A 55,712-nucleotide genomic window follows, 5' to 3' on the forward strand; every position below is an offset into this window, starting at 1 on the left:
GCCTGGGGAGGAGCCGGGGGCGGCGGGACGGGCGCCGGATCTCGTGGCGCCGGATCTCGTGGCGCAGGGACGGTGGGGGCCGGCCGCGGCGCGGCTGAGGCCGGCGGGGCGGGCGGTCTAGGCGTTGTGCCGGACGGTCGGTCCGGGGTGGCCGGCGCCGGCTGCGCTGCCCGGGCAGGCTGTCCGGTGGGCGACGCTTCCCGTGTCAATGCCGCGAGCCGTGCCTGCTGGCGCTGCCGGTCCAGTGCATCCACCCGCGCTGATTCGAGTGCCACGGTGGTGTTGCGAAGGGTGGCGAGTTGGCCGACCAGGACCGTCCGCTGCTCCGCGGCCTCTGACACTGCTTTCTGCCTGTCCGCGTCGGCGCGTTCCGGCGTCGGCCTTGCGGGATTCCGCGGTGCGGGCAGCATCATCGGCGGCGCGGTCGGCCTCGGCGGCGGCATCCTTCGACGACTGGGCGGCGGCAGCGGCGGTCTCTGCTGATTGGAATGCGCGGGTGCGGCTGGCGGCCACCGCCTCCAGCGTGGCGGCCTGTTGCAGCGCCTCGCCGTTCCCGCCGACAAGGCTGCCGAGCGCCGGCGTCATGCCGCCATTGCGGTAAAGATCACCGGCGAGTTGGCCAATCAGCGTGCGCGCCTTTTTCTGCTCAGACTCGGCGGCCGCGGCCTTGGCTTCCGCCAGTTCGGCGGCATCCCGCCGGATCTGGAGTTCCACCAGGGCATCGGCGTAGGCGTTGTTGGCGGCGAGCGAGGTGGCCAGGCCGGCCTCCTTGGCCGCGGAAGCGTCCGCCAGGATCCGGTCGATCCGGTTGACCTGATCCGCCGTCGCGCCTTCGCTGGCCTTCGCCGCGGCGATCTCACCGGGCGTCGGGAGTTCCGGCGTGGCCGGCATCCTCAGGCCGGGGACGGACTTCGTGGCGGCCGGCGCGGCCTGGGCGGGGATCGCTAGCGTTCCGAGCAGCACGACGGCGGTGCACAGGGCGGCGGCCCTGCCGCCGGGTCCGGTCCAACTCATGGAAAAACCTCGCTGCAGTCAGGCTGGCGCGAGCGAGGTCTGAAATTGGCGCATGAAAAAGCCCCTCTGCGGATCGCCCAGCAGGGACGAGGCTACGTGCCAAATACCACTTTGGCAACAGGAGTAACATCAATAACATAAACAACAACAATGTCATTTGGTCACATTCGCCTCGGCGTGTCGAGCTCCCCGGCGGGTGGCCGGGGCGCGGCAGATGGACCCTTACAGCGCTGCGCCGGCCGGTCAGGCGTGCTGGTGCGCCTCGTGCTCCGCGTGGGTGGCCGGTTCGAGCTGGAAGGTGCAATGTTCGGTGTCGAAGTGCGAGCCCAGGCAGGCGACCAGCTTGTCCAGCACCCTGTCGGCGCCGCGGGCGCCCAGCGCCGCGTCCTCCACGACCACGTGTGCGGAGAACACCGGCACCCCCGAGGTGATGGTCCAGATGTGGATGTCGTGGACGGACACCACGCCGTCGACGGCCAGGATATGTTCGCGGATCATCTGGACGTCCACGCCCTTGGGAGTGGCTTCAAGGAGCACGTCCACGACGTCCCGGAGGAGGTGCCAGGCCCGGGGCAGGATCATCAGCGCGATCAGGATCGAGGCGATGGTGTCCGCGGCCTGGTAGCCGGTGACCATGATGACGATAGCGGCGACTATGACGGCGAAGGAGCCCAACAGGTCGCCCAGGACTTCCAGGTACGCGCCGCGGACGTTGAGGCTTTCCTTCTGGGCGCCGCGGAGGATCAACAGCGAGACCAGGTTGGCGACCGCGCCCAGGACGGCGGCGAAAAGCATGACGTCGGTGTGGACCTCGGGAGCCGAGCCAAGGCGCCGGATGGCCTCGGTGAAGATGACCACGGAAATGACGATCAGGACCAGCGCGTTGGCCAGCGCGGCCAGGACCTCCGCCCGCTGGTAGCCGTAGGTCCTCGCATCGCTCGCCGGCCGCGCGGCAATCCAGGCCGCCAGCAGCGCGATGAAGACGCCGGCGGCGTCGGAGAGCATGTGCCCGGCATCGGCCAGCAGGGCCAGCGAGCCGGAGACCAGGGCGCCCACGACCTGGATCAGGACCACGGACAGGGTGATGCCCAGCACGGCGATCAGGCGCTTGCGGTGCCTCCCGGTCGCCGTAATCCCGTGTGAATGGCTGTGGTCGTGTCCCATGCCTCCAAGGCTAGTCCCACCGGAGGCGGCTAGCCCCAGCCGAGATCGTGCAGCCGCTCGTCGCTAATGCCGAAATGGTGTGCGATCTCATGGACCACGGTGACCGTCACTTCCTCGACCACGTCCTCGCGGGAGGCGCAGAGGTCCAGGATCGGCTGGCGGTAGATGGTGATCCGGTCCGGCAGCGAGCCTGCGTCCCACCAAGAATCCCGCTCGGTCAGCGGCACGCCCTCATAGAGGCCCAGCAGCACCGTGTCCGGGTCCTCGCCCGGTTGCGGGGTGTAGTCGTCCTCGATGAAGACCGCCACGTTGTCCATGGTCTTCGCCAGTTCCGGCGGGATCCGGTCCAGGGCGTCGCCCACCGCGGCTTCGAATTCGTCCTCGGACATCGGGAACGGTCCGTGGTGGCCGTCGAGGTTGTTTTGGCCGTCGTCGTCGTTCCCGCTGGGCACGATCGGCAGGCCGGGTGGGAGGGATGCGGGCATACCGGGAACTCTATGCCCTGGCCGGTGCGCCCTGCAGCGGCCGGGAACGGCGCCGGGTCAGTGCGACACCGGCGAGGCAGATCACGCCGCCCACCAGGCCCCAGATGGTGGGGATCTCACCCAGCACCAGCCAGGAGATCAGGATGGTGGTCCCGGGCACCAGGTAGGTGGTGGCGGCAAGCCGTCCGGCGTCGATCAAGGAGAGCGCGTAGGCCCAGGTGGTGAACGCGATCGCAGTGGGAAAGACGCCGAGGTACACCAGCCCCAGCGTTGCGGGCAGCGGCGCCGCGTGCAGTTCAGCGACGAGTTGGCCGCTAAAGGGCAGGCAGCACACGGCGCCCACCATGATGCCGAACCAGGTGGCCTGGGCCGCGGGGAACTTCCGGAGCACCGGCTTCTGCACGATCACGCTCACCGCCGCGAGGCCGGCCGCGAGCAGGCAGAGCAGCACGCCGGCGACGTCCGCCGTCGAGCGCTGGCCGGAACCGAGGGCGATCACCGCCACGCCGCCGAACGCGACCAGGCTGCCGATGATCAGCCAGCGCGGGAAGCCTTCCTTCAGGATGATCCCGGCCATCACGGCGACGAGGATGGGATTGACGTTGATCAGCAGGGCCGCGGTGCCGGCGTCGAGCATGTGTTCGGCGGCGTTCAGGGCAACGTTGTACCCGCCGAACCACATCACGCCGTAGGCCAGGATGGGCCACCACTCGCGGCCCTTGGGGAACACTGCGGCCTTGCGGAACTTTGGCAGCACCACGAGGCCAAGGACGACGGCGGCCACGGCGAGGCGTCCCAGGGTCAGCGGCCCGGGGGAGAAGCTGGGCCCGACGGCACGGATGCCCACGAAGGCCGACGCCCAGAGCACCACGGTGACCACGACGGCGGCGATTCCGAGCCCGCTGATCTGCCCTGGCCGAAGGGCTGGCCGCGTTGCGGGGGGCGGGGCGGCATGCGAGGCCGCATCGTCGGTGCTGTCAGGATGCGTGCTGTCCGGGGAGGGGGAGCCTGTCTCGGCTGTTGTTGCCATGCTGCCAATCTAGCCCGTGCGGCGGCCAGGCAGCTGGCGGAAATCGGTCAGGTCTAGTCGGTTTACTGCCAAAATGCAGCCAGCCCCAGCGCCGCGCCCGGCCCTGATTCACCGGCCCTGCTCACCGGCCCTGATTCACCGGAGCGGGCGGGCGGCGGCCTGGATGGCGGCCGCGACCTCCTCAAGTGCGGCCGATCCGTGCCGCCATTGCTGCCAGTGCAGCGGAACATCCACGTGCGCCGCGGGATCCAGGGCGGCCATCGTGCCGCGCTGCAGTTCCTCCGATACTTCGATTTCGGGGAGCAGCCCCCAGCCCATCCCCCAGCGGATGGCTTCGCCGAACTCGTGGGCGGCCGGAATGTAATGCCGGGGCGGCTTCAGTGCCGTACGGCTCACCGACCGGAGGTATCGGTCCTGCAAATCATCCTCGCGGTCGAAAACGATGACCGGGGCGGCGGCGAGGGCATCCGCCGTGGCGCCGCCGGGAAACCACCGGGCGGCGAAGCCGGGGGTGCAGACCGGCAGGTAGCGCATGACACCCAGCCGCCGTGAGGTGCAGCCGGGCGCCGCCTCGGCCGTGGTGGTGATGGCAGCGGCTGCAGCGCCGCTGCGCTGGAGCTCCAGCGAATAGTCCTGGTCCTCGCGGAGAATCTCGAGCTGGACCCTTCCCGCCACCGCGGCCAGTCCGGCCAGCGCCCAGGTGTGCAGGGAGTCGCTGTTGATCACCAGGGTCAGGCGCGTCCGCCCGTGCGGTTCCTCCGGCTGCAGCTCCTCGGCGAGGTCTGCGGAGAGGAGCTCCAGCTGCCGGGCAAACCGCACCACCGCCTGGCCGGACTCCGTGAGTCCTGCCGGCCGGGCCCGGGTGAGCACGGGGCGGCCGACGGCGGCCTCAAGGGCACGGATCCGCTGGCTGATGGCCGAGGGGGTCACGGATAAGTGGACGGCTGCGGCGTCGAAGCTTCCGTGCGTGACGATGGCAGCCAGCGTGCGGGCCTGCTCGGGGGAGATGTCCATCATTAGCCAATCTTATGTGGCATCAGAAAGATTAGCTGGCTTCATATTTGGCTGGCGCTTACCGTCGAAGGGTGATCCTTCCCCTGTTTTCCGGCCTCTCCGCCGGCCTGTCGCTCATTGTCGCCATCGGCGCGCAGAATGCCTTCGTCCTCCGCCAGGGCATCCAGCGCTCCCATGTGGCCATGGTGGTGGCTGTCTGTGCCGTATCGGACCTGGTGCTGATCGTGCTGGGCGTCGCCGGCATCGGCGTCCTCTTGGACCGGGCGCCCGCCGCCCTCGTGGTGATCAAGTGGGCGGGGGCCGCGTTTTTGCTCGTCTACGGAGCCCTCGCGGCCCGGCGCGCGGTCCGCGGGGAACAGCTGGACCTGCCCGGGGACAAGCCCCCGGGCAGCAGGGCGGCCGTGCTGGCCACCTGCCTGGCCTTCACCTGGCTGAACCCGCACGTCTACCTGGACACCGTCTTGCTGCTTGGGTCGCTCGCGGCCGCCCACGGCGAGTCCGGACGCTGGTGGTTCGCGGCCGGCGCTGGCCTAGGAAGCATCGCCTGGTTCACCGCCCTCGGCGCGGGGGCGCGATTCCTGACCTCCCTGTTCCGGCGCCGGGCGGCTTGGCGGGTGCTCGACGCCGCAATCGCCGTCGTGATGATCACCCTTGCCGTGTTGTTGCTAGCCTGAGCGCCGCGCCCGCCTGGGCCGTCCCTACTGTTCGCGTCCCGACCACTCAAGGAGCCGATCCACCGGCCAGGTGGTGATGATCCGCTCCGCGGGGACGCCGTTCCGGACGGCCCGCTCCGCGCCGTACTGCAGGAAGTCCAGCTGGCCCGGAGCGTGCGCGTCGCTGTCGATGCTGAAGAGGCAGCCGGCGTCGAGCGCGAGCTGGATCAGTTCATCCGGGGGATCCTGCCGCTCCGGCCGCGCGTTGATTTCGACGGCGACGTCGTTCGCCGCGCATGCCGCGAACACACGCTTCGCGTCAAAGTCCGAGGGCGGCCTCGTACCGCGGGAGCCGTTCAGGAGCCGGCCCGTGCAGTGGCCCAGCACCCTGGTGTGCGGATCCTCGATCCCGGCCAGCATCCGCCGGGTCATGGTCCGGCTGTCCGAGCGGAGCTTTGAGTGCACGCTCGCCACCACGATGTCCAGACGGTCCAGCAGTTCCGGCGCCTGGTCCAGCGTCCCGTCCTCCAGAATGTCGACCTCAATGCCGGAGAGCAGCCGGACCTGTGGGTGGTCTGTGCTAGCCCGCGCGGCGCCGATCCCCGCGATCACATCCAGCTGCTCGGTGAGGCGTTCGGCGCTGAGGCCGTTCGCGATCCTGAGCGTGGGCGAGTGGTCGGTCAGGGCCAGATACTCGCGGCCCAGCATCCGGGCCGCGTCCAGCATGGACTCGATCGGCGAGCCGCCGTCGGACCAGTCGCTGTGCGTGTGCAGGTCGCCGCGGAGGTCCGCCAGCAGTTCATGGCCGCCGGCGGCGAGGGGCTCGGCGCCGCGTTCCCGCAGGTCCGCAAGGTAGCCGGGAACGCCGCCGTCGACCGCCTGCGCAATCACCTCAAACGTCCGGTCGCCGATCCCCTTCATCCGTTTCAGCCGGCCGTCCGCCGTCCGTGCCGCCAGTTCCGCGGGGGAGAAGCCGCCGATGAGCTCTGCCGCCTTGCGGAACGCCTGCACCTTGAAGGTGGTGGCGCGTTCGCGTTCGAGCCAGAAAGCGATCTCATTGAGGGCAGCGGTGGCGTCCATCTGACCATCATCCGCACAGCCGCACGGGCCCTGTCCAGAGCTTATTCCCGGGTTGTGGGGTGGATTTTGGAGATTCCGGAAGTTGGCCCTATAGTTTTATAGGTCCAGTTCGGAGGAACCCGAAGGGAACAAAAACGGAAGGCTTCGGCCCTTAATTTTTGCCCTTGTTTCAGTGGGTTTTACCGGATGGCGTCCTGGCCCCCATCGTCTAGCGGCCTAGGACACCGCCCTTTCACGGCGGCGGCACGGGTTCGAATCCCGTTGGGGGTACGCAAGGAAGTGGTCAGGCCGGATGAAAAAGTCTGGTAGGCTAAAGGCCTTGAAAAATTGCGGTAGCGATACGGCAAGCAGCAAGAAACAGCAGTAAAGCAGTACAAGCAAGGCCCTGTAGCGCAGTTGGTTAGCGCGCCGCCCTGTCACGGCGGAGGTCGCGGGTTCAAGTCCCGTCAGGGTCGCTCTGATTGCCAGAAGAAATTCCGGCCGTCATGGTGACATGTCACCTAGGCTCTGTAGCTCAGTTGGTAGAGCGTTCGACTGAAAATCGAAAGGTCACCGGATCGACGCCGGTCGGAGCCACCACTGGGAAGCATCAGTTCATAAACGAACTGGTGCTTTTCGTCTTTAACCCATCGACTGCTCCGCAGGTGCCCTTTTGGGGCGTGAAAAAGGCCCTTATGGAGCAATCGATGGGTGCTCGATGGCGGCATACGCGGTTGGGGACACACCGACACTCAGGGCTAGACTCGCACGCTGGGGAAGAACGCCATCGTTGCGGACCGTCCCTGGACGGGTCCGCGGCGCAAGTCCGACCAGAAGAGTGATTTTGAAGAATACCGCACGCCCGCTGACCGTGACCGCCCTCCTCGCCGCCCTGGCGCTGACCGCCTGCTCGGCGCCGGAAGCCGCGGCCCCGCCGTCGTCATCGGCCCCCGCACCGTCCGCCTCCGCAACACCCAGCCCCACCAACTCCTCCGGCCCCTATGGCGACTTCCCGACGGCGGCCGAGGCCTGCAAGACGATTTCGGAGCAGGCCACGGGCGCCTCGCTGTTCCCGCTCTCGGCGGCGCAGGGCAAAACCGCCGAACTTGAGCAGCTCAAGGCCGAACTCAGCCGCACGGCTGACCGCGTCCCGGACAGCCTCAAAGCCGACTTCGCCAAACTCAACCAGGTCGCCGTCGCGGGCCTGAGCGACCAGACCGTCTACTCCAGCGGCAAATTCCAGGACGCCATGGCTCCCGTGACCGGCTGGATTGCCGCGAACTGCAAGTAGCTCCTGGAGCACATGGCTCCAAGGCTCGGAGCGGCTCGGAAATCCGGGGGATGTGGCCCCACCCTCGGCCCTAAGGGCTAGGGTGGTGTCAAAGAGAAGGGGGAGTGCCAGATGGAGTACCAGAATCCTCAGTCCGCGGGTCCCGAGGTGGGTCTGCCGGCGGCGGCCCGTGCCGCGACCGGCCGCACCGTGATTTCCGAAGCCGCCGTCGCCAAGGTTGCCGGCATCGCCGCCCGCGCCGTCCCCGGCGTGTATTCCCTGGGCACCGGGCCTTCCCGCGCCCTGGGCGCCATCCGCGACGCGGTCGGCAGTTCGGACCACGCTGCCGGGGTGCGCGCCGAGGTCGGCGAGACCCAGGTGGCCGTGGACATTGACCTCGTGGTGCTCTACGGCACCCCGCTGCATCCCTTGGCGGACCAGATCCGGGCGGCTGTCTATGCCGCCGTGGAGGAGCTCGTCGGCCTCCAGGTCATTGAAGTCAACATCGAGATCCATGACGTCTTCGTCCCCGGTCCGCCCAAGCCCGCGGCCTCCGGCGAGGCGCGACCCATGAGGGAGGCCCTGCAGTGAACCTGACCGTAGTCGGCATTGCGGCCGGCGCCTTCCTGGCGTTCATGTCCTTCGCGTTCGGAGTCTGGGGCTTCCTCGGCTCCCTGCTGTTCATGGCCGTCGGAGCCCTGCTGGGCCGCGCAGCGGAAGGGAAACTGGACCTGCGCAGCGTCTTCGACGCCCTCACGGGCCGGCGTTCCTCCTCATGAGCGCCCCAGCCGGACGGCTGCTGGCCGGACACAACCGGATCAGCACCCAGGCCCTCACGAGCGTGGCACGCGCCGCCGCTGCGGAGGCGCTCGGTGTGCCGCCGCAGGACGTCCGGGCCGACTGGGCCGACGACGACGGCCTGCTGGCGCTGTCGCTCGTCACGCCTATCGCCGTCCCGTCGCTCACCGCGGTGCTCCGGGACCCGGCCCGGGTGGCCGCCTTCGGCGGCCCCATCTGGGACCGCGCGGTGACCGCGAAAGCAGAGATTCTGCGCCGCGTGACGGAGCTCAGCGGTGCGCAGCTGAGCCGGGTGGACATCCGCATCAGCGGGGCCAGCGTCAGTGACGGAGGGCGGGTCCGGTGAGCCAGGCCGCCGAACGCCACTACGGCGACGCCGGGTCCCCGGAGGCCGCTGCCACGGGCACCCAGGCCGCCGGATCCGGTCCCGCCGCCGGCCCCGGGTCAGGCTCAGGGGGCGCCGTAATGGACCGGGTGCTGGCCCGCGAGACCACCTCGTCCCGGGCGCCCGCCGCCGTCATCGCGGCAGTCCTGGTGATCGGGCTGTGCGTCTACGCCTTGCTGGAAACGGCGGTGCGGGCCGTCGGGCAGCCGCCGTGGCTGATCGATCCGCAGACCGCCGCGGAGAAGGTGATCGCCCTCCCGGCCGGAGTCCCGCCGCTCCTGCTCGGCGTCACCGGCGCGGTGCTGTTCGCGGCCGGACTCTTCTTCTTCCTCAATGCGGTGCTGCCCGGACGGCGGGCCCGGCACGTGCTCGCCGACCCGCGCGCCGCCGTCGTGGTCGATGACGAGGTGATCGCCTCTGCGCTGGCGCGGCGCGCCCGGCTCGCCGCCAACGTGACGCAGGAGCAGGTGATGGTGGTGGTGTCCCGGCGGCAGGTGCTGGTCAACGTCCGGCCTACCTCCGGTGTGCCGCTCCGCGCAACGGACGTCCAGGCCGCCGTGCAGTCGGAGCTCCGGGACATGGCACTCTCGCCCCTGCCGGAGGTCCGGGTCAACCTGGCCTCCTCGGGGGTGATCGGCGCGTGAACGGCACCCCGCGGATCCTCAACCGGATCCTCATCGGCATCCTCGGCGCCAAGCTCCTCGTGATCGGGACCCTGCTGATCCTGCTGGCCACCGTCCCGGCCGTCGGCCGCTGGTGGCAGGCCTGGTCGGCGGGTATGTGGGGCGGTGCCCGCGGACTCTTCGACCGCACCCGCTTCCCCGGAGGGACGGAGAGCTGGCTGTGGATCGTCATGGTGGTCCTGCTGCTGCTCGTTATCGGGGTCATGGTGGCTTGGCTGGCGCAACAGGGCAAAGGCCGCGCGAACCTGCTCGTCGCCGAGGACGACGCCGGCGAAGTGCCCGGCAATGTCCGGATCGGCGGCGGCGTGGCGGAACAGGCCCTCCGGGCGGCGCTGGCCGACCGGCCGGACCTGGCAGGCGCCACCGTGGCCACCTACGAGTTTGCCGGCGAGCCGGCCCTGCGGATCCGGGTACAGCCGCGCCAAGGCGTCGCCCCGCACATCCTGGCGGCCGAGGTCTCGGCCCTGGTGGAGGCCCTGGACGCCGTGATCGGGAAGCGCACACCGGTGCTGATCCACATCGGTTCGGGCGCGCGGTCCAGGTTCGGCCGCGCCGAACGCGTCCGCTGAGCCCACGCCGCGATTCGGGCGGCCAGCGGTGAGTTCTTGGACACATTTGCCCCACCCGAAACGCCGGCCCCAGCCGGATGCCAACCCCGCAAGGCCGCGGCAACTCGCGGAAAGACCGCCGACGCAGGCGGTCTCCATTACGTAAAGGTTTAATGTAAACGCTTGCATTCCTCACCGCCGGGTCGCTAGTGTGATGGTCACCACACCAACTGCACCACCGGTCCAGCCGGTACTCAGCGAGGAGCACCTGTATGAAAACCCGTAATTACCTTCTTCCCGTAGCCGCGGCCGGTGTCTTGGCCCTCTCCCTCTCGGCCTGTGCAGGCGGGGGAGGCGGCGGCGGTGGCACCACGGGTGGGGGCGGCGGCGACGCGGCAGCCAACCTGGACGGGCGCGGCCCCATCACCTACGTACAGGGCAAGGACAACAGCAACGTGGTCCGGCCGCTGATCGAGAAGTGGAACGCCGCGCACCCGAACGAGAAGGTGACGTTCAAGGAGCAGACCGACCAGGCCGACCAGCAGCACGACGACCTCGTCCAGAACTTCCAGGCCAAGAACGCCAACTACGACGTGGTCAGCGTTGACGTCGTCTGGACCGCCGAGTTCGCGGCGAAGGGCTGGCTGCAGCCGCTCAAGGACAAGATGGCGCTCGACACGGCCGGAATGCTGAAGCCGACCCTCGACGCCGCGTCCTACAAGGGCACCCTGTACGCCGCGCCGGAATCTTCCGACGGCGGCATCCTGTACTACCGCAAGGACCTGGTTCCCACGCCGCCCAAGACCTGGGACGAAATGATGGGCATGTGCTCGATCGCCAAGGCCAAGAACATGGGATGCTACGCCGGCCAGTTCTCGAAGTATGAGGGCCTCACGGTCAACGCCTCCGAGGCGATCAACTCCTTCGGCGGTTCCGTGCTGGACAAGGACGGCAAGCCGAGCCTGAACACGGAAGAAGCCAAGACAGGCCTCGCCAACCTCGCCAAGGCCTACGCGGACGGCAACATCCCGAAGGAAGCCATCACGTACAAGGAAGAGGAATCCCGCCAGGCGTTCCAGGACGGCAAGCTCCTGTTCCTGCGCAACTGGCCGTACGTCTACAACCTGGCCACCACCGAAGGATCTTCCAAGGTCAAGAACGTGCTGGGCATGACCGCACTCCCGGGCAAGGACGGCCCCGGCGCCTCCTCGCTTGGCGGCCACAGCGCCGGCATGAGCGTCTACTCCAAGAACAAGGCCACCGCGCTGGACTTCCTGAAGTTCCTCACCACGGAAGAAACGCAGAAGTTCTTCGCCACCCAGGGTTCACTCGCTCCGGTGCTGACCAAGCTCTATGACGACAAGGAACTGGTCGCCAAGCTGCCGTACCTGCCGGTGCTGAAGACCTCGATTGAGAACGCCGTCCCGCGTCCGGTGACCCCGTTCTACCCGGCCGTTACCAAGGCCATCCAGGACAACGCATACCCGGCCATCAAGGGCGAGAAGGCAGTGGACGCAGCGCTGTCGGACATGCAGAAGTCCATCGAAACCCAGTCAAAGTAGTCAAAAATGGCAACTGAATTGGGCCCGACGCCGGTTAAGAAGCCGGCGTCGGGCGGGACCGAGCTCCACCACGCACCCAAGGGGGTGGGGGAGGACAACGTCATCGCCAGCCAGGGCAGGTGGGCGTCCTGGCTGCTTGCCCCCACCATCATCGCGCTGGCTGTCGTTATCGTTTACCCGATTATCAGCGCCATCGTGATGTCCTTCCAGGCCGACGCCGGCCTGGATCCGGCCACCGGCCTCTTCACCGAGGGCGGCCCGGCCGGCTTCTCGAACTACGTCAACTGGCTCGCCCAGCAGTGCACGTCGCCCGACGGCGGCACAGTGGCCTGCCCGCCGGGGACCCTGGGTTCCCAGTTCTGGTCCGCGACCGCCACGACCTTCTTCTTCACCGTCGTGACCGTGGCCCTGGAGACCGTGCTCGGGTTCTGGATGGCCATGATCATGGCCCGCACCTTCAAGGGACGCAGCCTGGTCCGCGCCGCCGTGCTGGTGCCGTGGGCCATCCCCACCGCCGTCACTGCAAAGCTGTGGCTGTTCATCTTCGCGTTTGAGGGCATCGCCAACAAGCTCTTCAACACGACCATCCTGTGGACCGGCAGCGAGTGGCCGGCCAAGTGGGCGGTCATCATCGCCGACGTCTGGAAAACGACGCCGTTCATGGCGCTGCTGATCCTGGCCGGCCTGCAGATGATTCCTGCCGAGGTGTACGAGGCAGCCAAGGTTGACGGCGCTTCGGCCTGGCAGCGGTTCCGGATGATCACCCTGCCGCTGGTGAAGCCGGCGCTGATGGTGGCCATCCTCTTCCGCACCCTCGACGCGCTGCGCATGTTCGACCTGCCGTACATCCTGACCGGCGGGGCGAACAACACCACCACGCTGTCCATCCTGGTGATCAGTCAGATCAGGCAGGGCTTCAACGTGGCGGCGGCACTGTCCACCATCACGTTCATCATCATTTTCCTTGTCGCCTTCATCTTCGTGCGCTTCCTTGGCGCGAATGTGGTGGAGCAGCAGACCGGCGCTAGTAAGGGGAAGAAATGACCACCGCCGCGACCGAGCTGCGCGCGCAGCAGGACCGGGGGCGCAAGGTCGCCCAGAACCGGGAAAAGTGGGCCCAGGGCCGGACCTACATCAGTGCCCTGGTGATCCTCGTCTGGTGCCTCGCCCCGGCCTACTGGATGGTGGTGACCGCGTTCCGCGACGTGGGGTTCACCTACGACACCTCGATCCTGCCGACGCATGTCACGCTGGACAACTTCAATACGGCGTTCGACGAGTCATTCGGGAACCACTTCCGCCAGGCGCTGATCAACAGCGTGTTCATCGGCGTCGTGGTGACCGTGGTCTCGCTGCTGATCGGCGTCTTCGCCGCGTATGCCCTAGCCCGGCTGAACTTCCGCTTCAAGTTCCTCGTGCTGGGCTTCATCCTGGGGGCCTCGATGTTCCCGGGCGTTGCCCTCATCACCCCGCTGTTCCAGCTGTTCACCAACATCGGCTGGATGGGTACCTACCAGGCCCTGATCATCCCGAACATCTCGTTCGTGCTGCCGCTGACCGTCTACACAATGACGTCGTTCTTCCGCGAAATGCCGTGGGAACTCGAGGAATCGGCGCGGGTGGACGGCTGCACGCAGGGCCAGGCGTTCCGGAAGGTGATCATGCCGCTCGCGGCGCCGGCCATCTTCACGACGGCCATTCTGGCGTTCATCTCCTCATGGAATGAATTCCTGATCGCCAGCCAGCTCTCGTCCGACGCGACCCAGCCGGTCACCGTCGCGATTGCCAGCTTCGCCGGCGCGCAGCCCAACCAGATCCCCTACACGGCGATCATGGCGGCTGGCACCATCGTGACCATCCCGCTCGTGATCCTGGTGCTGGTGTTCCAGCGCAAGATTGTGGCCGGCCTGACGGCCGGTGCCGTCAAGTGATGGTCTTGTGATGGCTGGCGGACAGAACCAGGGCGAGATCCACCCCACGCACCGCAGGGTGCGCTCGGGCGAGGACTTCGACATCATCATCGGATTCCTTGGCTTCTGGGCTGTTGTGCTGCTGGCGGTCACCGTCTGGATGGAGGTGACCGCCCAGCCTGCAGTCGGCTGGGCCCTGGGCCTGCTCGCCACGCTGCTGGCCCTGTATGGAATGATCCGGCTCCGACGGCGTCTGCCGGGCCGGACGGCAACCCGGCGGCGCTGAGGGCTGCCCTGATACCCGGGCCTGGAATAGGGACACCGGGTATCAGGGGCTTGGAAACTAGGAACGGAAGGACCGGCGCCGTGGGGGCGGCACACTAGCCGCGCTTCTCGCGGATAGCCGACAAGGGGATACGGTGGCACGGACAACTGACAGGGCGCAACGCGGCGGCCACTCCGGCGTCAGTATCGAGGACGTGGCGGCCGCCGCGGGAGTCTCCACCGCCACCGTCTCCCGGGCCGTCCGGGGGCTGCCCAGGGTCTCTCCCGCGACCCGGGAAAAGATCCTGGTCATCGCGGAAGCGCTGGGCTACGTGGCCTCCTCCTCGGCGTCGGGCCTGGCCACCGGCCGCACCAGGACCGTCGGGGTGCTGGCCCCCTTCGTGAGCCGCTGGTTCTTCTCCAAGGCCATTGAAGGGGCGGACCGGGAACTGCACGGCCGCCAATACAACCTCTCGCTGTTCAACCTGGGCGGACACGGCAGCCACCGCGAGCGGCTGTTCAGCAAGACCATGGTCTACAAGCAAATCGATGCGCTCCTGGTCCTCTGCATGGCCTTGAGCCGCGAGGAACTCGAACACCTGCAGAAGATCGACATCCCGCTGGTCGTCGTGGGCGGCCACGTGGAGGGCTGCGCCTACATCGGGATCGACGACTACGAGGCCGCCGCCACCGCAGTGCGCCACCTCGTTGGCCTGGGCCACAAGGACATAGCCCTGCTGCACGGCGACGACGAAACAGACCTGAACTTCGACGTTCCCAGGGTGCGCATCAAGGCGTTCCAGGATGTGATGGCCCAGTCCGGGCTGGACGTCCGGCCAGAATGGGACCAGTGGGGCGACTTCACCGTCCGCAGCGGCCAGGACGCGTTCAAGCGGCTGTGGGACAGCCCCGGACCGAAGCCCACCGCGATCTTCTGCGCCTCGGACGAGATGGCCATGGGGGTCATTTTTGAAGCCCGTCGGGCGGGCGTCCGGATTCCGGAGGACCTGTCCGTGGTGGGGATCGACGACCACGAATTCTCCGCCGCCGTCGGACTCACCACCGTCGGCCAGCGCCCCGACGAGCAAGCCGAGCTCGGCACCAAGATGCTGCTCGATGAGCTCGACGGGATCGCCGGGGCCGTGCGTTCCACGGTGGCCCCGCACCGGCTGATCGTGCGGGACACGACGGCGGCCCCGCTGCTTGCGGTGCCGCTCGCCCCGACTTCCGGCCAGGGATCCCGGCGGCCGTAAGCGGTCGGGGTTCGGCGCCGGCGGCGCGGGCTCAGGAAGCGCGGGCCAGCTGCCGGATCGGAATCCAGCGGGAGGCAAGCCGACGGTAGGCGGCCGCCGCTCCGGTCATGTCACCCTCGGCGAGGCACTCGATCCCCAGCCGCACGTCCATCGGGGAATCGTCCGGGTAGACCTTGTCCGCCACCGCGCCGTAATCAAGCTCCACGACCGACTCGGAGTGGAAGAGTTCCAGCCACTCGGTGAGCTGGGTGAGGTCCTCCAGCATGTCCAGGTCCGGGGCCGCGAGGGCCAGATGGGCGACGGCGTGCCGGACCCGCCCCAGGGCGGCGCCGATGGTCGCCCGGATGCGCACGGTGACAATCCGGCCGCCGGACTCCACCACGTCCGTGGGATCCGATTCCTGGAACAGGCAGAACCAGCTGAACGGGATGCCCCAGGTCGACGCGCGGGTGTGGACCCGGCCGATCCCCTCGCGCGCCTTCACCTGGTCGATGCGTTCCTGGTGCCGGTCCCGCTGCTCCTCGGGGATCAGCAGCTGCGCCAGCGGGCCGTGGATCCCCTCCATCAGGGCGTTGGCGGCGAGCCCGGCGCGGAGCACCAGCTGGCTCGGGCAGTACAGCAGCGTGGCCGGCAGGACCTCGCCGTCGCCGATTTCCTCAGCCTTGCGGGCAGCGACGTTGCTGGCGCCGGCGGACCCGCTGACGGCCAGCACGCGCACCAGGTCGGTCTGTCCGGTGGGGAAGGGATCCCCGCCGGGGCGGGTGATGCGGCCCAGGGAGGCCAGCAGTTCGGCGTTCTCCACCGCGGCGCGGGACTCCGCGCGGGCACCGGCGGTCCGCAGGGCCTCCTGCTGCTCGGCCGGGAAGGCCTCCAGCGGCTCGTAGACCCGGAGCGTGGAGGAGAACGGCAATCCGGCCTGGCCGCGGTAGAGGTTGCCCGTCATCGCGGGCCTGTACTTCCCTGGCGGGCGTCCATCAGTCGGCCAGCTCCACGATGACCGGGGCATGGTCCGAGGCGCCCTTGCCCTTGCGCTCCTCGCGGTCGATCGAGGCTCCCGAGACGCGGGCAGCCAGCGCGGGGGAGGCGAGGACGAAGTCGATCCGCATCCCCTCCTTCTTCGGGAAACGCAGCTGGGTGTAGTCCCAGTAGGTGTACACGCCCGGCCCGGGCGCGTGCGGGCGGACGACGTCGGTGAACCCGGCGTCTTCGAAGGCGTGGAAGGCCGCGCGTTCCGGTTCGCTCACGTGCGTCAGGCCCTCGGCGCGGAAGTAGTCGATGTCCCACACGTCCTCGTCCCGCGGGGCGATGTTCCAGTCACCCATCAGCGCGATCTGCGCCTCCGGGTCGGCCTGGACCCAGCCCTCGGCGTGGGCGCGGAGCGTGTCCAGCCAGCTGAGCTTGTACGGCATGTGCTCATCATCGAGCGCCCGGCCGTTGGGGACATAGAGGCTCCAGACCCGGATCCCGCCGCAGGTCGCGCCGATCGCCCGGGCCTCCTGCACCTCGTCCTTGCCGCCTTTGCCGAAGACGGGCTGGTTCATGAAGGTGCGCTCGACGTCGTCGAGCCCCACCCGCGAGGCGATGGCCACCCCGTTCCACTGGCTCAGACCGAAGTGTGCGACCTCGTAGCCCATCCGCTCGAACAGTTCCCAGGGGAAGTTGTCGTCCTTGCACTTGGTTTCCTGGATGGCCAGGACGTCACAGTCGGTGCGCTGAAGCCATGCCTCAACGCGGTCGGCACGGGCACGGAGCGAGTTCACATTCCAGGTAGCAATCTTCACAGTTCCTAATTTACCTTTCCTTGGCCCGGCGGCGGCGCGGCCGGAACGCGCCGGGCAGGGCAGGCCGCTGCGGCCTGCCACTCTGGAGATTAGTAGGAAGTCCGAGTATATTCGGGTGCAGAGATGATCTAGGTCACATGCAAAGGAGCATTCCATCATGGTTCGTGAGCTTTCCCATTACGTCGGCGGACAGCGCGTGGAGGGCACCTCGGGGCGCTTCAGCGATGTCTACGATCCCTGCACCGGCGAGGTGCAGGCCCGGCTTCCGCTGGCCAGCGCCGAGGAAGTCCGCAACGTTATCGCCAATGCGGAGAAAGGCCAGCTGGAATGGGCTGCCATGAACCCGCAGCGCCGCGGCCGGGTCCTGCTGAAGTTCGTGGACCTGGTGAACCAGAACATGGACGAGCTCGCCACCCTGCTGTCCTCCGAGCACGGCAAGACCTTCCTGGACGCCAAGGGCGACATCCAGCGCGGCATCGAAGTGGTCGAGTTTGCCGCCGGCGCCCCGCACCTGCTCAAGGGCGAGTTCTCCGACAGCGCCGGAACCGGCGTCGACGTCCACTCGATGCGTCAGCCGCTCGGCGTCGTCGCCGGCATCACGCCGTTCAACTTCCCGGCCATGATCCCGCTCTGGAAGTCCGGTCCGGCCCTGGCTGCCGGCAACTCCTTCATCCTCAAGCCCTCCGAGCGGGATCCCTCCGTGCCGCTGCGCTTGGCCGAGCTGTTCACCGAGGCCGGGCTGCCGGACGGGGTGTTCAACGTGGTCAACGGCGACAAGGAGGCCGTGGACGCGCTGCTGGAGGATCCCCGCGTCCAGGCCATCGGCTTCGTCGGCTCCACCCCGATCGCGCAGTACATCTACGCCACGGCCGCCGCGCACGGTAAGCGCGCCCAGTGCTTCGGCGGCGCCAAGAACCACATGGTGATCATGCCGGACGCGGACCTGGACATGGCTGCGGACGCCTTGATCGGCGCCGGGTTCGGCTCCGCCGGCGAACGCTGCATGGCGATCTCGGTCGCCGTCCCCGTTGGCAAGGCCACCGGCGACGCGCTCGTGGCGAAGCTGCAGGAGCGGATCGCCGGGCTCAAGGTGGGCCACAGCCTCGCCAAGGATTCGGACTTCGGCCCCGTCGTGGCCGCCTCGGCCAAGGAGCGGATCGAGGGCTACATCGCCGCCGGCGTCGAGGAAGGCGCCAGCCTGCTTACGGACGGCCGCGGCCTCAAGGTGGAGGGCTACGACGGCGGGTTCTGGGTGGGCCCGACCCTCTTTGACAACGTCACCAAGGACATGAAGATCTACCAGGAGGAGATCTTCGGCCCGGTGCTCAGCGTGCTCCGCGCCGAGGACTACGACGAGGCCCTCCGGCTCTGCAGCGAGCACGAATTCGGCAACGGCGTGGCCATCTTCACCCGCGACGGCGACGCCGCCCGCGACTTCGCCAGCCGCGTCCAGGTGGGCATGGTGGGCATCAACGTCCCGATTCCGGTGCCGATCGCCTACTACACCTTCGGCGGCTGGAAGGCGTCGGGCTTCGGCGACCTCAACCAGCACGGCGCCGACGCCTTCCGCTTCTACACCAAGACCAAGACGGTCACCACCCGCTGGCCCTCCGGCATCCGCCAGGGCGCCAGCTTCGTGATGCCGGAAGGCAGCTGATGGCGGTCCGGCCCTCCGAAGAGGCCGCCGAAGAATCCGCCGAGGTCCTCTTTGAGCGCCGCGGCCGGCTCGGCGTCATCACGCTGAACCGGCCCAAGGCCGTCAACGCGCTGACCGCCGGCATGGCGGCGGCCATGCTGGAGACGCTCACCCTCTGGGCCGACGACGACGCCGTCGCCGCCGTGCTGGTCCGCGGCGCCGGCGAGCGTGGGCTGTGCGCCGGCGGGGACATCGTCGCCATCTACCGGGACATGCAGGGCGGCGGCGACGCGACGGCGGATTTCTGGGCTGTCGAGTACCGGCTGAACCTGCTGATCTCGGACTACCCCAAGCCGTACGTGGCGTTCATGGACGGGCTGGTCCTGGGCGGCGGGGTGGGGATCTCCGCGCACGGCTCGGTCCGGATCGTCACCGAACGCACCCGGATGGGCATGCCGGAAACCACCATCGGCTTTGTGCCCGACGTCGGCGGGACGCTCCTGCTCTCCCGCTCGCCCGGCGAGACCGGTACCCACGCGGCCCTCACCGGGGCGCATCTGAGCGGCGCCGACGCGCTGTTCCTGGGCCTCGCGGACACCTTCGTGCCCTCCGGAGAGCTCGCCGAGCTGGCGGCGGCGCTGGAAGCCGAACCGGTGGACGCCGCCGTCGCACGCTTCGCCGAACCGGCCCCGCAGTCCGTTGTGGCCGCCCAGCAGGAATGGATTGACGCCTGCTACTCGTCCGACGACGCCGAGGAGATCCTTGACCGCTTGCGGACCGTGGGCGGCGAGGCCACCGACGTCGCCGAAACCATCGCGGCCAAATCCCCCACCGCGGTCAAGGTGGCGCTCGCCTCGCTGCGCCGCGCCCGCGGCCTCAGCCTGGCCGAAGCCCTGGAACAGGAATACCGGGTGGGCCTGCGGTTCCTGGCCGGCCCGGATTTCCGCGAGGGCATCCGCGCCCAGGTGGTGGACAAAGACCGCACCCCGCACTGGCAGCCAGCCAGCCTGGCCGAGGTCAGCCGCGACGACGTCGAGGCCTACTTCGCGCCGCTGGGCGAGCGTGAACTACAGCTGTCACCGCGGGCGAAGAGTTCAGAGACGAACATGGAGAAGAACAATGTCTGAGACCGCCGCGTCGGAAACCGCTGCACCCGCCCTTGGCACCATCGCCTTCCTCGGCCTGGGCCACATGGGCGGCCCGATGGCCGTGAACCTGGTCGAGGCCGGCTACACGGTGACCGGCTACGACGTGGTGCCGGCGGCGCTGGAAGCCGCCCGCGCGCACGGGATTGCCACCGCGGACACGGCCGCCGAGGCCGTCGCGGGCGCCGCCGTCGTGCTGACCATGCTGCCCGGCGGCAAACACCTGCTGGACGCCTACCGCGGCATGGATGGTGGGCCGGGCCTGCTGGCCGCCGCGGCGCCGGGGACCATGTTCCTGGACTGCTCGACCATCAACGTTGACGAGGCCCGCGAGGCCTCGGCCCTGGCGGTCGCGGCCGGCCATCGGGCCGTCGACGCCCCGGTTTCCGGCGGCGTCGTCGGGGCCGAAGCTGGAACGCTGACGTTCATGGTCGGCGCGCTGGAGGAGGACTTCGAGGCCGTCAAGCCGATGCTTGAGGTGATGGGTAAACGCGTGGTCCACTGCGGCGGGCACGGCGCCGGGCAGGCGGCCAAGATCTGCAACAACATGATCCTGGGCGTCTCGATGATCGCCGTCAGCGAGGCCTTCGTGCTCGGCGAGAAGCTCGGGCTGACACACCAGGCGCTCTTCGACGTCGCCTCCGCCGCGTCGGGGCAGTGCTGGGCGCTCACCACCAACTGCCCCGTACCCGGGCCGGTTCCGACAAGTCCCGCCAACCGCGACTACCAGCCGGGGTTCGCCGGGGCGCTGATGGCCAAGGACCTGAAGCTCGCGCTCAACGCGCTCGAAAGCACCGGCGTCGCCGCCCGGCTGGGCCCGCTGGCCTCCGAAATTTACGATACCTTTGCCGCGGAAGGCGGTGCCGGCCGGGACTTCTCCGGCATCATCACCGACATCCGGGACAAATCCGAACATCAGCCGAGGGGACAGGCATGACCGAGTACGCAAACATTCTGGTGGAGCGCCGCGGCCGCGTGGGGCTCGTGACGCTCAACCGGCCCGAGGCGCTGAACGCCCTGAACAAGGCCACCATGGACGAGCTCGTGGCCGCCGTGTCCGCGATGGACGCCGACCCCGAGGTCGGCGCCGTCGTGGTGACCGGCTCGGCCAAGGCCTTCGCGGCTGGCGCGGACATCAAGGAGATGCAGTCCAAGGGCTACATGGAGATGTACGCGGCCGACTGGTTCCGCGGCTGGGAGGACTTCACCCGGCTCCGCATTCCGGTGGTGGCGGCGGTTTCCGGCTTCGCCCTCGGCGGCGGTTGCGAACTGGCGATGATGTGCGACTTCATCATTGCGGGGGACAACGCCAAGTTCGGCCAGCCCGAAATCAACCTCGGCGTGCTCCCCGGCATGGGCGGCTCGCAGCGACTCACCCGCGCGGTGGGCAAGGCCAAGGCGATGGACATGATCCTCACCGGCCGTTTCATGGACGCCGCGGAAGCCGAGCGCGCCGGGCTCGTGTCGCGTGTGGTTCCGGCCGCCGACGTCGTGGAGGAAGCTGTCAAGGCCGCCGAAGTGATTGCCTCCAAGTCCAAGCCGGTGGCCATGGTGGCCAAGGAAGCGGTCAACGCGGCCTTCGAAACCGGGCTGGCCCAGGGCGTGCTGTTCGAACGCCGGGTGTTCCACTCGCTCTTCGCCACCGAGGACCAGAAGGAAGGCATGGCGGCCTTCAGCGAAAAGCGGCAGCCCGACTTCACCCACCGTTAGGCGGCGCCTGCTGGCCGCAGCGTTCTGATTTTCGACAGTGAGGCGGTCATGCACGCAGGCTGGGCGGAGGGAAAGACTGGGCGCCCGGGGGTGATGCGGCCGCGCTAGGCCTTGCGCTTGGCGCGGAGCACTGAATCCCGGACCGTCACCGGTGCGCCGTCGGAATCTTCCGTGGCCCGCGGCCGCGCCGTGCAGGTCACGATCTCCCAGTCATCGGGGTCCAGGTCCGCGGCGAGCTGCTCGGCGGTGAAGAGCAGTCCCGGGGCGGAGGGCCGGCGCACGCTGGTCTCCAGGTCCGAGGGGTGGTGGCCGACGATCAGCAGCGTCCCGCCCGGTGCCACCGAGGCCGCCAGCCTGCTGTACACGCCGTCGCGCTGCGGGGCTGGCAGGTGCAGAAACTGCGCCGAGACAAGGTCGAAGGTCCCGGCCGGCGGAGGCGAGGAGGTGAGGTCCTGGTGCTGCCAGGTGATGCGGGCGGCGGTTTCCGGCTCGTCTTCGAGGGCCGCGGCCGCCCGGGCCAGCGCCACAGACGAGATGTCCACCGCGGTCACCCGCCAGCCGCGCCGGGCAAGCCAGGCAGCGTCGGCGCCTTCCCCTGCCCCGACGTCGAGCGCGGAACCCGGGGCGAGATCGGCGGCCTCAGCCACCAGCTGGGGGTTCGGTTGACCGCTCCACACCGAGCCGTGCTGGCCGTGCTGGCGGTACCGCTCATCCCAGAACGATTCGTCGAATTCCATGCAGATCTCCTCCGGGCACCGTCGTACGCGGTCGGGCGCCTGCCGCTCCGGCCGCCCATCCAGTCTAGGCGCGGTGCGCGTCGGAGGAGCGGCTACGCGGCGCTGATCCCGAACAAACCGATGATCAGGGCCATCACCATCAGGGTTACGAGTTCATGGGCGCAGTTCAGCACGGTCAGGCCAACGGGGCGCCCCTCGAACGCGTCGTGCGTGATGAAGCGGGCGGCAGTGAACCCGGCCCACAGGATCAGGGCGGTGACCAGAGTGTTGGCGAGGAAGTTTCCGCCGTAGAAGTGCTGCGAGAGGGCGGCGGAGCCGGCCAGCACCCAGGCGCTGACAAAGCTGACCAACAAGGTGATCAGGATGGGCCTGACGGCGTCCCTGGCGTCCCCGCTGGGGCTGACCTTGGCGATGCGCATCCAGTAGTTGCCGAACACTTTGGGCGTGTACCAGACGGACCCGACCACCATGCTGGACAGCGTGGCCAGCAGTACCGCCCAGATGTTGATCTCCGGAATCATGGGGCTCTCCTCAGCTCCGGGCCGTCCGGTCGACGGCCCGCAAACGAAGTGTACGGCTTAGCCGCTGAAGTCCCCGGCATTGCGCCGGAAGTTGCCGAGGATCCGGATCAGCTGCTCCACATCCTGCTCCTCGAAGCCGGACTGGCCGAAGACCTCCGAGTTCAGCACCGCCGTCGCCCGCTTGGCCAGCGTGCGCCCCTCCGAGGTGAGCTCGATCAGCGTCGTCCGTCCGTCGGTGGGGTGTGGGGAGCGGAGCACCAGCCCGGCCTCCTGCAGCCGGTCGACGGCGTTGGTCACGGAGGTGGGGTGCACCTGGAGCAGGGCGCTCGCCTTGTTCATGGGCAGCGCCCCGCTGCGGGCAAAGCTGAGCAGGGCCAGCAGTTCGTAGCGCGCGAACGTCAGCCCGAACGGCTTGAGCGCGGTTTCGATCCGTGCCAGCAAGATCTGCTGGGTCCGCATGACCGCCGTGATGGCAGCCATCGGGGCGGCGACGTCGGCCCAGCCGTGCCGTTCCCAGTTCCGCTGGGCGTCGGCGATCGGATCACGCGGCAGCGGGGTGCCCATGCCTAGCCCTGCCCCTTCAGCCCGGGGAAGTCCGCCTCCGAGTACTCCGTGCCGAGGCCCTCCGGCACGCCCCCGGCCCCGTGCCGCAGCTCCTCGCTGTGCCGCAGTTCCACCCGCCGGATCTTGCCGGAAATGGTCTTGGGCAGCTCGGCGAACTCCAGCCGGCGGATCCGTTTGAACGGCGCCAGGTGCTCGCGGCAGTAGCGCAGGATGTCCTCGGCCAGCTCGGGCCCGGGTTCGTGGCCAGCCGCCAGGACCACGAAAGCCTTGGGCACGGATAGTTTGAGCGCGTCGGGGGAGGGGACGACGGCGGCCTCCGCCACCGCCGGGTGCTCGATCAGCACGCTCTCCAGCTCGAACGGGGAGAGCCGGTAGTCGGAGGACTTGAAGACGTCGTCGCCGCGGCCCACGTAGGTGATGATGCCGCGTTCGTCCCGGCTGGCCATGTCACCGGTGTGGTAGTAACCGTCACGGAAGGCCTCGGCCGTCTTTTCCGGGTCTCCGTAGTAGGCCTTCATCAACCCGACGGGCCGCGGGTCCAGGCGCAGGCACAGCTCGCCGTCGTCGGCCTCCTCCCCGGTGGCCGGGTCCACGAGGACGACGTCGTAGCCGGGCAGCGGCCGGCCCATCGCGCCGATCTTGATCGGCTGGCCCGGGGTGTTGGCGATCTGCACGGTGGACTCGGTCTGGCCGAAGCCGTCCCGGATGGTCTGGCCCCAGGCGCGGTAGACCTGGTCGATCACTTCGGCGTTGAGCGGCTCGCCGGCGGAAACCACCTTCGTGGGCGGGTTCTTGAGCAGGGTCAGGTCGGCCTGGATCAGCATCCGCCAGACCGTCGGCGGGGCGCAGAAACTCGTCACCCGCTCGCGGTCCATCTGCTCCATCAGCGCCTTCGCGTCGAATCGCTCGTAGTTGTAGATGAACACGCAAGCCTCGGCGATCCAGGGCGTGAACACGTTGGACCAGGCGTGCTTGGCCCAGCCGGGTGAGGCGACGTTCAGGTGCACGTCGCCCGGCTCCATCCCGATCCAGAACATGGTGGACAGGTGGCCCACCGGGTAGGAAGTGTGCGTGTGCTCCACAAGCTTGGCCTTGGAGGTGGTGCCGGAAGTGAAATAGAGCAGCAGGGTCTCGTCGGCCAGGGTCGGCGCGTCCGGGCTGAAGTCTTCCGCCGCGCCCGCAGCCTCGCTGTACTGCAGCGCGGCCGTGTTGATTTCGGCGTTGCCGGCGGCGTCGCCAATTTCGATCAGGCGGTAGTCGCCCGGGACGCCGGTGAACTTGTCGATGTTGGCGCTTCCGACGGCGGCCCAGCTGGCGCCGCCGCGTTCCACCCGGTCCTGCAGGTCGGCCGGACCCATCAGCGTGGTGGTGGGGATCATCACGATCCCGAGCTTGATGCCGGCCAGCATCAGTTCCCACAGCTCCACCTGGTTGCCGAGCATGATGATCATCCGGTCCCCGCGGCGCACGCCCTGGGCCCGGAGCCAGTTGGCCACCTGCGCGGAGCGCACCGAGAGGTCAGCGAAGCTGCGCCGCGTGGCCGTGCCGTCCTGTTCCACGATCACCAGGGCGGGCTTGTCCGCCTTGGCCGGATCGGCGGCGATCTGGTCGAACCAGTCCAGGGCGAAATTGAACTCCTGGAAGCGCGGCCATTCGAATTCCTGCCGGGCAGCGGCGTAGTCCCCGCGCAGGGCCAGCAGCCTATCCCTCGCGGCGCGGAATTCCTCAGTGACGGTCATGGTGCACCTTTCGCAGCCGGTCGCAGCCAGGCGGTCCGGTGGCGGCCGCCGCTGGCCTAGTGATCCACATCACTGTGCAATATACTAGGACATCCAAGGGTTTGGAAGAGCCGATGTTGCTGCCGATGCGCGGCACATTACGAAGGGATACGTGCCCGTGCAGTCACAAGGAAGTGCCGGCGGACAGACCGCCGTCAAGGCAATGGCAGGCAAGGCAATGGCAGGCGAGGCAATGGCAGGCCAGGCACCGGCGAGCCGCGGCGCCGCGGAAAGTTCGGCCCAGGCCCCGGTAACTCCGCCGTTCCCGGACGCGGACCTGATGTACATCGTGGACCTGCTGCCCCCGGACGAACGGGAGCGATACCAGGAGATCCGGGAGTTCCTGCAGACCCGGATCCGCGCCGCGTCCATCGACTACTGGAACCGCGAGGAGTTCCCCTTCGGCCTGCTCGACGAGCTGGGCAAGCACGGCCTCGGCGGCCTGCAGACGGACGGCAGCTCCAAGCTCTTCAAGGGGCTGATGTACGTCGAGGTGGCGCGCGCCGACGTCTCGCTCTCGGCGCTGGTGGGGATCCACAACGAGCTGATCGTCGGCATGATCGACGAGCTCGGCTCGGAGGAGCAGAAGGCCCGCTGGCTGCCGGGGCTCACCGCCTTCACCCAGCTCGGCGCCTTTGCCCTGACCGAGCCGGACCACGGGTCGGACATTGCCGGCGGGCTGTCCACCACGGCGCGGCTGGAGAACGGCGAATGGGTGATCACCGGAGCCAAGCGCTGGATCGGCGCCGGCACCATCGCCGACTTCGCCCTGGTCTGGGCCCGCGACGTCGCGGACCAGCAGATCAAGGGCTTCATCGTGGAGACGGACCGGCCCGGCTACACCGCCACCAAGATCGCGAACAAGATCGGCCTACGGATCATGCAGAACGCGGACATCGTCCTGGACGAGGTCCGCATCCCGGAATCCAACCTGCTGCCCGGTGCCACGGACTTCTCGCGCGCCAACGAACTGCTGCGGGACTCGCGCGCCTGGGTGGGCTGGCAGGCCGCGGGCATCCAGCTGGCCGCGTTCGACGTCGCCCGGGCCTACTCGCTGGAACGCAAGCAGTTCGGCAAAGAGCTGGCCCGCTTCCAGCTGGTCCAGCAGCAGCTGGCCGAGATCCTCGGCAACGCCAGCGTCTCGCTGGCGCTGATGGCCCAGCTGGCGCGGATCCAGCAGGAGGGCAAGCTGGAAATGGTGCAGGCCGCCATGGCAAAGTCCACCACCACCCGGCTGGCCCGGGCCTCCGTCGCGATGGGGCGCTCGCTGCTGGGGGGCAACGGGATCAGCACCGACTACGAGATGGGCAAGCTCTTCGGCGACGCCGAGATCCTCTACACCTACGAGGGCAGCTACGAGATCAACTCCTTGATCGTCGCCCGGGCCGTGACCGGGAAGTCCGCCTTCGTCTAGAGGCTGACGCAGCCGCGCTCAGGTAACGTCCTGGCGGGAGGCGCCGTAGCGCTCGCTGCGGTTGCGGCCGGCGTGCTTGGCCGCGTACAGCGCCCGGTCCGCGCAGGCCAGCAGGCTGTGGCTGCCGGCGTCGCCAAGTTCGCAGACGCCGGCGGAGACCGTGATGGAGCCGACCTCGCCGAACGGCTCCGACTCGATGGCCGCGCGGGCCCGTTCCGCCGCGAGCAGGGCCTCCGGGCCGTCAGTCCCCGGCAGCAGCCAGACGAATTCCTCCCCGCCGAAGCGGGCCACGATCTCGCCCTGGCGGGCGACGCCGCGGAGCCGGGCCGCGACATCCGCGAGCACCACATCGCCCATGAGGTGGCCAAAGGTGTCGTTGACCTTCTTGAAGTGGTCGATGTCGAGGACGACGGCGCTGAGCCTGGTCCCGCGCGTGGCCGCCAGCTCGATCTCGTGCGAGAGGTGCTGCTCCAGGGCGCGCCGGTTGGGCAGGCCGCTGAGCTGGTCCGTGGTGGCCTGCAGCTCCAGGCTGGCGCGGGCCTCGGTGTTGCCGATGGCAATCTCCACCAGTTCGGCGAACTGGGCCAGCCGTTCCAGCATCGCCTCGGTGACGCCCGTGCTGGATTTCGAGGTCAGGGTGACGACGCCCCAGAGGCTGCCGTGGACCCTGATCGGGGCGGCCGCCGCCGACTGGAAGCCTCCGGCCCGCATCTGCTCGGCGGCGGGGCCGCCTTCCGGGCCGTAGACCACCAGGGCGGGTTTGCCGGTGACCGCGACCCGGACGGTGGCCGAGGTGTCGGTGGGCGAAAAAACGTGTGTCCGGCTCAGGGTGGGCGGCAACTCCGGCGCCATCGCCACGATTTCCGCTGACAGCGCGCCGGTGAAGCGGACGACGGCGGCCGAGTCCACCTGGAAGAGGTCCCGGACGATGAACGCGACCTGCTCCGCGATGTCCGCCGGGGCGGCGTTGCGGGCGACGGCGGTGGCGATCTCGTGCAGCGCGGCCCACGTCTGTTCCTGCCGGAGCCGATCGGTGACGTCGACCGCCACCACCATGCCGGCGGTTGCGTCGTCGTCGGAGTAAACGGGACCGGCCTTCAGCCGGTAGGTGCGGGGCCCGATCTGCCGGCTCCAGGAGACCTCCTGGCCGGACAACGCGGCGCGGTAGCGGGGCTCCAGCTCATTGGCCAGGGCGCCGTCGAGCACTTCATGGATGCGCCGGCCCTCGAGCTCGTCGGCACGGTAGCCGAAGGCCTCCAGCTCCTGGCCTTCGGCGATCAGGTAGCGCAGCTCCGAATCGAAGAGCAGGACAAAAACGCCGGGGATGCTGCGGGCCAACGCCCGGTAGCGGTCCGTGTCGCGCTGCTGGCGGCGCTCGGCGAGCACCCGCTCGGTGACGTCCGTGACCATGACGAAGAAACCCTGAACCCCGCCGTCGCCGCCTTCGCCGCCGTTGCGAAGGTCCGGCATGTAGGAGACCTCGGCGAAACGCGTCGCACCTGCGGCATCCGTGAGCGTGCGCTTGAAAAGCTGCGGCTCGCCGTCGAGCACCTTGGAAATGTGGGGGTAGTTGGCCTCGTACACGGCGTCGCTGAGCAAATCTCGGATGTGGATGCCGTGCAGTTCCTCGGGGGTGACCCCGAACCACTCGCGGTACGCGTCGTTGGCCAGCCGGTTGCGCAGCCCGGAGTCCCAGTAGCCCACCATCGCCGGAATGCCGTTGAGCACGGCCCGCATCTGGGCCGGTACCTCTGGCAGCGACGGCTGCCGTGCGTTCTCCCGGGTGAGAGCGCTGTGAATATTCATTGCCCCAGTATCTATTGCGGCGACTCCTGACGGAAAACCGGGGAAGCGGCCCGTGCGGCCGTCCGGGCCGCCGTCTCTATCCCGGCCCGGTGCGCGGCCCAATCCTCGGCGGTACGCGGCGTCAGGTTTGGGTCGCCGGGCCCTTTCCCGGCCGTCCCGTCGATGAGTTCGCGGAGGATGTCCGCATGGCCCAAGTGCTGCGCCGTTTCAACGCACATATGGACCAGGATCTGCTGCAGCGTGACGTGCCGGCGGTCCCCGGCCCACCACGGAACCTCGCCCGGAGCGTCCAGCGGAAGGGCCTCAATGGTGGCGTCGGTGTGGGCAGCGGCTGCGTGGTGCAGTTCCACAATCTGCTCCCGGGTCTCGTCCGGGGTTACCCACAGATCGGCATCCGGTTCGGCACCCTCCTCCAGCCAGGGCAGGGGCTGGGCGTGGGGGCGGCCGAACACCTCGCCGAAGTAGCCGATCTCGACGCTGGCCACGTGCTTGACCAGGCCCAGGAGGTTGGTTCCGGTGGGCGTCAGGGGCCGGCGGACGTCGTACTCATCCAGACCGTCCAGCTTGGCCAGCAGTTCGGCGCGGCGCAGGCGCAGGTACCGGTGCAGAATCTCCTTCTCGTCCATGCCCGGAATCCTACCGGCCGGCCCGCCGCTTCAGGGCATGAAGCGGTAGCCGATCCCGGCCTCCGTGAGCAGGTGCCGGGGCGCGGCGGCGTCCGGTTCCAGCTTGCGGCGGAGCTGGGCCATGTACACGCGAAGGTAGTTGGTTTCCTTCGCGTAGGCCGGGCCCCACACCTCGGACAACAGCTGTTGCTGGGTGACGAGTTTCTCCGGGTTACGGACCAGCACCGACAGGATGTTCCATTCCGTCGGGGTCAGGCGGACGTCCTCGCCGTCGCGCGTGACCCGGCGCTTGCCGAGGTCCACGGTGAAGGCGTCGGTCGTGACCACCGGTTCGTGATCCGGATCGGCGCTGCGGCGCAGCAGCGCGCGCAGCCGGGCCAGCAGTTCATCCAGCCCGAAAGGCTTCGTGATGTAGTCGTCCGCGCCAGCATCCAGGGCCTGGACTTTGTCCTCCGAGCCATGGCGGGCCGACAACACCAGCACGGGAACCTGGCTCCAGCTGCGCAGTTCGCGGATCACCGAAGTTCCGTCCATATCGGGCAGCCCAAGGTCCAGGATGACAAGCGCCAAGGGGTGCTGGCTGGCCGCCAGCAGTGCCGAGTGGCCGTCCGCCGCGGTCGTCACGTCGTAGCCGTGCGCCTGCAGCGTGATCCGCAGGGCCCTGAGCAGATGCGGGTCGTCATCGACCACCAGGACGGCGGTCATCCGGCGTCCGGCCCGGACGCAGCGACCGGCAGTGAATGACTCCGGCGCGACACGGCCGACTGCGGTTCCAAGGGTGCTTGCTGGTGTCGCGCCTCGAACGGCGCGCCAGTGGAGAGCGGAAGCCGGATGACCATGGTCAGGCCGCCGCCCGGGGTGGCCTCGGCGCTCAGGGTTCCGCCCATGGCGTCCGTGAAACCCTTCGCCACGGCCAGACCGAGGCCGATGCCGCTAGTCCGCGGGGCGTCGTCCAGACGCTGGAACGGCCGGAACATTTCCACGACCCTCTCTGCCGGAATCCCTCGGCCGTGGTCAATGATGCGCAGCTCTCCGGCCGGATGTCCCTCGAGAGTCACCGGACTCAGGCCCCCTCCTGCCCCAACGAGGACAATGTCGGAATCCGGCGCATATTTCACCGCGTTCTCGACGACATTGGCGATGACACGCTCCAGCATGCCCGGGTCCGCATCCACCTCGGGCATGTTGGCAGGCAGTTCGACCCGGACGCGCCCTTCCGGCACCCCCCGCAGGGCATCCGGGACCACCTCAGACCAGCGCACCGGCCGGAGTAAGGGGGTGGCGGCGTCGGCGCTGATGCGGGACATATCCAGGAGGTTGCCCACCAAAGCGTCCAGCCGGTCGGAGCATTCCTCGATGGTGGCCAGCAGCTCTTGTTGCTCCTCCTGCGTGTAGCGGGCGCCGTCATGGCGCAGGCCGCCGACGGCGAGTTTGATGCCGGCCAGGGGAGTGCGGAGGTCGTGGGAAACAGCGCGCAAAATAGACGTGCGGATCGTGTTGCTTTCGGCTAGGCGCAGCATCTGCCGGCGGCTGGCCACGAGCTGCTGGCGCTCCAGTTGCGCGGCAAGATGGACGCCGAAGGCTGCCAACAAGCGCCGGTCGCTGGCCGGCAGGATCCGGCCAAACAGCACGAGGCGTGTGGACGCGTCAATCTCCTCGATGTTCTCGCCGTTGACGCCGCCGCGGTCGGTGTCGGCCTCGGAAAGTTCCCCGGCCGCGCCTGTGAGGCGCCACCGCCGATCATCTGCGCCAGCCGGGCCGGCCTCGCCCCCCGAATCGTCGAGGCTGAAGACGGCCGCCCCGCGGACCTGGAAGACGCCCAGCGATTGCTCCAGGAGGGCATGGAGCATGTCATCCGAACCGGCTGCACTCCGGGCCAGGTCGCTGAGGGTGGTGGCTTCCGCGCGGGCGCGCGCGGCCTCCTTGGAGCGCCGGGCGGACAGGTCGACGACGACGGCCACCGCCGCCGAAACGCCCACAAACACCAGCAGGGCCAGGAGGTTCTGCGGATCGCTGATGGTGAGGTTCCCCACCGGCGGGGTTGAGAAGTAGTTCACCAGAAGGCTGCTCCAAAGCGCGGCGAGAATGGCCGGCCAGAGCCCACCGACTAGCGCCACCGCAATCGAGCCGCTCAGCTGGACCAGCATCACGGTGGCCACGTTCCGTTCCGGGTTGACGAACAGCAGGATGAGCTGCAGCACGGCCGGGAGCGCGACGGCCAGGACGAACCCCACCGTCACCCGGACACGCCCCAGATCGCGTTGCCGGGACGGCAACGTGCCACGCCCGCCGAGCGGGTGCGAGACCATGTGGACGTCGATATCGCCGGAATCCCGAACCACCCGCGTGCCGACGCCTCCGCCAAGCAGGTTTTCCAGCAGGGCGGACACCTTTTTGCGCCGGGAGATGCCAACGACGATCTGGGTGGCATTGACGCTCCGGGCGAAGTCCAGCAACGCCCCCGCAGGATCCTCGCCCGTCACAATGTGGTAGCTGCCACCGAGGTCCAAGAGCAAATGGCGTTGGGCTTCGAGCGCCTGGGGGGACTCATGGGCCACCCCGTCTGCCACCCGGACATGCACCGCCAGCAGGTCACCGCCGTTGACCCGGTTGAGGATCCTGGCGCCGCGGCGAATCAGGACCTCGCCTTCAGGTCCGCCGGTGAGCCCCACCACGATTCTTTCCCGGGCCGGCCAGCTTTCCTCGATGCCCTGTTCCGCCCGGTATTTGGCGAGGCCCTCGTCCACGCGATCGGCCAGCCACAGCAGCGCCAGTTCCCTCAGCGCAGTCAGGTTCCCCAGCCGAAAGTAATTCGACAGGGCGGCGTCGATCTTCTCGGGGGCGTAGATCTTGCCGTCGCCCAGGCGCTGCCGGAGCAACTCCGGGGAGATGTCCACCAGATGGATCTGATCGGCCCGGCGCACCACCTCGTCGGGCACTGTCTCGGCCTGGCGGACGTCGGTGATCGCGCTGACGACGTCCCCCAGCGAGGCGAGGTGCTGGATGTTAACGGTGGATAGGACATCGATTCCCGCCTCGAGCAGCTCGTCGACGTCCTGCCAGCGTTTGGGGTTACGGCTGCCGGGCACGTTGGAGTGGGCGTACTCGTCCACGATTGCCATCCCCGGTGCCCGGGCCAGCACGGCGTCAAGGTCCATTTCTTCAAACTCGGTACCCCGGTAGCTCAATCGCCGGGGAGGAATGACCTCCAGGCCTTGCAGCAACGCACGGGTCTCGCTGCGACCGTGGTCCAGGGCAAACGCGACGACGACGTCCGCGCCGCGCTCGCCGAGCCGGTGTGCCTCTTCGAGCATCTCGTAGGTCTTGCCGACCCCGGGCGCTGCCCCCAGGAAAATACGCAGCGTTCCACGTGCCATGCCGTCATTCTCTCACTTGGATTGTGCCGGCTGCGATGCCTGCGACGCGGCAGCGACTGCCAGGTTCAAGGACGTCACGTTGACCGATGGCTGTCCCAGGAACGCGGTTATCCCGCTGCTGGTGTGCCGCTCCACGAGCGACGCCACTTGGTCGGGGTTCAGCCCGTGGGCCGAAGCGACGCGCGAAACCTGCAACCTCGCGTACTCGGGGGAGATGTCCGGGTCCAGCCCAGAGCCGCTGGCCGTGATGGCGTCGGCCGGAACAGCGGATTCGCTGATGCCTTCGGCGGAGGCGACGGTGGTCCGGTTGGCCTTCACAGCCGCCAGGAGCTTGGGATCATTGGGGCCGAGGTTGGTGGCTGAGGACGACGCCGGATCCCACATTACGGCCGAGGGCCGGGCGTGGAACCACTCGGGGTCCTGGGCGCCGGAATCGTCGGCCGAGGCCTGGGCAATCAGGGCCGACGCGGCCGGGGCGCCGGCACCGTCTTTGATGATGGAGCCATTGGCCTGGTAGGGGGCGATGAGCTGTCCGACGCCGAGCACGGCTAGGGGGTACGCCACGCCGAGGACCAGTGTGGCGAGGAGTAGGAACCGCAGGGCGGTTCCGGCCTGGCGGAGATAGCCGGTCAGTGTGTTCATGGATTTTCCTAGCCGATTCCGGGGATGAGGGAAATGATGAGGTCGATGATCTTGATGCCGATGAATGGGGCGATCAGCCCGCCGAGGCCATAGATCAGCAGGTTCCGTCCCAGTGCCTGGTTGGCGGAGACGGCACGGTATTTGACGCCGCGCAGTGCCAGCGGGACCAGGGCGATGATGATCAGGGCGTTGAAGATCACGGCGGACAGGATGGCCGAGGACGGTGTGGCCAGGCCCATGATGTTCAGCAGTCCGAGCCCGGGGAAGGCGGCGGTGAACAGGGCCGGGACGATCGCGAAGTACTTGGCGACGTCGTTGGCGACCGAGAAGGTGGTCAGGGCGCCGCGGGTGATGAGCAGCTGCTTGCCGATGCCGACGATATTGATGAGCTTGGTGGGGTCCGAGTCGAGGTCCACCATGTTGGCGGCGTCCTTTGCGGCAGGGGTTCCGGAGTTCATGGCGACGCCGACGTCCGCCGCCGCCAGTGCAGGGGCGTCGTTGGTGCCGTCCCCGGTCATCGCCACGAGCCTGCCCGCGGCCTGCTCCTTTTTGATGACCGCGAGCTTGTCCTCAGGGGTTGCCTCGGCCAGGAAATCATCGACCCCGGCCTCGGCAGCGATCGCCTTGGCAGTGATGGGGTTGTCACCGGTGATCATCACGGTCCGGATGCCCATCTTCCGCAGCTCGGCGAAACGGGCATGCATGCCCGGTTTGACGACATCGGCGAGGTGGATGGTCCCGAGGACGTCCGCGCGACCGTCCTTACCCACCTGGGCGACCAGCAGGGGCGTGCCGCCCTGGGCTGAAATTTCCTTCACCCGGTGGTCCACCTCGGCCGGGGTGTGTCCGCCGTACTCGGCCACGAAGGCGGCGACCGTGGAGGCGGCGCCCTTGCGGATCTGGAGCCCATCAATATCCAGCCCACTCATGCGCGTGCTGGCGCTGAAGGGCACCACCGCAAAATCGCCGGAGCTGCGTTCCAGGGTGGCCAGATCGGACCCGGTCACGCCCTTGTCCGCGGCAAGATCCACGATGGAGCGTCCCTCGGGGGTTTCGTCGGCCAGACTGCAGACCCGGGCCGATTCGATCAGCTGGGTCCGCTCCACATGGTTGGCGGGGAAAAAATTGACGGCGCGGCGGTTGCCATAGGTGATGGTTCCGGTCTTATCCAGCAGCAGCGTGGTGATGTCCCCGGCGGTTTCCACGGCGCGGCCGGAGGTGGCCAGTACGTTGTGCTGGACCAGTCGGTCCATGCCGGCGATGCCGATCGCCGGGACCAGCGCGCCAATGGTGGTAGGGATCAGGCAGACCAGCAGCGCGACCAGCACGATCGGGGACGGGGTGGCCCCGGCCAGGGCCGCGAACGGAGCCAGCGACATGGTCACGGCCAGGAACACAATGGTCAAAGACACCAGCAGCACGTGCAGGGCGATTTCGTTGGGCGTCTTCTGTCGCACGGCACCTTCGACCAGCTTGATCATCCGATCGATGAATGTCTGTCCGGGCTCGGCGGTGATCCGGATGACAATCCGGTCCGACAGGACCCTGGTACCGCCGGTCACGGAGGACCGGTCGCCGCCGGATTCCCGGATCACCGGGGCCGATTCGCCGGTAATGGTCGATTCGTCAACGCTCGCCAGACCCTCGATGATTTCCCCGTCGGAGGGAATCACGTCCCCGGCTTCGCAGATGACGATGTCATTCAGCCGCAACTCCGTGCCGGGGACGTCCTTGGTGGTGCCGTCGGACTGCCTGAGCCGGGCGTGGACTCCTTTGCGGCTGGCCCGGAGGCTGTCGGCCTGGGCCTTGCCCCTGCCCTCGGCGATTGACTCCGAGAGCGTGCCGAACAGCACGGTCAGCCACAGCCAGACGGTGACCGCGATGCCGAACACGCTCGGCCGGTACAGGCAGATCGCCGTGCACAGGGCGGCCCCGACCAGCACGGTGAACATCACGGGCGAATGGATCATCTGGCGCGGCGAGAGCTTCCGGACCGCGAGCGGCAGCGCGGCCGCGACGGACGTGAGCGTAAGTTTGGCCGGGGCCTGGGTGTGGTGTTTGTGTTCGCCCGGGGTGCCTAGGGGGTTGCCGTCGGCGTAGGTCTGGGCGTCGGTGTCCGAGGCTGATGCCGTGCTGGACCGGGTCATTTGAGGAGTCCTTCTGCGAGGGGGCCCAGGGCAAGGGCAGGGAAGTAGCTCAGGGCGGTGAAAATCACTGTCACGCCCAGCAGCAGGCCGGCGAACAGGGGGCCGTGGGTGGGAACGGTACCGGCGGAGGCGGGAATCTTGACCTGCCTAGCCAGGGACCCGGCCAGGGCGAGGACCAGAACGATCGGGAGGAACCGGCCCAACAGCATCGCCAGGCCCATCATGACCGACAGGAAGGGGCCGGAGGTGGTGATGCCGCCGAAGGCGGAGCCGTTGTTGTTGGCACCGGAGGTGAACGCGTAGAGCACTTCACTGAACTGGTGCGGCCCGGATGCCGGGGCATTGGCCATGATATCGGGCAGTATGACGGTGATGCCGGACAGGGCCAGCACCAGGGTCGGGGTGACCAGGATGTACATGGCGGCCAGCTTCATTTCGGTCGGGCCGATCTTCTTGCCCAGGTACTCGGGGGTGCGTCCGACCATGAGGCCGGCGATGAAGACGGAGATGATGGAGAGGATCAGCAGGCCGTAGAGCCCGGATCCGGTGCCGCCGGGGGCGACTTCGCCGAGCATCATGTTCACCATGGCCACTCCGCCGGCCAGCGGAGGCAGGGAATCGTGAGCGACGTTGATCGCCCCGGTGGAGGTCAGCGTGGTGGACGTGGCGAAGATCGCGCTCGGCACCGGACCGAGGCGTTGTTCGAAGCCTTCGCCCAGGCCGCCCGCGGCCGCCGTCGCGGTTCCTTGGCCGGCTGCCGTGGCCCAGCCCATCAGGGCGGTGGAGGCCAGCCAGAGGATGCCCATAACGGCGGCCACCGTGTAGCCCTGCTTCTGGTCCCCCACCATCCGGCCGAAGGCGTAGGGCAGCGCCGAAGGGATGAGCAGGATCAAGAACACCTGGAAGAGACTGATGAAAGCATTGGGGTTTTCGAACGGGTGGGCGGAATTGGCATTGAAGTAGCCGCCGCCGTTGGTCCCCAACACTTTGATGGCTTCCTGGGAGGCGACGGGCCCGCCTGGAATGACCTGGGAGACTCCCGAAGCCTGGTTCACGACCTCGGTGGACCAAAAGTTCTGCACCACACCGCCCAGGACCATCACCACCGCGCCGACGAGCGCGATCGGCAGCAGCACCCGGAACGAGGTCCGGGCCAGGTCCACCCAGAAGTTGCCCAGCCGGTCGGTGCGCGTGCGGGCGATGCCCCGGATCAGGGCGACGACGACGACGATGCCGACCGCCGCGGAGAGGAAGTTTTGGACCGCCAACAGGGCCATCTGCACGAAGATACCGACCGTGGTCTCCGGTACGTAGGTTTGCCAGTTCGTGTTGGTCACGAAGGAAATGGCGGTATTCATCGCAATCCACGGGTCCACGCCGGGGAGAGATCCGCTGCCCGGCAGGATGCCCTGCAGCCGCTGGAGTCCGAAGACCATCAGGATGGACACCGCCGAGAAAGCGAGGACGCTGCGAAGGTACACGGGCCACGTCTGCTCGGTGCCGGCGTCGATCCCGGCGAGCCGGTAGAACAGGCGCTCGGGCCGGTTGGACGTTGTGCCCTCGAATGCTCGGGCCAGGTAGATCCCCAGGGGCTTGTGAAGGGCGGCGAGGACCACCACCAGAGCGGTGACTTGGATAATGAATGAGGCGGTATTGAACGTCATCTGCGCCTCACCACTTTTCCGGGTGGATCAAGACAGCGAGCAGGTATCCGAAGAGGCTCAGTCCCGCAATGAGCAGAACCAGCCACATCATCGCGTCGGCGCTCATTGCCCGCCCTCCGGCCGGTCCTCGGCGCCGCCGACCATCACGGCCAGGACGTGGCCAATCCACATAATGAACCCCATGGATGCCATGAGGATTCCAAGAACAGCCAGGTCGGCCATCGCGGGTTCCTTTCATCTACGCCCCGTTTGCGGGGTTAATGACAGTCAACTCCTCTCCGGCACGAATTTTCCGGTTCCTGATGATTTCTTAACGACTTCACGGCTCATCTTGACGGCGGTTTAACGGCGGGGCCGCCGCCGGGGCCGTGCCGGCCCCCAAAGCAGAGAAGCGCCGCCAGAATGCAGCTGTTCGAGGCAGGTGCCGGACGGACGGTCGTGCGGTCGACCCGTAACGCGGCGGGCAGGGGAATGGCGACGGTCACGCCGTGGCCGGGTGGGCAATGCGGCGGGGGTGCTAGCCGACGTGAACCCACGGGCGCTTGGTGACATCGGGTTCGGCCTCGCGTAGGACCTCGCGGGTGACGGGCGCAATTTCCCCTTCGCCGAATGCGAGGAAACGCAGCAGGTTGGTAACCGGGTTCCCCTCGGTCCAGCGGAAGTAGATGTGCGGCATCAGCCCGGTTACGTCCCGGATATGCAGCAGCACCGAAGCGATCGTGTTGGGGACCACGGGGCCGTGCACCTCCAGGATCCGGTAGCCGTGCCGGGTGATGCCACGGACCTCAAGCTCGGTTTCGAAGTCCGAGGAGTCGTCCACGACCACCTCCAGGAACAGGGCCTGGTAGTCCAGCGGCAGATGGCTGACCTCGATGGCGGACTCCAGCTTCTGCCGGTAGGCCTCCGCGCTGAGGCGCATCGGTTCGTGGGCGATGATCCGCAGCGGCCCTTCCAGCTCATCGGACATGAATTCCAGCGCCTGCCGGTCCAGATGGACGTGGGTGGCGTGCAACTCGAAGGAGCGCCGGACCCGAGAGAGGAGCGAAATCACGATGATGCCGAGGATGAAGAACCCGGCAATACGAATGCCTTCGGGCCGTTCGATGATGTTGGTAACCGTGGTGTAGACGAAGACGACGGCGATCACACCGAACCCGATGGTGCGTTTGTGCTGCCTTTGGCGGCGGGCAGAGAGTGCCACGGCGATGGCCGCCGAGGTCATTAGCACCAGCACGCCGGTGGCGTAGGCGCCGCCTTGGGCGTCGACGTCGGCGTCGAACAGCCAGGTGATCAGGAACCCGACCAGCGTGAAGACCAGGACGAGCGGACGCACGGCCCGGGCCCAGCCGGGGGCCATCCCGTACCGGGGCAGATAGCGCGGCACGAGGTTAAGCAGCCCGGCCATGGCCGAGGCGCCGGCGAACCAGAGGATGGCGATCGTGGAGATGTCATAAACGGTGCCGAAGCCCGCGCCGAGGTATTCGTGGGCCAGGAAGGCGAGCGCGCGGCCGTTGGCTTGGCCCCCGGGCTGGAATTCCTGGGCCGGGATCAAAACCACGGTGGTGAAGCTGGTCGTGATCAGGAAAGCGCTCATAATGACGGCGGCGGTGGTCAGCAGTCTGCGCGCCCCCTCGATCCGGCCGGCGGGGTGCTCGTCGGTATCGCCGGGGCGCCCCTTGATCTGCGGCATCACGGCCACGCCGGTCTCGAAACCGGACAGGCCGAGGGCGAGCTTCGGGAAGACCAGCAGCGCGATCCCGACCGCCAGCAACGGGTTTCCATGCGACGTGGTCAAGGTTTGCCACCAGTCACCGACCGCAACGGGGTGCGTCAGCGTTTCAAACACGGTCACGACCACCACGACGACGTTCAAGCCAAGATAGACGGCGACAAGGAAGACCGCCACGCCGATTGCCTCTTTGAATCCGCGAAGAAACACCGCCGCCAGCATGGCCAGCAGGAATAGGGTGACCAGGACGTTTTGGCCCTGGATCCAGGAGGGCGCGAAGGGATTTTGGATGGCGTGCGCGGTGGCATCTGCGGCCGAGAGTGTCATGGTGATCATGAAGTCCGTGGCCGCGAAGCCGAGCAGCACCAGCACGAAGAGCTTTCCGCCCCAGCGCGGCATCAGCCGCTCCAGCATGGCAATGGAGCCCTCGCCGCGGTGGCTCTCGCCGGCAACGCGGCGGTAGACGGGCAGGGCGCCGAGCAGGGTGACAGCCACCAACACGATGGTCGCCAGCGGCGATATCACGCCCGCGGCTAAGGCCGCGATGGCCGGCTGGTAGCCGAGGGTGGAGAAGTAGTCGACACCGGTCAGGCACATCACCTGCCACCACGGATGCTTCTTCAGATGCGCATCGCTGGCCGCGCCCGGACCCTGGTGGACTCCTTTGGCGTCCTGCAGGCCGAACAGCAGCCACTGCCTGAAGTTTTCAGCCGTTCCGGGCCGCACCGAGGGGTCCGCGGGCGGTCTGCTCATCGTCGTCATTAGTGCCTCTCCGCGCGATACCCGCCATCGTGTCCACCCCCGACTGTAACCCCGGCGCGGCGCCGCTCATGGTGCTACGGCAGCAATCTTGACGGATCTTTAACGCACAGGCGGCGGTTCACTGCCGGCCGTCGTCTTTCCGTGAGGTGGCGCGGGGGGCCGGCGGCGGGAAGGCATGGATCTCCAGGTAGAGGATGGCGGCCGCCACGGCGGGCAGAAGACGATGCGTGCGGTGCCGGGCCGCCCGGTAGACGTGTCCGAAGGGATCCTGAATCCGGACGTGGTCGAGGGCCCGTTGGTGTGAAAGTCGGCGGTTGATTTCTTTCAAGTCACGGGGATGCGATGTGGCGCTGCCAATAAGAAGAGACCACTGCCGCTGGGCCGGTGCGATTCCTTCGTCCAGGGCGAGGACCTCGAACAGGTCGGCGATCAGTTCAGCCGCGGACTCGGCCGGGAACCGCCGCAACCGGTGTTCTTCGGAATGTGCCGTCTGGGCGTTCCACCACGCGTTTTTGAGCCAGTGATATTCAACTGGACCAAGGGAGCGGCCTAGCACCAGGCGGCGATCCGGATCCACCATCAGTCGGTAGGCGGTTCCCTCGCGGTCCAGAATGCAGGCGGCTTCTGCGGCGTATTCGAAAGCGGCCAGCAGGTCATGCTCGGAGCGGTAATACGAAAAGTCCCCGCCGTCGTCGACGGCGATGAAATCCCGGGCGTCACCGGCGCTGGCCAGACGGCCTGGCGTGTCCGGTTGCTGGCGGGGAGGGGTGTTCATTGTGGTTGGCTCCTGCAGAGGACCGGAATGCCGCCACGGTAGCCGCAGGGTCCTCTCCCCTTATGACACCACCCGCGGGGTCTCGGCGGAATGGGCCTTAATGCTTTCCTTACGCATGAGGGCCTAAAGTTTGCGCAATCCTAATGTGCACGATCCGGGGCCCTCGCTGCATCCGGCGTACCCGGAGCGAGGGGACTAGCGGCAATTCTCGACGGTCGCGTGCCTGGGGCCGCGACCGGTGGAACATGAACCCTTATGTTGAGATCAGTGACTTCGTCAGGATGGTCCCGCCGACACCGAGCAGGACGGTACCGGATCCACCCGTGATGATCCGCTTCACGCGAGGACGGCCCAGTGCTGTGGAGACCTTCGTGAGCGCGTGGACCAGCACGACGTACCAAGCCAACGCGGTGAGCAGAAAGATGCCGGCCATCAGCGCGTGCTGCTCCAGAGGGGGGAGCGGGCCGAGGTTGAATTGGGGGAAAAGGGACAGATAGAAGACGGCGACCTTGGGGTTGAGCAGGTTGCTGACCATCCCCTGCAGGAAGGGGGACCCTCCTCCAAACCGCAACCTGGGTCGCGACGCTGCGGGCTGGCTGCGGGGCCGGCCGAAGGCCTCGCACAGGGCGCTGATCCCCAGGAAGAGTAGGTAGGCGGCTCCGGCGATCCTGATCGCGGTGCCAAGAATTTCGGACGCCCCTAAAAGTGCCGTAACGCCGAGCACCGCGAGAAGGGCAAGGATCGTGTTGCCGGCCATGATCCCGATCGCCGTTGATGCCGCTGACCCGGGTCCGCGGTGGGCGTTTTTCAGCACCAGGGCAAAATCAGGGCCGGGGACGACGACTACGACGACGCAGGTCAGTGCAAAGGCCATCAGCTGTTCGACCATCAAGGGCTGCTCCCGGGAGGACGGATCTTCGGCCCGTATCAGCCGGCCCCAAGCGGACTCGGCCGGCCGAGCCGGTGGCAGGGCTGCGAAGATTTGGCCCTGCCTGTGGTTCGGGCCGATTTTCGCCCCTTGACATCACAGTGTAGCCGCGCTGTCGGCTGGGGGGACGCTACAGCGTGGGAAGATCTTGGCTCTTCGCATCCTTGGGCATGGCCGTGGCGCGCTCGACGATTTCGCTGGCAATGGCGGTGACCTTGCGGTTCGTGTCGGCGCTCAACTGGCTCATGAGCCCAAATGCTTCATCCGCGTTGACGCCCGTGCGCCCCATGAGGATGCCCTTCGCCTGCTCGATAACCGCCCGGTTGCGGGCCGACGCCGCGACCGCTTCTGTGGCGAGTTGATGACGGTCCGTATGGATTGATTGGGTGAGGTCCACGATGACGCCCCAGACACCGACGGGTGTGTCCCCTTCGAGGATGAAGTCCGCGGAGAAGAGCAACTTGTGCTGTCGGTTCTTTCGGTCGCGGATTGAGACGTAGATGGACGATGGACCGCCCACGGCCGCCACGCGTTCCCAATAGGCCTGGACTTTTGGCCGGTCTTCGGGCTCGAGGTGAGGGAAGACCATTTCCATCGACGGGACCACTTCGCCCGGTTCATACCCGTAGAGTCTGTAGAGGCCATCAGACCAGCGGAAAACGCCGTCGGCGAAGTAGTATTCGACCAGCCCGGTGGGGCAGTTGAGGAAGTCGTCGTTGGGGACTCGGTCAGGGACTGACCCCGGATATTTGCTTTTCGATGTCATGGTCCGGGCCGTTCGACGTGCTACGCCCGGCGATCCTGCGTCTGGGCCTGAAAAGACCAGAATATCGCAGGAGTGCGACCGTCGCAGGCCTTCGACAGTGTCCACGGTGGGCCACTGTCTGACAACGAAACAAAGCCCCTCCGGAGTGGCTCCGGAGGGGCTTCATGTTTTCTAGGAGAAGTGTTCCGGCAGGCCGGGCCTTCCTGAAAGCTTAGAGCGGGCGGATGTTCTCAGCCTGGGGGCCCTTCGGACCCTGGGTGACGTCGAACTCGACCTTCTGGTTCTCGTCCAGCGAGCGGTAGCCGCTGGAAGCGATTGCCGAGTAGTGGGCGAAAACGTCGGCCGACCCGTCATCCGGGGCAATGAAGCCAAAACCCTTTTCGGCGTTGAACCATTTAACTGTGCCTGTAGCCATGCCTTTATCCTTCTGAAATGCTGCTGATCTCCGGCGGCCACGCAAGGCCAACGGCTGCGGAGACATTCGTCCGCTGTCCCCAACGTACGGGGCGCAGGGCCGCGGTGCAAGAGGCTGAGTGCGGGAGTTAACCCCGGGCTGAAGCTATAGTCAGCTCACCATGACAACAATCTCGGTGGTTATTCCCACCCGGAACGATGCGCAGATGCTCGCCGTGTGCCTGGCGGCACTCGGCAGGCAGAGCCGCCGCGCCGACGAGGTGATCGTGGTGGACAACGGCAGCACGGACAACACTGCCGCGGTCTGCACGGCCGCCGGGGCGCGGCGGATCGTCGTTGACCTGCCCGGAATCGCGGCGGCCACCGCCCGCGGATTTGATGAGGCGGACTCGGAAATCATCGCGCGCCTGGATACCGACTCGGTCCCGCCCGCCGACTGGCTGGAACGTGTCGAAGCCATCCTGGACAAAGCCGGTCCGCTGACCGCGGTGAGCGGGCCCGGGGACTTCTACGGCGGGACGCGGTTCGCGCGCTGGGTGGGCCGGAACATCTGGATTGCCGGTTACTTGTGGGCCATCGGTTTCCTGCTGGGGCATCCGCCGCTGTTTGGCTCCAATTTCGCCCTGCGGGCCGACGTCTGGGAGAGGATCCGTGGCAGGGTCCACCGGGGCCGGCCGCCGGTCCACGACGACCTCGACATTTCCTACCAGATCCCGCCGGAGGTGGCCGTGCTCTGGGAGCCTTCGCTGCGGGTGGGCGTCTCGGCCCGGCCGTTCGAAAGCCGGCACGCAGTCGGGCGCCGGCTGTCGATGGCGTGGACGACGTTCGGCGTCGAGTTCAGCTCCGAGCCCCCGCTGCGCCGGCGCCGCCGCCGCAAGCGCTGGGAACGCGCCCACCGGCGCTAGCTGCCAGGCGGCGTCCCGTCGGCGTCGGCGTAGAGCGCGATCAGGTCCCGGCTCATCTGGTGCGGCGACGTTTCACTGGGGCTGTGGCCGCCCCGGTAGACGGAGATCTTCGCGCCGATCGCCTGCGCAAAGCGGCGGTGCAGTGCGAGCGGCCAGAGGTCGTGTTCGCCGACTGCGACAAACTTCGGCAGCGCCGCCGCGGCCAGGACCGGCCTGAGGTCCGGTGCGTGCTGCATCAGCCCGAAGATGTCGCGCACGGCTGTCCGGCGGGTGAAGCGGAAGCGGTACCGCACGAAACGGATCCGGTTCGGCGCCACGCGGACCACGTTGCTGCGGATGCCCACGATCATCAGCGCCGCACCGACCCTGGCGCCGGCCCAGCCGCTGAACCGGCCGATCCGCTGGACCCCCCGGAAGCTGTTGCCGGGCTCGGGCGGGCAGCTGAGCAGCGTGAGGCTGCGGAACAGCTCGGGCCGTTGCGCGAACGCCACCTGCGCGACGATCGCGGCGAAGGAGTAGCCGACGACGTGCGCGGCGCCCTCCCCGGCCTCCAGCAGGGCGATCAGGTCGTCGGTGAAGAGCTGGTAGTCGTAGTGCTCCCGCGGCGGGTCGAGGTGCTCGGGCCCGGCGTCGGCGGACTCGTACTGGCCGGCGATGTCGCAGCTGAGCACAAAGTAGCCGGCGGCCGCGAGCCGGGGCAGCATCAGCGAGAAGTCTTCCTTGGAACCCGTGGCGCCCGGGACCATCAGCACCCGTGGATGGGCCGGGTTGCCCATGGACAAGGTCGCCAGCTCACCGCTCGGCGCGTGGAAGGCCCCGCGGACAGAGTCCGACGGCGGGGCGAACCAGTCGACGTCGGGCAGGGCGGCGTCCAGCCGGGCGGCCTCGTCGACGAGCCCCGAGCCGAAGACTCCGGGGTCCGGTTCCGGTGCGCCCGGAAGGTTGCGGCCTGTTGACGCCATGGACTAAACATAGCCCCCGGCGCCGGACCGGGATCCTCAGGCGCCAGCCACCCTGCGCACGAACGCGTGCAGGCGGCGGTAGACCTCCTGTGACTCCGGGTAACGGAAGTCCTGCTGCCACGTGTGTTCGGTGTTTGGGGAGTCCCAGCCGTAAATCAGGGTGTCGACGTGCACCTCGTGCTCCCGCAGGCGCTCGATGAAGTTCAGGTTGGCGGCGTAGAAGAAGTCGCGTTCCGAGGTGGTCACGAAGACCGGCGGGAACCGGGCGTCGAGCCACTCGATCGGGGACAGGAAGCCGGCCGCCCTGCGCAGTTCCGCAATGCGGCGGCGGCCAGGGCGGCGCACTGCCCGGGGCAGGAGCATCCGGACGAAGTCCAGGCTGAGGACGAAGCCCTTGTCGAAGAACACGGAGAAGTCCACAACGCTGCAATGCTGCACCAGCCCACGCAGGCTTGAGGCGGGGGTTGCCGGCGCCAGCCCGTAATGACCGGCCAGTTCCGGGCGGAAGCTGGCCGCGGCGAGGAGGGCGGCGATCTGGCCGCCGGCGGAGTCGCCGCCGAGGACAATCCTGGCGGGGTCGCCGCCGAAGCCCGCGATGTTGTCGCGGACCCAGGCAAGCGCAGCATTGGCGTCCTGGAGGACGTGGGCCATGTGGAAGCGCGGGGCCCGGCGGTAGTTCACGTTGACGGCGATCATCCCGCCCTCGGCCTGGCTCGCGCAGTACTTGGTCAGCGAGGCCTTGTCGCCCGAGGTCCAGCCCCCGCCGTGGAAGTAGACGTAGACCGGCAGCGGCCCGGCGCCGTCCGTAGGAGCGGCTCCAGCGGCGGCCGGGGTGATGACGTCCAGACGGTGAGCGCGGGTGCCGTCGCCCACGAAGTCAATGTCGTGGAAGTAGTCGACGCCGGTGACGGGGTCGGCGTTGAAGCGGGCCTTTTCGCTCGGGCCCAGCGAGTGCATCAGGACCCGCCAGGCCCACACCGGAACCCGGCGCAGCACGCCGCGCGCGCGTCGGGCGAGGCCGAAGGCGCCGCCGGTCGGCTGCGCAGGGTATTGCGCCGGCTGCTGCGGGAAGGGTTGCTGGGGTGGTAGCTGGACCGCCGGGGTCATGCTGCCATTCTAACTGGCACGGCTGTGCTACCACGGTGAGGGCAGCCTGTCCTGGGCAGTGCGGCCCCGGTCAGTCCGGCAGTTCCCGGACCGTGCCGGCGGCGCCGTCCACGGTGACGCGTTGGCCGGTGTGCAGCCGCGTGGTGGCGTCCGGCACGCCGACCACCGCGGGGATGCCGTATTCGCGGGCGACGACGGCGCCGTGCGAGATGACGCCGCCCATTTCCATGACCAGCGCGCCCGCCGTCATGAACAGCGGCGTCCAGCCGGGGTCGGTCGAGGGTGCCACCAGGATTTCGCCGGGCTCGAGGCGGGCGCCCACCGGGTCCATGATCACCCGGACCGTTCCGGTTGCGGTGCCGGCCGAGGCCGGGGTCCCGGACAGGGCGCCGGTGGCCGGCCGCTTCGCCATCACGGCGGCCTCCACGTCTGTCCCGTCGGAGAGCAGCAGACGGGGGATGTGGCGCCGCCGCAGTTCGACGTCGTACAGGCGGCGGCGTTCGGCGACGACGCCCTGCATGCCGGCGCCCCGAAGGGCCACCCGGAGCTCGTCGAAGTCGAGGAAGAACACGTCGTTGGCCGCCGCCACGACGCCGGTCCGCAGCAGTTCCGCGCCGACCAGCAGCAGCTGGCGGTGCATTTCACCGAGGATCTTCACAATGTGGAACTTCGGCAGCTCGCGCAGGCCGGATAGCTCCCGGACCTGGCGCAGGGACAGCTCAAGCAGCCGGGCGCGCCACTTGCCGTGAACGGCTGCCCGGTCCACCAGGCTGCGCATCCTGTCCTCCGCATGCTCGGCGGCCCGGCGGAACTGCCGATCCGGGGCCTGTTCGGGGTCCTCCACGCGCAGGTAGTTGGAGATCATGCCGAGGATGTGGTCCGGTTCGTCCGACCAGCGCGGCATGCCGAGATCGATCTCGGCCACCGCGCGGTGGCCGTACCGGGCCAGGAAAGCCCGAACCCCGTCCTGCGCCGGCGCGGGAAGGGACCCGGCGCGGTAGGCGGCGGCCAGCCGGGCCGGCTGCTCCGCCAAAAAGGCGCCCCGCGAGGCGGGATCGGCCCCGAGGGTCACCGCCAGCTGCCAGAGTTCAAGGTCCATCTCGGTGGTCACGTTGTGCGGCAGCCCGCGCAGCACCGCCTCCAGCTCACGGGGCGGGGCGATGCCGCGCAGTAGCCGCCGGGCCACCGCCAGCATGATGTAGCCCACGGACGGGGCGGGCAGGGTGGCCCGGATGAGGCCGTCGATGGTGCGGTTCGTGATCTGTTCGGCGTAGTCCAGCCGTTGCAGGGCCGTGGCCGGTTCGGGCAGCACCAGCTGCGCTGCGAGGCGTTTTCCGTAGGCCTCCACCCGGCGGAGTTCCGCCTCGGGCCGGAGTGCGGCGCCGATGAGCGCCGGGATCAGGCCCAGGACCATGCCGAGGCTGTCGCCGGCCTCGGTGCCGCTGGTCCGCGGTCCGCTATCTGGCCGGGGCGTCCTGGGCCGCGACTTCCGCGACTTCCGCAACTTCCGCGGGTGCTCGCTGGCCGCGAACCGCGGGTCGGCCAGCAGTTCCGGAAAAATGGCGGCAGACCGGCCGTCCGCCAGCGGGAGCATCCGGGTCAGGTAGCGGCGGCCCCATTTGTTGTGCACCAACGCCGTCAGGTCCACGTACATCCGCAGCCCGGGGTTGACGTAGCGCCAGGGTCCCTTGCGGTTCCGCATCACGCCGAGGGCGGCCAGCCCGATCGGGGTGATTGGCCTGGTGAGTCCCTGCAGGAGTGTCCCGCACAGGTAGACCCGGGTTCCGCCGTCGGGGTCCGGGTTCAGGGCGGACGGGTCCCCGGAGATCGGATCCTCCAGCGGATACAGCGTGGTGATCGGCCGTGACTGCGTCAGCCAGGCCTTGCCCGCGGCGTCGATTACCCACTCCACGTCCTGCGGTGCGCCGAAGAGACGCTGGACGGCGTCGCCGAGCCTGGTCAGCGCGCCGAGTTCCGCGTCATTCAGGCTGAAGCCCCGCGCCGGATCGTCGTCCCCCCGCGCGCGGCGCAGGACCGCCGCCGTCGCGGTCTCCACGGTGAACTGGTCCGGGTTCACGGCGCCGGACACCACGGCCTGTCCGGCCCCGGGGCTGGCGTTGATCACCGTCTCGGTCCGGGTCCCGGTCACCGGGTTGGCGGTGAACAGCACGCCGGCCGTGGCGGCGTCGACCATGAGCTGGACGACGACGGCGAGCCCCACCTCGCGGTGGCTGATCCCGTTGGCGGACCGGTAGGCGACCGCCCGGTCGGTCCACAGCGAGGCCCAGCAGCGCCGCACGGCGTCGATGACCGAGTCGGCGCCGGTGACGCCGGTGAAGGAGTCCTGCTGGCCGGCGAAGCTGGCAAAGGGCAGGTCCTCGGCGGTGGCCGAGGAACGCACCGCGACGGCCGGCTGCGCGCCCAGCGCGGCGTAGGCCTTCCGCAGCGCCGCGTCGACGCCGGACGGAACCGGCGCTGACAGGACCAGCTCGCGGGCGCTGGCCGCCACGCGGTCCAGTTCCGCCGGCCCCGGACCGGAAGCTCGGCCAGCTGCTGCGTCGGCGCCGGGAGCGCCGTCGGCGGCTGGAGCGTCGGCAGCAGCGTCGAGCCGGGCGTCGAGCAGGGCGGCCAGGGCCGCCAGCGCGGGCGGCGCCGCGAGGCGGTAGGCGTCGGTGGTCAGGCAGAAGCCGCGCGGCACCGGAAAGCCCGCGGCGGTGAGCTTGCCGAGGTTCAGCGCCTTGCCGCCGACGAGCCGCAGGGGAGCGGAGCCGGTCCGGCCAAGGTCCAGCACGAACTCGTCCGGCGAGGTGGCGTCCGACTCCTCGTCGTCCGCTTCGGAGCGCATGGGTCGCGCGCCTAGTCGCTCGCCGGGTCGCCGGCGTCCTCCCATTGGACGTCCAGGTTGCGGAACACCGGCGGCGAATCGCACAGGGCCGCCATCCGCGCCGCGAAATCGGAGGTTTCCGGCCGCCGGGAATTCTCCATCGCCGACTCGTAGGAATCGAACTCGACAATGGTGAGGTAGGTGCCGGGCCGGTCACGGTCCGCGGTGTTCAGGATCCGACGGAAGGTCGGGGCGGTTTCCCCCTCGGTCCGGGAGGGCCGGCCGAGCGCTTCGATCTCCTCGATGCGGGACGACTGGTATTCGATGATCTGCACAAACCTGGCCATGACGGCTCCTTGACGGCTGCGGGTGCTGATGCGCATCACGCTAGACCCGCCAACCCGGCAGTGCAAGGGCCGCGCGGTCCCCTGCCCGTTCGGCTAGGGCGTCAGCAGGACCTTGATGGCCCGCCGTTCGTCCATGGCGCGGTAGGCCTCCGGCGCCTCCTCCAGCGGCATGACGACGTCGAACACCCGGCCGGGGTTGATGCTGCCGTCCAGCACGTCGGCGAGCAGTTCCGGGATGTAGGTCCGGGCGGGGGCCATCCCGCCGCCGATGGAGATGTTGGTGTCGAAAAGGTAGCGCAGCGGAATCTCGGCGCCGCCGGTCGGCACGCCCACGAAGCCGAGGGCGCCGCCCGGGCGGACGCTGTGCAGCGCCTGCTCCATGGATTCCTTGGTGCCGACGCACTCCAGGACGGAATCGGCCAGCACCCCGCCGAGCAGTTCGCGAACCTTCGCGACGCCGTCGTCCCCGCGCTCCGCGACGATGTCTGTGGCGCCGAACTCCCGGGCGATGGCCTGCCGGTCGGCGTGCCGGGACATGGCGATGATCCGTTCCGCGCCCAGCCGCTTGGCGGCCAGGACGCCGCACAGGCCCACGGCGCCGTCGCCCACCACGACGACGGTCCGGCCTGCTCCCGCCTTTGCCGCGAGGGCTGCGTGGTGGCCGGTGGCCATCACGTCGGAGAGGGTCAGCAGGCTGGCGCGCAGCGCGTCGTCGGGCTCGGTGACGCCCGGAACCTTGACGAGGGTGGCGTCGGCCAGCGGGACCCGGACCGCCTGGCCCTGGCCGCCGTCGATGGCCAGCCCGGCGTCGTCCTTGCCGCCCCAGCCGGCCAGGTGGTCGCAGGCCACCGTGACACCGTTGAGGCACTGCGGGCACTTGCCGCAGCTGACCACGAACGGCGCGATCACCAGGTCCCCCACGGCCAGTTCGGTCACCGCGTCGCCGATGCTTTCGACCAGGCCGATGAACTCATGGCCGATCGCCGAGGGTTTGTGGGTGGGCCGGACGCCGCGGTACGGCCACAGGTCGGAGCCGCAGACGCAGGCGGCGGTGACTTTTACGACGGCGTCGGTGGGCTGCTGGATGGTGGGGTAGTCGCGGTCTTCGACGCGGATGTCGCCGGGGCCGTGGATGATGGTGGCGCGCATGGGGGGCTCCTCGCGTGGTCGTGGATGGGGGCTGGAAACGAGTCTAGTCCTGGACGTCGGAGGCGGTCCCGGGGCGGAGCAGCCGGCTGATCCGGTCCTGGACCCTCAATTCCGGGGCGGACTCATGGTTGAACAGGATGCGGTAAATCACCGGTGCCACCACGGTGTCGACAATTTCCCGGGCCGCCGGCGCGGTTTCGCCGCGGGCTTCGGCCAGCCGCCGGATCTCCTCGACATGGCCCTGCATGAGTGCGAAATAATCCCGGGTCACGGCGCCGTCCGCGAGCATGTCCCGGAGCACCTGCCGCCCCAGCGGGGAGGAAAATTCCTCGACGTAGGGGACGAACCAGGCCTCCATGTCCCCTTTGAGCGACCCGGTGTCCTCCACCTGCTCGGGCAGCATCCGGTTGGACGCGACGGCGGCGAGCAGCCGCGGCAGATCCCCCCACCGCCGGTAGATGGTCGAGGAGTTCACTCCGGCGCGTTCCGCCACCAGCGGCACCGACAGGACCGAACGGTCGCCGTCGTTCTCCTCCAGCAGCGCGCGGACCGCCTGGTGCACTGCCTGCTGGACACGGGCGCTGCGGCCGCCCGGGCGCGGAGTCGCTGTAGCCATCATCACACCATGCTAAGGCAAAACTTCTGCTTTAGTGGCGGTTTCCGGTGCTAGTCTCTTAATGCATAGATTGTGCTTTAGTCGATTGGTTAGTAGGCAGGGAAAGCATTGAAGAATACCGGTACCGCGTTCTGGCTTCACGCGGCGCTCCTGACGGTCTTCATCGGGGCATCGTCGGCGCCGTCGCCGTTGTACGAGTTTTACGCGCGGGAATGGGGGCTCGGTTCCGCCGCTGTGACGGTCGTCTTCGCCGTGTACGCGGTGGCCGTGCTGCTGACGCTGCTGGTGGTCGGGTCGCTGGCGGACCATCTCGGCACGCGGCCCGTGCTGCTGGGGGCTGTGGCGCTGCAGATCGGGGCCATGATGACCTTCGCGTTCGCGCCCGGTCCGGAAATGCTCCTCGCGGCGAGGGCCCTGCAGGGCGTCGCTACCGGCGCGGCCATGGGCGCGGCCGGGGCCGCGCTGCTGGCCTTCGAAGGCGTCGGCCGCCGGGGCCGCGGCTCCCTCGTGAACAGTGCCGCCTCGCCGGTCGGGCTCTCCATCGGCGCGCTCGGCTCGGCGTCCCTGGTCCGGTTCCTGCCGGAACCAACCAAGACCGTGTACTTCTTCCTCGCTGCCCTGCTGCTGGTCCTCGGGACCGCCCTGCTGTGGCTGCCGAGCGCGGGGCGGAAAGCCCCCGGCTGGCTCCGTTCCCTGGTTCCCGAGGCGAAGGTCCCCAGTTCCGCGCGCAAGACGATGGCCGCGACCATGCCGGTGGCGGCCGCGACCTGGGCGCTCGCAGGCTTCTATCTCTCCCTCGGGCCGGCCCTTGCGCATTCGATCACGAAGGACAGCTCCGTGCTGGTGGGCGGGCTGGCCCTGTTCGCTCTCTTCGTCCCGGGGGCCCTGGCAATCCTCGTCGTCCGCCGCTGGTCCGACCGGAACACGCTCCTGACCGGGGTCCTCTCCCTGATCGCCGGGATATCCCTGACCGTCCTCGCCGTCCAGCTGGGGTCCGCGCCGCTCTACTTCACCGGCACCATGGTGGCCGGCGTCGGCTTCGGCAGCGGCTACTTCGGCGCGATGCGGATGACCCTGCCGCTGTGCGGGCCGCACGAGCGCATCGGGATGCTCTCCAGCATCTACCTGATCTGCTACCTCGGCTTCAGCGTCCCGGCCGTGGCCGCCGGGCTGCTGGTCGCCGTGGCCGGGATGAAGGGCACGACGCTGATCTACGGTGCCGCCCTGGTGCTGGCCGCCGTCCCCGCCCTGGTGCTGACCGCCAAGGCGACGACCCGCAACAACCCCATCGACCTGGTTGCTGGAACGCCAGCAGCCTCCTGAAAGGAACCGACATGAGCTTCACCCTTCCGGCCGACATTGCAGGCCGACCCATCACCGTGATCGGCGGCGGCACGCTGGGCCGCCGCATCGCGCTGATGCTCTCGCTCCGCGGCGCCGAGGTGCGCGTCTTCGACACGAACCTTGCCGTGGCCCAGGCCGCCGTCGACTACATCGGAACCGAGCGTCCCGGCGTCGCGGATGAGTTCGGCGGCACTGCCGAGGGGCGGATCACGGCCGGCGACGACCTCGCCGCAGCCCTCCGGGACGCCTGGCTCGTCGTCGAGGCGGTGCCGGAAAAGCTCGAACTCAAGAAGGAAATCTTCGCCGACCTTGACCGGCTGGCCGCGCCCGACGCCGTGCTGGCGAGCAATTCCTCCTCGTTCGCTTCGTCCGAATTCATCGATGGGGTGGACGCGCCGGAACGCGTCCTGAACCTGCACTTCTACATGCCGCCGGCGGTGCGCTCGGTGGAGCTGATGTCCAGCGGCCGCACCGATCCGGCGATCATTGAGCTGCTGATGGCCGAGCTGCCGAAGTACGCCCTGGCCCCGCACCTGGTCCGCAAGCAGAGCACCGGCTTCATCTTCAACCGCGTCTGGGCCGCGATCAAGCGCGAATCCCTGCTGGTCGTGGCGGAGGGGGTCGCCGAACCCGAGGACGTCGACGCCCTGTTCCTCGACGTGTTCAAGGCCGACACCGCACCGTTCCGCTTCATGGACCAGGTGGGCCTGGACGTGGTCCTCGACATCGAAAACCACTACTGCGAGCTGGCCGGCATGGAGAACAAGTCGGCGCCGCTGCTGCGGGACTACATCGGGAAGGGCTGGCTGGGGGTCAAGAGCGGCCGCGGTTTCTACAACGACTACTCCTGAGCCCGCGTTGCCCTAAGAGTTGCCCTGGAAGCCCAGCGAAATGCCGCCGTCGACCCGCAGCTCAATCCCGGTGACGTAGGCGGACTCGTCGCTGGCCAGGAACACCGCGGCGTTCGCGACGTCCCAGGCCGTGCCCATGTGGCCCATGGGCACCTGGGCGTGGCGCTTCTTCAGCATTTCCTCGCGCTGCCCGTCCGCGTAGGCGCCGGCCAGCTCGGCGGACTCGGTCACCATCGGCGTTTCCATCAGCCCCGGCAGGATGGCGTTGACCCGCACGTGCTTCGCCGCGTACTCCGCCGCCGTAGTGCGGCTCAGGTGGTTCAGCGCCGCCTTGGAGGAGTAGTAGGTGGCGTACGGGACGCCGGTCCAGCGGATGCCCGCCAGCGAGGAAATGTTGATGATGGAGCCGCCGCCCTGGGCAACCATGTGCGGGATGACGTGCTTCATGGTCAGGAACGGGCCCTTCAGGTTGATCGCGTGGACCCTGTCCCACTCGGCCTCGTCCAGTTCCACCACGCCGCCTACCTTGGCGATGCCGACGTTGTTGTCGAGGACGTCGATCCGGCCGAATTCGTCGATGACGGACGCGACGGCGCGGCCCACGGCGGCGGAGTCCGTCACATCGAAGGCAAGATGCCGTGCCTGGCCGCCCTCGGCCAGGATCAGGCCCTCCGTTTCCTTCGCAGCCGCCTCGTTGACGTCCGCGCACACCACCGTGGCGCCCTCGCGGGCAAACGCGATGGCCGTGGCCTTGCCGTTGCCCATTCCCGGGGCGCTGGAACCGGCCCCCACCACCAGGGCGATCTTTCCCTGCAGTCTCTTAGTCATCAGTGTTCTCCTAGATCTTGGATTTCTCGTTGCGCCAAAAGGTTTCGCGGATGTTCTTCTTCAGGACTTTGCCGTTGACGCTGCGCGGCAGCGCGGGAACCAGGTGCACGGCTTTCGGGGCCCGGATGCTGCCCAGTTCCTGCTTGCACAGGGCGATGACTTCCGCCTCCGTGACGGTGCAGCCCTCGTTCAGTTCGACGACGGCGGTCACCGCCTCGCCCCAGTCGGGGTGGGGGGAGCCGACCACCGCGCAGTCGCGCACGGCCGGGTGGCTCCAGATCACCTGCTCCACTTCGCTCGGGTAGACGTTGAAGCCGCCGGAGATGATCAGGTCCCGCCGCCGGTCGGTCAGGTGCAGGTAGCCCTCCTCGTCGAAGACGCCGATGTCGCCGGTGTGCAGCCAGCCGTCGCGCAGCGCCTGCGCCGTCTGTTCCGGGTTCTTGTAGTAGCCCTTCATGACCAGGTCGCCGCGGACGCAGATCTCGCCGGGCGTTCCGGCCGGAAGCGCCCGGCCGTCGTCGTCGCGGATCTCGACCTCGACCAGCGGATACGGCCGGCCGCAGGAGGAGAGCCGGGAGTCAGGGGCGATCGCGCCAGCCACGAAGTGCTCATCCGGGCGCAGGAAGGTCACCGACGCCGGCGCCTCCATCTGTCCGTAGAGTTCCATCATCACCGGACCGATTGCCGTCAGCGCCTGGCGCAGCTTCTCGACCGACATCGGGGCCGCCCCGTAGATCAGGTAGTGCAGCGAGGAGAGGTCCCGTGGTTGCTCCTTGAGCACCTCCAAGAGTCGGTAGATCACGGTGGGAGGCAGGAACAGGTCCGTCACCGCGTACTTTTCGATCGCGTCGAGGACCGCGTGCGGGCTTGCTTTGGGCAGGACCACCACGGTCCCGCCGCGGGCCGTGGCGGCCAGGCTCAGCAGGCCGGCGGTGTGCGTCATGGGCGCGGCGGCGAGGTTCACCACGGCATCCTCCGAGCCGTAGTGGGCCGCCATCATCAGGTGCGCCACGAAGGCGGACAGGCTCCGGTTGGTGTTCATCACGCCCTTCGGCAAGCCCGTGGTGCCGCCGGTGGGCGCCAGTGAGACCACGTCCTCCGGGGACGCGTTGACGGCGGGCTTGGTCGCCGGCTGGGCTGCGATCCACTGGCTGAAGGCGGTTGCCGCGGGCGTCCCGGGCGCCCCGGGTCCGGCGGAGCCGGCAGGCCCCCCGGCCTCAGCGGCGGCGTCCGGCCCGAACCGGATCCAGTGACGGACGCCGGGCAGCCCCTCCTGGAGCTGCCGGACCGGCTCGGCCAGGCCGGCATGGAAGATCACCAGTTCCGCGTCGAATCCGGCCAGCAGCTGCGCCGTTTCAACGGTCGGGCTCGCCGGGTTGGCCGGGATCCAGGTTAGTCCGGCCCGCCAGATGCCGAGCACGCAGATCCACGCGAGGGGATCGTTCGGGGAGAGCACCGCGACCTTGGCATCGGGGGAGAGGCCTGAGTCCAGCAGCGCGTTGGCGATCCGGCAGGACAGCTCGCCGGCCTCGGTGAAGGTGAAGGCGGTTTCGTCCTGCACGTAGGCGAAGCCGTTCGGGTTGCAGCTCCAGCCGCGGTCAAAGAATCCGATCACGCTCACTGCGGCAGCCCCGTCCGGTAGCTCTCCTTGAGGCGCAGGAAGACCGCCGTCGTGATCGCCGCGAGGATGGTCAGGTACCAGCCGAAGGCGTCGATCATCTTGGCATCGGCCAGCCAGGTGGCCACGTACGGTCCCGTGCCGCCGACCAGCGCGACGCCCAGGGCGTAGGGGAGGCCGATGCCGGCGGCCCTGATCCGGGCCGGGAAGAGCTCGCACATCACGGCGGAGGTGATGGAGGTGTAACAGGCGAGCAGCGTCAGGGCGGCCATCTGCACCAGCAGCAGGGACAGGAAGCTGTTCTGCAGCATGTGGAGCAGGGGGATGGTCAGCACGGTGAAGCCGATGCCGAACGCCAGCAGCAGGGGCTTGCGGCCGATCCGGTCCGAGAGGATGCCCATCAGCGGCTGCAGGACCGCGAAGTAGCTCAGCGAGATGAGTCCAACGAAGAGTGCGTTCTTCATGTCGAAGCCCACCGTGATGTGCGCGTAAGTGGGCAGGTAGGAGGAGAAAACGTAGAAGAACAGGGTCGGCGCGGCGTTGATGCCAAACACCAGCAGGCATTCCTTGGGGTGGGTGCGCATGAACTCGAAGGCCGAGGGCCGGGCGGGCCTGGCGCCGGGCGGGACGGACGGATCGGCGTCGTCGTCGAGCGCCAGGGTTTCTTCGGCGAAGCGGCGGATGAACAGGCCGGCCACCGCGCCGAGGGTTCCGATGGCGAACGGCACGCGCCAGCCCCACTCGTGCATGGCGTCGTCCGGGAGCCAGGCCACGAGGAGCGCCACGGAGCCGATCGCCACCACGTTGCCGAGCGTCGCGCCGATGTAGAGGAAGCTGGAGAAGAAGCCTCGGCGGCCCGCCGGGGCCGATTCGACCAGGAATGTCGAGGAGGCCGCGAATTCGCCGCCGGTGGAGAGGCCCTGCAGGAGCCTGGCCACCACCAGCAGGATCGGCGAGAGCACGCCGACCTGGTCGTAGGTGGGTGCCACGGCCACCAGCAGGCTGCCGACGCCCATCAGCATGACGGTCGCGGTGAGCGCCTTCTTCCGTCCCAGGCGGTCCGCCACCATGCCGCCCAGCAGGCCGCCGAGCGGCCGCATGAAGAAGCCGACGGCGAAGATCGCCATGGCGCTGAGCAGCGGGACCA

Annotated in this window: 54 protein-coding genes and 3 tRNA genes (1 of these 57 running past the window's edge); 23 read left to right on the forward strand and 34 right to left on the reverse strand. The window is 68.5% G+C overall.

What is annotated here, in order from left to right; genetic code table 11:
- Positions 1 to 117: 117 nt before the first annotated feature.
- From HNO80_RS06925 to HNO80_RS06945, 5 genes are all read right to left on the reverse strand, one after another.
- Positions 118 to 1,014 carry a hypothetical protein gene (locus HNO80_RS06925; protein WP_175322116.1) on the reverse strand — a complete coding sequence of 299 codons (897 nt, stop codon included), beginning with the start codon at positions 1,012 to 1,014 and terminating at the stop codon, positions 118 to 120.
- A 243-nt stretch (positions 1,015 to 1,257) separates the two neighbouring features.
- Entirely contained in the window at positions 1,258 to 2,178 is a 921-nt protein-coding gene (locus tag HNO80_RS06930; RefSeq protein WP_175322117.1) for a cation diffusion facilitator family transporter, read from the reverse strand.
- A gap of 29 nt (positions 2,179 to 2,207) precedes the next feature.
- Positions 2,208 to 2,663, reverse strand: a complete 456-nt coding sequence (locus HNO80_RS06935) for a metallopeptidase family protein (protein ID WP_175322118.1) — start codon at positions 2,661 to 2,663, stop codon at positions 2,208 to 2,210.
- A gap of 10 nt (positions 2,664 to 2,673) precedes the next feature.
- Positions 2,674 to 3,693: a DMT family transporter gene (locus tag HNO80_RS06940; protein WP_175322119.1), complete on the reverse strand. Its 1,020-nt coding sequence runs from the start codon at positions 3,691 to 3,693 to the stop codon at positions 2,674 to 2,676.
- Between the two features lie 135 nt (positions 3,694 to 3,828).
- Entirely contained in the window at positions 3,829 to 4,710 is an 882-nt protein-coding gene (locus tag HNO80_RS06945; RefSeq protein WP_175322120.1) for an ArgP/LysG family DNA-binding transcriptional regulator, read from the reverse strand.
- 68 nt (positions 4,711 to 4,778) lie between these two features.
- On the opposite strand from HNO80_RS06945, the gene HNO80_RS06950 reads away from it, so the two are divergent.
- A complete protein-coding gene (locus HNO80_RS06950; RefSeq protein ID WP_175322121.1) occupies positions 4,779 to 5,381 on the forward strand; it encodes a LysE/ArgO family amino acid transporter in 603 nt (200 codons plus the stop codon).
- Between the two features lie 24 nt (positions 5,382 to 5,405).
- Here the strand turns inward: HNO80_RS06950 and HNO80_RS06955 are convergent, their stop codons facing one another.
- Positions 5,406 to 6,440 (reverse strand): PHP domain-containing protein, encoded by a 1,035-nt coding sequence (locus HNO80_RS06955; protein ID WP_175322122.1) that lies wholly within the window; start codon positions 6,438 to 6,440, stop codon positions 5,406 to 5,408.
- A gap of 197 nt (positions 6,441 to 6,637) precedes the next feature.
- On the opposite strand from HNO80_RS06955, the gene HNO80_RS06960 reads away from it, so the two are divergent.
- From HNO80_RS06960 to HNO80_RS07025, 14 genes are all read left to right on the forward strand, one after another.
- Positions 6,638 to 6,710: transfer RNA gene (locus HNO80_RS06960), tRNA-Glu, on the forward strand.
- Between the two features lie 111 nt (positions 6,711 to 6,821).
- Positions 6,822 to 6,895, forward strand: a tRNA-Asp gene (locus HNO80_RS06965).
- Positions 6,896 to 6,943: 48 nt separating this feature from the next.
- Positions 6,944 to 7,019: transfer RNA gene (locus tag HNO80_RS06970), tRNA-Phe, on the forward strand.
- Positions 7,020 to 7,257: 238 nt separating this feature from the next.
- Entirely contained in the window at positions 7,258 to 7,710 is a 453-nt protein-coding gene (locus HNO80_RS06975) for a hypothetical protein (protein ID WP_349627263.1), read from the forward strand.
- Between the two features lie 111 nt (positions 7,711 to 7,821).
- Entirely contained in the window at positions 7,822 to 8,280 is a 459-nt protein-coding gene (locus HNO80_RS06980; protein ID WP_175322124.1) for an Asp23/Gls24 family envelope stress response protein, read from the forward strand.
- Positions 8,277 to 8,468 carry a hypothetical protein gene (locus HNO80_RS06985; RefSeq protein WP_175322125.1) on the forward strand — a complete coding sequence of 64 codons (192 nt, stop codon included), beginning with the start codon at positions 8,277 to 8,279 and terminating at the stop codon, positions 8,466 to 8,468. The genes HNO80_RS06980 and HNO80_RS06985 overlap by 4 nt, the downstream gene beginning before the upstream one ends.
- On the forward strand, positions 8,465 to 8,833 hold the full coding sequence (locus HNO80_RS06990; RefSeq protein ID WP_175322126.1) for a hypothetical protein: 369 nt from the start codon (positions 8,465 to 8,467) through the stop codon (positions 8,831 to 8,833). Before HNO80_RS06985 ends, HNO80_RS06990 begins: the two co-directional genes overlap by 4 nt.
- Entirely contained in the window at positions 8,830 to 9,516 is a 687-nt protein-coding gene (locus HNO80_RS06995; RefSeq protein ID WP_175322127.1) for a DUF6286 domain-containing protein, read from the forward strand. Before HNO80_RS06990 ends, HNO80_RS06995 begins: the two co-directional genes overlap by 4 nt.
- Positions 9,513 to 10,124, forward strand: coding sequence for a hypothetical protein (locus tag HNO80_RS07000; RefSeq protein WP_175322128.1), 612 nt, complete (start codon positions 9,513 to 9,515; stop codon positions 10,122 to 10,124). Before HNO80_RS06995 ends, HNO80_RS07000 begins: the two co-directional genes overlap by 4 nt.
- Positions 10,125 to 10,375: 251 nt before the next feature.
- On the forward strand, positions 10,376 to 11,665 hold the full coding sequence (locus HNO80_RS07005; RefSeq protein WP_175322129.1) for an ABC transporter substrate-binding protein: 1,290 nt from the start codon (positions 10,376 to 10,378) through the stop codon (positions 11,663 to 11,665).
- 6 nt (positions 11,666 to 11,671) lie between these two features.
- A complete protein-coding gene (locus HNO80_RS07010) occupies positions 11,672 to 12,709 on the forward strand; it encodes a carbohydrate ABC transporter permease (RefSeq protein WP_175322130.1) in 1,038 nt (345 codons plus the stop codon).
- Positions 12,706 to 13,596 (forward strand): carbohydrate ABC transporter permease, encoded by an 891-nt coding sequence (locus HNO80_RS07015; protein ID WP_175322131.1) that lies wholly within the window; start codon positions 12,706 to 12,708, stop codon positions 13,594 to 13,596. The genes HNO80_RS07010 and HNO80_RS07015 overlap by 4 nt, the downstream gene beginning before the upstream one ends.
- A gap of 10 nt (positions 13,597 to 13,606) precedes the next feature.
- Positions 13,607 to 13,861: a hypothetical protein gene (locus tag HNO80_RS07020; RefSeq protein WP_175322132.1), complete on the forward strand. Its 255-nt coding sequence runs from the start codon at positions 13,607 to 13,609 to the stop codon at positions 13,859 to 13,861.
- Positions 13,862 to 13,994: 133 nt separating this feature from the next.
- Complete coding sequence (locus HNO80_RS07025; RefSeq protein ID WP_175322133.1) at positions 13,995 to 15,092, forward strand: LacI family DNA-binding transcriptional regulator; 1,098 nt, start codon at positions 13,995 to 13,997, stop codon at positions 15,090 to 15,092.
- A 31-nt stretch (positions 15,093 to 15,123) separates the two neighbouring features.
- On the opposite strand, the gene HNO80_RS07030 is transcribed toward HNO80_RS07025, so the two are convergent.
- On the reverse strand, positions 15,124 to 16,035 hold the full coding sequence (locus HNO80_RS07030) for a DUF8083 family protein (protein WP_175322134.1): 912 nt from the start codon (positions 16,033 to 16,035) through the stop codon (positions 15,124 to 15,126).
- Between the two features lie 31 nt (positions 16,036 to 16,066).
- Positions 16,067 to 16,873, reverse strand: coding sequence for an exodeoxyribonuclease III (locus HNO80_RS07035; protein ID WP_175322135.1), 807 nt, complete (start codon positions 16,871 to 16,873; stop codon positions 16,067 to 16,069).
- A gap of 157 nt (positions 16,874 to 17,030) precedes the next feature.
- On the opposite strand from HNO80_RS07035, the gene HNO80_RS07040 reads away from it, so the two are divergent.
- Genes HNO80_RS07040 through HNO80_RS07055 form a run of 4 tightly spaced genes read left to right on the forward strand, consistent with a single transcriptional unit; the run spans position 17,031 to position 21,364 of the window.
- Positions 17,031 to 18,530 carry a CoA-acylating methylmalonate-semialdehyde dehydrogenase gene (locus HNO80_RS07040; protein WP_175322136.1) on the forward strand — a complete coding sequence of 500 codons (1,500 nt, stop codon included), beginning with the start codon at positions 17,031 to 17,033 and terminating at the stop codon, positions 18,528 to 18,530.
- Positions 18,530 to 19,636: an enoyl-CoA hydratase/isomerase family protein gene (locus tag HNO80_RS07045; RefSeq protein WP_175322137.1), complete on the forward strand. Its 1,107-nt coding sequence runs from the start codon at positions 18,530 to 18,532 to the stop codon at positions 19,634 to 19,636. Before HNO80_RS07040 ends, HNO80_RS07045 begins: the two co-directional genes overlap by 1 nt.
- Positions 19,629 to 20,591, forward strand: a complete 963-nt coding sequence (mmsB, locus tag HNO80_RS07050; RefSeq protein ID WP_175322138.1) for a 3-hydroxyisobutyrate dehydrogenase — start codon at positions 19,629 to 19,631, stop codon at positions 20,589 to 20,591. The genes HNO80_RS07045 and mmsB overlap by 8 nt, the downstream gene beginning before the upstream one ends.
- The gene (locus tag HNO80_RS07055; protein WP_175322139.1) at positions 20,588 to 21,364 is read left to right on the forward strand and encodes an enoyl-CoA hydratase; all 777 of its coding nucleotides are present in this window, start codon (positions 20,588 to 20,590) and stop codon (positions 21,362 to 21,364) included. Before mmsB ends, HNO80_RS07055 begins: the two co-directional genes overlap by 4 nt.
- Before the next feature lie 104 nt (positions 21,365 to 21,468).
- Here the strand turns inward: HNO80_RS07055 and HNO80_RS07060 are convergent, their stop codons facing one another.
- The 4 genes from HNO80_RS07060 to HNO80_RS07075 all read right to left on the reverse strand — a co-directional run bounded on the left by HNO80_RS07060 (position 21,469) and on the right by HNO80_RS07075 (position 24,925).
- Positions 21,469 to 22,101, reverse strand: coding sequence for a class I SAM-dependent methyltransferase (locus HNO80_RS07060; RefSeq protein ID WP_175322140.1), 633 nt, complete (start codon positions 22,099 to 22,101; stop codon positions 21,469 to 21,471).
- 92 nt (positions 22,102 to 22,193) lie between these two features.
- Positions 22,194 to 22,622, reverse strand: a complete 429-nt coding sequence (locus HNO80_RS07065) for a DUF1761 domain-containing protein (protein WP_175322141.1) — start codon at positions 22,620 to 22,622, stop codon at positions 22,194 to 22,196.
- 57 nt (positions 22,623 to 22,679) lie between these two features.
- Entirely contained in the window at positions 22,680 to 23,186 is a 507-nt protein-coding gene (locus HNO80_RS07070; RefSeq protein ID WP_175322142.1) for a MarR family winged helix-turn-helix transcriptional regulator, read from the reverse strand.
- 2 nt (positions 23,187 to 23,188) lie between these two features.
- Positions 23,189 to 24,925 (reverse strand): AMP-binding protein, encoded by a 1,737-nt coding sequence (locus HNO80_RS07075; protein WP_175322143.1) that lies wholly within the window; start codon positions 24,923 to 24,925, stop codon positions 23,189 to 23,191.
- A gap of 232 nt (positions 24,926 to 25,157) precedes the next feature.
- Here HNO80_RS07075 and HNO80_RS07080 point away from each other — a divergent pair, with 232 nt between their 5' ends.
- Positions 25,158 to 26,378, forward strand: a complete 1,221-nt coding sequence (locus HNO80_RS07080) for an acyl-CoA dehydrogenase family protein (protein WP_502707829.1) — start codon at positions 25,158 to 25,160, stop codon at positions 26,376 to 26,378.
- Positions 26,379 to 26,396: 18 nt separating this feature from the next.
- On the opposite strand, the gene HNO80_RS07085 is transcribed toward HNO80_RS07080, so the two are convergent.
- From HNO80_RS07085 to HNO80_RS07145, 13 genes are all read right to left on the reverse strand, one after another.
- Entirely contained in the window at positions 26,397 to 28,184 is a 1,788-nt protein-coding gene (locus HNO80_RS07085; protein WP_175322144.1) for a sensor domain-containing diguanylate cyclase, read from the reverse strand.
- A gap of 11 nt (positions 28,185 to 28,195) precedes the next feature.
- A complete protein-coding gene (locus HNO80_RS07090) occupies positions 28,196 to 28,810 on the reverse strand; it encodes a DinB family protein (RefSeq protein WP_175322145.1) in 615 nt (204 codons plus the stop codon).
- Between the two features lie 30 nt (positions 28,811 to 28,840).
- Positions 28,841 to 29,515 (reverse strand): response regulator, encoded by a 675-nt coding sequence (locus tag HNO80_RS07095; RefSeq protein ID WP_175322146.1) that lies wholly within the window; start codon positions 29,513 to 29,515, stop codon positions 28,841 to 28,843.
- Positions 29,512 to 32,187, reverse strand: coding sequence for a DUF4118 domain-containing protein (locus HNO80_RS07100; protein ID WP_175322147.1), 2,676 nt, complete (start codon positions 32,185 to 32,187; stop codon positions 29,512 to 29,514). Before HNO80_RS07100 ends, HNO80_RS07095 begins: the two co-directional genes overlap by 4 nt.
- Before the next feature lie 12 nt (positions 32,188 to 32,199).
- On the reverse strand, positions 32,200 to 32,829 hold the full coding sequence (kdpC, locus tag HNO80_RS07105) for a K(+)-transporting ATPase subunit C (protein WP_175322148.1): 630 nt from the start codon (positions 32,827 to 32,829) through the stop codon (positions 32,200 to 32,202).
- An 8-nt stretch (positions 32,830 to 32,837) separates the two neighbouring features.
- The gene (gene kdpB / locus HNO80_RS07110) at positions 32,838 to 34,976 is read right to left on the reverse strand and encodes a potassium-transporting ATPase subunit KdpB (RefSeq protein WP_175322149.1); all 2,139 of its coding nucleotides are present in this window, start codon (positions 34,974 to 34,976) and stop codon (positions 32,838 to 32,840) included.
- A complete protein-coding gene (gene kdpA, locus HNO80_RS07115; protein ID WP_175322150.1) occupies positions 34,973 to 36,640 on the reverse strand; it encodes a potassium-transporting ATPase subunit KdpA in 1,668 nt (555 codons plus the stop codon). The genes kdpB and kdpA overlap by 4 nt, the downstream gene beginning before the upstream one ends.
- A 7-nt stretch (positions 36,641 to 36,647) precedes the next feature.
- Positions 36,648 to 36,746: a potassium-transporting ATPase subunit F gene (locus HNO80_RS07120; RefSeq protein WP_175322151.1), complete on the reverse strand. Its 99-nt coding sequence runs from the start codon at positions 36,744 to 36,746 to the stop codon at positions 36,648 to 36,650.
- Positions 36,747 to 37,157: 411 nt separating this feature from the next.
- Positions 37,158 to 39,131 (reverse strand): APC family permease, encoded by a 1,974-nt coding sequence (locus HNO80_RS07125; protein WP_175322152.1) that lies wholly within the window; start codon positions 39,129 to 39,131, stop codon positions 37,158 to 37,160.
- Positions 39,132 to 39,249: 118 nt separating this feature from the next.
- Positions 39,250 to 39,906, reverse strand: a complete 657-nt coding sequence (locus tag HNO80_RS07130; protein WP_175322153.1) for a hypothetical protein — start codon at positions 39,904 to 39,906, stop codon at positions 39,250 to 39,252.
- Between the two features lie 253 nt (positions 39,907 to 40,159).
- Entirely contained in the window at positions 40,160 to 40,795 is a 636-nt protein-coding gene (locus tag HNO80_RS07135; RefSeq protein WP_175322154.1) for a LysE family translocator, read from the reverse strand.
- 169 nt (positions 40,796 to 40,964) lie between these two features.
- Positions 40,965 to 41,600, reverse strand: coding sequence for a PAS and ANTAR domain-containing protein (locus HNO80_RS07140; protein ID WP_175322155.1), 636 nt, complete (start codon positions 41,598 to 41,600; stop codon positions 40,965 to 40,967).
- A 211-nt stretch (positions 41,601 to 41,811) separates the two neighbouring features.
- On the reverse strand, positions 41,812 to 42,015 hold the full coding sequence (locus HNO80_RS07145; protein WP_013599688.1) for a cold-shock protein: 204 nt from the start codon (positions 42,013 to 42,015) through the stop codon (positions 41,812 to 41,814).
- A gap of 160 nt (positions 42,016 to 42,175) precedes the next feature.
- Between HNO80_RS07145 and HNO80_RS07150 the strand changes: the two genes are divergently transcribed.
- Positions 42,176 to 42,919, forward strand: coding sequence for a glycosyltransferase family 2 protein (locus tag HNO80_RS07150; protein ID WP_175322156.1), 744 nt, complete (start codon positions 42,176 to 42,178; stop codon positions 42,917 to 42,919).
- Here the strand turns inward: HNO80_RS07150 and HNO80_RS07155 are convergent.
- From HNO80_RS07155 to HNO80_RS07180, 6 genes are all read right to left on the reverse strand, one after another.
- A complete protein-coding gene (locus HNO80_RS07155; protein ID WP_175322157.1) occupies positions 42,916 to 43,881 on the reverse strand; it encodes an alpha/beta fold hydrolase in 966 nt (321 codons plus the stop codon). The two genes, HNO80_RS07150 and HNO80_RS07155, sit on opposite strands and share 4 nt — an antisense overlap.
- Positions 43,882 to 43,917: 36 nt before the next feature.
- Positions 43,918 to 44,988: an alpha/beta hydrolase gene (locus tag HNO80_RS07160; RefSeq protein ID WP_249777211.1), complete on the reverse strand. Its 1,071-nt coding sequence runs from the start codon at positions 44,986 to 44,988 to the stop codon at positions 43,918 to 43,920.
- 70 nt (positions 44,989 to 45,058) lie between these two features.
- The gene (locus HNO80_RS07165) at positions 45,059 to 47,833 is read right to left on the reverse strand and encodes a PEP/pyruvate-binding domain-containing protein (protein ID WP_175322158.1); all 2,775 of its coding nucleotides are present in this window, start codon (positions 47,831 to 47,833) and stop codon (positions 45,059 to 45,061) included.
- Positions 47,834 to 47,844: 11 nt separating this feature from the next.
- Positions 47,845 to 48,159 (reverse strand): hypothetical protein, encoded by a 315-nt coding sequence (locus HNO80_RS07170; RefSeq protein WP_175322159.1) that lies wholly within the window; start codon positions 48,157 to 48,159, stop codon positions 47,845 to 47,847.
- Between the two features lie 93 nt (positions 48,160 to 48,252).
- Positions 48,253 to 49,308 carry a zinc-dependent alcohol dehydrogenase family protein gene (locus HNO80_RS07175; RefSeq protein WP_175322160.1) on the reverse strand — a complete coding sequence of 352 codons (1,056 nt, stop codon included), beginning with the start codon at positions 49,306 to 49,308 and terminating at the stop codon, positions 48,253 to 48,255.
- Between the two features lie 43 nt (positions 49,309 to 49,351).
- Entirely contained in the window at positions 49,352 to 49,927 is a 576-nt protein-coding gene (locus HNO80_RS07180; protein ID WP_175322161.1) for a TetR-like C-terminal domain-containing protein, read from the reverse strand.
- 105 nt (positions 49,928 to 50,032) lie between these two features.
- Between HNO80_RS07180 and HNO80_RS07185 the strand changes: the two genes are divergently transcribed.
- Together HNO80_RS07185 and HNO80_RS07190 are read left to right on the forward strand one after the other, a co-directional pair.
- A complete protein-coding gene (locus tag HNO80_RS07185; protein ID WP_175322162.1) occupies positions 50,033 to 51,247 on the forward strand; it encodes an MFS transporter in 1,215 nt (404 codons plus the stop codon).
- 11 nt (positions 51,248 to 51,258) lie between these two features.
- Positions 51,259 to 52,119: a 3-hydroxyacyl-CoA dehydrogenase family protein gene (locus HNO80_RS07190; protein ID WP_175322163.1), complete on the forward strand. Its 861-nt coding sequence runs from the start codon at positions 51,259 to 51,261 to the stop codon at positions 52,117 to 52,119.
- 12 nt (positions 52,120 to 52,131) lie between these two features.
- Here the strand turns inward: HNO80_RS07190 and HNO80_RS07195 are convergent, their stop codons facing one another.
- The 3 genes in view from HNO80_RS07195 to HNO80_RS07205 are tightly spaced (at most 10 nt apart) and all read right to left on the reverse strand, a layout consistent with a single transcriptional unit that may run on beyond the window.
- A complete protein-coding gene (locus HNO80_RS07195; RefSeq protein WP_175322164.1) occupies positions 52,132 to 52,947 on the reverse strand; it encodes an SDR family NAD(P)-dependent oxidoreductase in 816 nt (271 codons plus the stop codon).
- A gap of 10 nt (positions 52,948 to 52,957) precedes the next feature.
- Positions 52,958 to 54,568, reverse strand: coding sequence for a class I adenylate-forming enzyme family protein (locus HNO80_RS07200; RefSeq protein WP_175322165.1), 1,611 nt, complete (start codon positions 54,566 to 54,568; stop codon positions 52,958 to 52,960).
- Positions 54,565 to 55,712, reverse strand: partial view of an MFS transporter gene (locus HNO80_RS07205; RefSeq protein ID WP_175322166.1) — the 3' portion only. Its footprint extends 154 nt past the window's final position; only the last 1,148 of its 1,302 coding nucleotides appear in the window; the start codon falls outside the window, past its right edge; its stop codon occupies positions 54,565 to 54,567. Before HNO80_RS07205 ends, HNO80_RS07200 begins: the two co-directional genes overlap by 4 nt.

This window comes from Arthrobacter sp. C9C5, from assembly GCF_013359735.1.
Classification (GTDB): Bacteria; Actinomycetota; Actinomycetes; order Actinomycetales; family Micrococcaceae; genus Arthrobacter.

Bases quoted from the DNA above. Each gene is read 5' to 3' on its own strand.
- HNO80_RS06955 (WP_175322122.1), bottom strand. From the start codon at position 6,440: ATGGACGCCACCGCTGCCCTCAATGAGATCGCTTTCTGGCTCGAACGC.
- kdpC (WP_175322148.1), bottom strand. From the start codon at position 32,829: ATGAACACACTGACCGGCTATCTCCGCCAGGCCGGAACCGCCCTGCGG.
- HNO80_RS06945 (WP_175322120.1), bottom strand. From the start codon at position 4,710: ATGATGGACATCTCCCCCGAGCAGGCCCGCACGCTGGCTGCCATCGTC.
- HNO80_RS07190 (WP_175322163.1), top strand. From the start codon at position 51,259: ATGAGCTTCACCCTTCCGGCCGACATTGCAGGCCGACCCATCACCGTG.
- HNO80_RS07180 (WP_175322161.1), bottom strand. From the start codon at position 49,927: ATGATGGCTACAGCGACTCCGCGCCCGGGCGGCCGCAGCGCCCGTGTC.
- HNO80_RS06925 (WP_175322116.1), bottom strand. From the start codon at position 1,014: ATGAGTTGGACCGGACCCGGCGGCAGGGCCGCCGCCCTGTGCACCGCC.
- HNO80_RS07125 (WP_175322152.1), bottom strand. From the start codon at position 39,131: ATGACGACGATGAGCAGACCGCCCGCGGACCCCTCGGTGCGGCCCGGA.
- kdpB (WP_175322149.1), bottom strand. From the start codon at position 34,976: ATGACCCGGTCCAGCACGGCATCAGCCTCGGACACCGACGCCCAGACC.
- HNO80_RS07040 (WP_175322136.1), top strand. From the start codon at position 17,031: ATGGTTCGTGAGCTTTCCCATTACGTCGGCGGACAGCGCGTGGAGGGC.
- HNO80_RS07005 (WP_175322129.1), top strand. From the start codon at position 10,376: ATGAAAACCCGTAATTACCTTCTTCCCGTAGCCGCGGCCGGTGTCTTG.
- HNO80_RS07150 (WP_175322156.1), top strand. From the start codon at position 42,176: ATGACAACAATCTCGGTGGTTATTCCCACCCGGAACGATGCGCAGATG.
- HNO80_RS07140 (WP_175322155.1), bottom strand. From the start codon at position 41,600: ATGACATCGAAAAGCAAATATCCGGGGTCAGTCCCTGACCGAGTCCCC.
- HNO80_RS07165 (WP_175322158.1), bottom strand. From the start codon at position 47,833: ATGCGCTCCGAAGCGGACGACGAGGAGTCGGACGCCACCTCGCCGGAC.
- HNO80_RS07055 (WP_175322139.1), top strand. From the start codon at position 20,588: ATGACCGAGTACGCAAACATTCTGGTGGAGCGCCGCGGCCGCGTGGGG.
- kdpA (WP_175322150.1), bottom strand. From the start codon at position 36,640: ATGACGTTCAATACCGCCTCATTCATTATCCAAGTCACCGCTCTGGTG.
- HNO80_RS07090 (WP_175322145.1), bottom strand. From the start codon at position 28,810: ATGGACGAGAAGGAGATTCTGCACCGGTACCTGCGCCTGCGCCGCGCC.
- HNO80_RS07130 (WP_175322153.1), bottom strand. From the start codon at position 39,906: ATGAACACCCCTCCCCGCCAGCAACCGGACACGCCAGGCCGTCTGGCC.
- HNO80_RS07020 (WP_175322132.1), top strand. From the start codon at position 13,607: ATGGCTGGCGGACAGAACCAGGGCGAGATCCACCCCACGCACCGCAGG.
- HNO80_RS07160 (WP_249777211.1), bottom strand. From the start codon at position 44,988: ATGACCCCGGCGGTCCAGCTACCACCCCAGCAACCCTTCCCGCAGCAG.
- HNO80_RS07075 (WP_175322143.1), bottom strand. From the start codon at position 24,925: ATGACCGTCACTGAGGAATTCCGCGCCGCGAGGGATAGGCTGCTGGCC.
- HNO80_RS07080 (WP_502707829.1), top strand. From the start codon at position 25,158: ATGGCAGGCCAGGCACCGGCGAGCCGCGGCGCCGCGGAAAGTTCGGCC.
- HNO80_RS06980 (WP_175322124.1), top strand. From the start codon at position 7,822: ATGGAGTACCAGAATCCTCAGTCCGCGGGTCCCGAGGTGGGTCTGCCG.
- HNO80_RS07155 (WP_175322157.1), bottom strand. From the start codon at position 43,881: ATGGCGTCAACAGGCCGCAACCTTCCGGGCGCACCGGAACCGGACCCC.
- HNO80_RS07170 (WP_175322159.1), bottom strand. From the start codon at position 48,159: ATGGCCAGGTTTGTGCAGATCATCGAATACCAGTCGTCCCGCATCGAG.
- HNO80_RS06930 (WP_175322117.1), bottom strand. From the start codon at position 2,178: ATGGGACACGACCACAGCCATTCACACGGGATTACGGCGACCGGGAGG.
- HNO80_RS07010 (WP_175322130.1), top strand. From the start codon at position 11,672: ATGGCAACTGAATTGGGCCCGACGCCGGTTAAGAAGCCGGCGTCGGGC.
- HNO80_RS07060 (WP_175322140.1), bottom strand. From the start codon at position 22,101: ATGGAATTCGACGAATCGTTCTGGGATGAGCGGTACCGCCAGCACGGC.
- HNO80_RS07175 (WP_175322160.1), bottom strand. From the start codon at position 49,308: ATGCGCGCCACCATCATCCACGGCCCCGGCGACATCCGCGTCGAAGAC.
- HNO80_RS07135 (WP_175322154.1), bottom strand. From the start codon at position 40,795: ATGGTCGAACAGCTGATGGCCTTTGCACTGACCTGCGTCGTCGTAGTC.
- HNO80_RS07145 (WP_013599688.1), bottom strand. From the start codon at position 42,015: ATGGCTACAGGCACAGTTAAATGGTTCAACGCCGAAAAGGGTTTTGGC.
- HNO80_RS06990 (WP_175322126.1), top strand. From the start codon at position 8,465: ATGAGCGCCCCAGCCGGACGGCTGCTGGCCGGACACAACCGGATCAGC.
- HNO80_RS07085 (WP_175322144.1), bottom strand. From the start codon at position 28,184: ATGAATATTCACAGCGCTCTCACCCGGGAGAACGCACGGCAGCCGTCG.
- HNO80_RS07100 (WP_175322147.1), bottom strand. From the start codon at position 32,187: ATGGCACGTGGAACGCTGCGTATTTTCCTGGGGGCAGCGCCCGGGGTC.
- mmsB (WP_175322138.1), top strand. From the start codon at position 19,629: ATGTCTGAGACCGCCGCGTCGGAAACCGCTGCACCCGCCCTTGGCACC.
- HNO80_RS07120 (WP_175322151.1), bottom strand. From the start codon at position 36,746: ATGAGCGCCGACGCGATGATGTGGCTGGTTCTGCTCATTGCGGGACTG.
- HNO80_RS06935 (WP_175322118.1), bottom strand. From the start codon at position 2,663: ATGCCCGCATCCCTCCCACCCGGCCTGCCGATCGTGCCCAGCGGGAAC.
- HNO80_RS06940 (WP_175322119.1), bottom strand. From the start codon at position 3,693: ATGGCAACAACAGCCGAGACAGGCTCCCCCTCCCCGGACAGCACGCAT.
- HNO80_RS07015 (WP_175322131.1), top strand. From the start codon at position 12,706: ATGACCACCGCCGCGACCGAGCTGCGCGCGCAGCAGGACCGGGGGCGC.
- HNO80_RS07195 (WP_175322164.1), bottom strand. From the start codon at position 52,947: ATGACTAAGAGACTGCAGGGAAAGATCGCCCTGGTGGTGGGGGCCGGT.
- HNO80_RS07030 (WP_175322134.1), bottom strand. From the start codon at position 16,035: ATGACGGGCAACCTCTACCGCGGCCAGGCCGGATTGCCGTTCTCCTCC.
- HNO80_RS07065 (WP_175322141.1), bottom strand. From the start codon at position 22,622: ATGATTCCGGAGATCAACATCTGGGCGGTACTGCTGGCCACGCTGTCC.
- HNO80_RS07070 (WP_175322142.1), bottom strand. From the start codon at position 23,186: ATGGGCACCCCGCTGCCGCGTGATCCGATCGCCGACGCCCAGCGGAAC.
- HNO80_RS07095 (WP_175322146.1), bottom strand. From the start codon at position 29,515: ATGACCGCCGTCCTGGTGGTCGATGACGACCCGCATCTGCTCAGGGCC.
- HNO80_RS07045 (WP_175322137.1), top strand. From the start codon at position 18,530: ATGGCGGTCCGGCCCTCCGAAGAGGCCGCCGAAGAATCCGCCGAGGTC.